16 protein-coding genes and 1 pseudogene (1 of these 17 running past the window's edge) are annotated in these 57671 nt (G+C 74.1%); 8 read left to right on the top strand and 9 right to left on the bottom strand.

Annotated elements, in window-relative coordinates; genetic code table 11:
• Window positions 1-1574, bottom strand: the 5' end (the start) of a protein-coding gene (locus EES43_RS23610; RefSeq protein WP_124270573.1) for a non-ribosomal peptide synthetase. The gene continues 5740 nt to the left of window position 1, outside the view; 1574 of the gene's 7314 nt are visible here — the first part of the coding sequence; it begins with the start codon at window positions 1572-1574; its stop codon lies beyond the left edge, outside the window.
• Window positions 1575-1636: 62 nt separating this feature from the next.
• Complete coding sequence (locus EES43_RS23605; protein ID WP_124270572.1) at window positions 1637-7996, bottom strand: non-ribosomal peptide synthetase; 6360 nt, start codon at window positions 7994-7996, stop codon at window positions 1637-1639.
• Window positions 7997-8389: 393 nt separating this feature from the next.
• On the opposite strand from EES43_RS23605, the gene EES43_RS31510 reads away from it, so the two are divergent.
• Window positions 8390-8518 carry a DUF6408 family protein gene (locus EES43_RS31510; protein ID WP_241192512.1) on the top strand — a complete coding sequence of 43 codons (129 nt, stop codon included), beginning with the start codon at window positions 8390-8392 and terminating at the stop codon, window positions 8516-8518.
• A gap of 50 nt (window positions 8519-8568) precedes the next feature.
• On the opposite strand, the gene EES43_RS23600 is transcribed toward EES43_RS31510, so the two are convergent.
• The 4 genes from EES43_RS23600 to EES43_RS23585 form a co-directional block, all read right to left on the bottom strand.
• Complete coding sequence (locus EES43_RS23600) at window positions 8569-10695, bottom strand: DUF2075 domain-containing protein (protein WP_124272129.1); 2127 nt, start codon at window positions 10693-10695, stop codon at window positions 8569-8571.
• Window positions 10696-10990: 295 nt separating this feature from the next.
• Window positions 10991-11647, bottom strand: a complete 657-nt coding sequence (locus EES43_RS23595) for a hypothetical protein (protein ID WP_206430110.1) — start codon at window positions 11645-11647, stop codon at window positions 10991-10993.
• Between the two features lie 147 nt (window positions 11648-11794).
• Window positions 11795-13678 (bottom strand): DUF2075 domain-containing protein, encoded by a 1884-nt coding sequence (locus tag EES43_RS23590; RefSeq protein WP_124270571.1) that lies wholly within the window; start codon window positions 13676-13678, stop codon window positions 11795-11797.
• Between the two features lie 323 nt (window positions 13679-14001).
• Window positions 14002-15294, bottom strand: a complete 1293-nt coding sequence (locus EES43_RS23585) for a hypothetical protein (RefSeq protein ID WP_124270570.1) — start codon at window positions 15292-15294, stop codon at window positions 14002-14004.
• A gap of 1186 nt (window positions 15295-16480) precedes the next feature.
• Here EES43_RS23585 and EES43_RS23580 point away from each other — a divergent pair.
• Genes EES43_RS23580 through EES43_RS23555 form a run of 6 tightly spaced genes read left to right on the top strand, consistent with a single transcriptional unit; the run spans window position 16481 to window position 31712 of the window.
• The gene (locus EES43_RS23580) at window positions 16481-23521 is read left to right on the top strand and encodes a type I polyketide synthase (RefSeq protein ID WP_124270569.1); all 7041 of its coding nucleotides are present in this window, start codon (window positions 16481-16483) and stop codon (window positions 23519-23521) included.
• 1 nt (window position 23522) lies between these two features.
• Window positions 23523-28241 (top strand): type I polyketide synthase, encoded by a 4719-nt coding sequence (locus tag EES43_RS23575; protein WP_124270568.1) that lies wholly within the window; start codon window positions 23523-23525, stop codon window positions 28239-28241.
• Window positions 28238-28561 (top strand): acyl carrier protein, encoded by a 324-nt coding sequence (locus EES43_RS23570; protein WP_124270567.1) that lies wholly within the window; start codon window positions 28238-28240, stop codon window positions 28559-28561. Before EES43_RS23575 ends, EES43_RS23570 begins: the two co-directional genes overlap by 4 nt.
• A 3-nt stretch (window positions 28562-28564) precedes the next feature.
• Complete coding sequence (locus tag EES43_RS23565) at window positions 28565-29401, top strand: alpha/beta fold hydrolase (protein ID WP_124270566.1); 837 nt, start codon at window positions 28565-28567, stop codon at window positions 29399-29401.
• On the top strand, window positions 29398-30615 hold the full coding sequence (locus EES43_RS23560) for a glycosyltransferase (RefSeq protein ID WP_124270565.1): 1218 nt from the start codon (window positions 29398-29400) through the stop codon (window positions 30613-30615). The genes EES43_RS23565 and EES43_RS23560 overlap by 4 nt, the downstream gene beginning before the upstream one ends.
• Window positions 30612-31712: a class I SAM-dependent methyltransferase gene (locus EES43_RS23555; RefSeq protein WP_241192511.1), complete on the top strand. Its 1101-nt coding sequence runs from the start codon at window positions 30612-30614 to the stop codon at window positions 31710-31712. Before EES43_RS23560 ends, EES43_RS23555 begins: the two co-directional genes overlap by 4 nt.
• 199 nt (window positions 31713-31911) lie before the next feature.
• On the opposite strand, the gene EES43_RS23550 is transcribed toward EES43_RS23555, so the two are convergent.
• From EES43_RS23550 to EES43_RS23540, 3 genes are all read right to left on the bottom strand, one after another.
• Window positions 31912-33291, bottom strand: a complete 1380-nt coding sequence (locus EES43_RS23550) for an RICIN domain-containing protein (RefSeq protein WP_124270564.1) — start codon at window positions 33289-33291, stop codon at window positions 31912-31914.
• Window positions 33292-33803: 512 nt separating this feature from the next.
• Window positions 33804-34448, bottom strand: coding sequence for a type VII secretion system-associated protein (locus tag EES43_RS23545; protein WP_124270563.1), 645 nt, complete (start codon window positions 34446-34448; stop codon window positions 33804-33806).
• A gap of 137 nt (window positions 34449-34585) precedes the next feature.
• Entirely contained in the window at window positions 34586-57400 is a 22815-nt protein-coding gene (locus tag EES43_RS23540) for a lonely Cys domain-containing protein (protein ID WP_206430109.1), read from the bottom strand.
• Window positions 57401-57482: 82 nt separating this feature from the next.
• On the opposite strand from EES43_RS23540, the pseudogene EES43_RS31045 reads away from it, so the two are divergent.
• Window positions 57483-57671, top strand: a pseudogene (locus EES43_RS31045) (hypothetical protein); the annotation flags it as partial.

Raw genomic sequence — 57671 nt, 5'->3', positions numbered from 1 at the left:
ATGTGCTCGGCCAGGCGCTCGGGCGCGGTACGCGGGGCGGGTGCGGCCGGGGGCCCGGCGTTGGCCGGTCCGTCGGGGCCCAGCAGTCCGGCGCGTTCCTCGGCGGTCAGCGGGTCGATGCTGCCGAGCGGGGTGTCGGGGGTGCGGCAGAACGCTTCCAGGAACGTCACGGTGTGCTGGGCGAGGGAGCTGACGGACGCGGCGTCGTAGAGGTCCGAGCGGTAGACGAAGACCAGCTCGGCGGGGCCGTGGCCGTCGCGGAGTTCGAGCGCCAGGTCGAACTTCGCGGTGGTGAGGTCGATCCGGTACGGGACGCCGTGCACACCGCCGAGGGCGAGGCCGCCCGGTTCGGCGGAGGAGTGCGTGAACAGGACCTGGACCAGCGGGTTGCGGGCGAGGTCCCGCTCCGGGCTGAGCGCGTCGACGACCTGCTCGAAGGGCAGCGTCTGGTGGGAGAAGGCGTCCAGGGCGCTCTCCCTGGTGCGGGCCAGGAAGGCCGCGGGCGTGGGGTCGTCGGACAGGTCGGCGCGGAGCACGAGGGTGTTGACGAAGAAGCCGACCAGCTGCTCGATCTCCGGGCGCTCCCGGTTGGCGACGACGGTGCCCACCGCGATGTCGTCCTGTCCGCTGCGGAAGGCGAGCGCGGCCTGGAACGCGGCCAGCACGATCATGTACGCGGTGGCGCCCGTGCGGCGGCCCAGTTCGGCCAGTTCGTCGGCGAGCGCGGCCGGCAGGGTGAGGGTGTGCGCGGCCCCGTCGCCGCCCGGGGCGTCCGGGCGGGGGTGGTCGGCGGGCAGCTCCAGGGGCGTCAGCCCCTCCAGCCGCGTACGCCAGTGCGCCAGCTCCGCCGTGTGGTCGGCACGGTCCTGCCACAGGGCGTAGTCGGTGTAGTCCAGGGGCAGTTCGGGAAGGTCCGCTACGCGGCCGGCGGTGCGGGCCGCGTACAGCTCGCCGAGGTCGCGGACGAGGAGGCCGAGGGACCACCCGTCGGAGACGATGTGGTGCATGGCGAGGACGAGGACGTGGTCGTCGTCGGCGGCGCGCACCAGGGTGGCCCGGAAGGCGGGCCGGCGGGCCAGGTCGAAGGGGCGCGTGGCGGCGCTCCGCACGGCGGCGGCCAGGAGCGCTTCGCGGTCGCCGTCGGCGGGGCCGGTCAGGTCCACCACGTCCAGGACGTCGTCCCCGGCGGGCAGCACGCGCTGGTGGGGCGTCCCGTCGTGCTCGGGGAAGACCACGCGCAGCTGCTCGTGGCGGGCGGTGAGGCCGGCGACGGCGGCGCGCAGGGCCGGCACGTCCAGCGGCCCGGCCAGCCGCCAGGCGGCGGGCAGCAGATAGGTCGCGGCGCCGGGGTCGAGCCGGTCGAGGAAGTACAGGCGGCGCTGGGCGGCGGACAGCGGCAGCCGCTCGGGCCGCTCGGCCGCCCGGACCGGGCCGTCGGCCGTGGCCGCGGCGACACCGCTCAGCCGCTGCTGGAGCAGCCGCCGGGCAGCGGGCGACAGGCCGCCGTCGCCGCGGGCGGGGGGCTGGTCGCCGTTCGGGGCCAGGGGCCCGGGACGCACGTCGGAAGTGGTCATGGGGAACTCCGTCCTCTCGCTGGGGAGAAGTCAGGGAAGGGTGTGCGGTGGTGACCCCGGGCTCAGAGGTCGGCAGTCAGGGACAGGGCGATCTCGTCGTCGGACATCTCGGAGATCAGCGCCAGCAGACGGCGCTCCACGTCGGCGGCGAGCAGCGCGACGGTCGGGTGCTCGAACAGGTCGCGGACCTGTACGGGGCAGTCGAAGGCGGTCCGCAGGCGGGAGGCGACGGAGACGGCCCGCAGGGAGTGGCCGCCGAGGGCGAAGAAGTCGTCGTGCACGCCGACCCGCGGCAGGTCCAGCACCTCGGCCCAGATCTGCGCGACGACGCTCTCCGCGGGGGTGCGCGGCCCGACGAAGGCGACGGGCGCGGGAGCGTCCGGGGCGGGCAGGGCGGCGGTGTCCAGCTTGCCCTGCACGGTGAGCGGCAGGGCGTCGAGGAGGACGAAGGCGGACGGGACGAGGTAGTGGGGCAGGTGGGCGCGGCAGTGGGCTTCCAGGGCGTCGGCCTGGAGGGCGTCGCCGGCCGCGTAGGCGACGAGCGCCGGGTCGCCGTGCAGGGTGCGGACGGTCACGGCGGCGGCCCGCACGCCCGGGTGGCGGCGCAGCACGGCCTCCGCCTCGCCGGGTTCGACCCGGAAGCCGCGGATCTTGGCCTGGGTGTCGTTGCGGCCGAGGAACTCGGTCTCGCCGGAGGGCAGTCGGCGTACGACGTCGCCGGTGCGGTAGAGCCTGCCGCCGGGCGGCCCGAACGGGTCGGGGACGAAGCGCTCCGCCGTCAGCGCCGGCCGCCCGAGGTAGCCGCGCGCCAGTTCCGGCCCGCCCAGCAGGAGTTCGCCGGGCACGCCTTCCGGTACGAGGGCGTCGCGCGCGTCGACCACGTAGGCGCGCCGGCCGCCGAGCGGCCTGCCGATGGGCACTCTGTGCCCGTCCGGGGCCCGTTCGACGCGGTGGGCGGTGGCGGAGACGACCGCCTCGGTCGGGCCGTAGGTGTTGAGGACCGGTACGCCGGGCAGGTGCGCGAACCAGCGCTCCAGCGGGTCGGCGGGCAGCGCCTCGCCGCCGGTGACCAGCAGGCGCAGTCCGGCCAGCCGGGGCGCGAGGGTGTCCAGGCGGGCGACGACCTCCTCCCAGTAGGACGGGGTGAGTTCCATGACGGTCACGCCCTCGGCGGCGACGCGGGCGGCCAGTTCGTCCACGGACCAGATGTCGTCGGGCCGCACCACGACCGCCGCCCCGGCGCCGAGCGCGGGCAGGATCTGCTCCAGCGAGGCGTCGAACGAGGTGGAGGCGAAGGTCAGCACCCGGTCGTCCCGGGTGAGGGCGAACTGCTCGCGGGCGGTGGCCGCATGGGCGTCGAGCGCGTGGTGCTCCACGCCGACCGCCTTGGGCAGGCCGGTGGAGCCGGAGGTGAAGATGACGTAGGCGAGATCGCCGGGCGCGGGGGTGTGCCGGGGCCCGTCGGGGTCCGGCGCCGCCCGCTCGACGGGGACCGTGACCGCGCCCAGCCCGGACACCAGGTCGTGGGAGGCGGCGTCGGTGACGACGTACCGCACCCCGGCCTCCGCCAGCATGAACCTGAGCCGTTCGGCGGGCAGGCGGGGGTCCAGCGGGACGTAGACGCCGCCGGCCCGCCACACGGCGAGCATCGCGGCCACCGACCGGACGCCGCGCCCGAGGCATACGCCGACCGCGTCCCGGGGCGCCGCGCCGGAGTCGGCCAGCAGGCGGGCCAGTCCGCCGGTCAGGGCGTCCAGCCCGGCGTGGTCGACCGCCTCGCCCTCGCACACGACGGCGGTGTCGGCGGGGCGTCCGCTCACCGCGAACCTCGGCGCGGTCCCCGGCGCGGGGGCGCTCTCCCCGGTCGCGGAGCCGGCGGTCGCGGAGCCGGCGGTCGCCAGCAGGTGCGCGTACTCCTCGGCGGACGTCATAGCGGCCTCGTCCACCGGGCGGCCCGGCTCGTCCAGGACGGCCCGCAGCACCCGTCCGACGTGGCGGGCGAACCGGGTGGCCGTCCCCGGGTCGAACAGGTCGGCCGCGTACTCGACGTTGAGGGCGAACCGTCCGGGAGCGACCAGGAACGTGGCCGTCAGGTCGAACTTCGCCGAACCCCACGGCAGGGCGAAGCCGTCGGCGCGCAGTCCGGGCACGGCGGGCCCGGCCGCCGGGGAGTCCTGTACGTCGACCATGACCTGGAACAACGGGTTGCGCGAGAGGTCGCGCGGCGGGCGCAACCGCTCGACGACCCGCTCGAACGGCACCTCCTGGTGGTCGAAGGCGCCGAGGACGCCGTCGCGCACCCGGTCCAGGAGGCGGGCGAAGCCGGGGCGGCCGGAGAGGTCGGTGCGCAGCACGACCGTGTTGACGAAGAAGCCGACGAGCGGCTCCAGTTCGACCCGGCCGCGACCGGCGACCGGAGTGCCCACGCACACGTCGCTCTGCCCCGACCAGCGGGACAGCACGAGCTGCGCCGCGGCGAGCAGCACCATGAAGCGGGTGGCTCCCCGCTCACGGGCGAAGGCGTCGACCCGGTCGGCCAGTCCGGCGGGCAGCTCGACCTCGACCGCGCCGCCCCGGCCGCTGAACGCCGCGGGCCGCGACCGGTCGGTGGGCAGCTCCAGGGCCGCCGCGCCGTCCAACGTCTCCTCCCAGTAGGCGAGTTGCGGTTCCAGGGCTCCGCTGTCGGCGCGGTCGCGCTGCCACACGGCGTAGTCGGCGTACTGCACCTCCAGCGGCGGCAGCACGGCCCGGCGTCCCTCGCGGCGGGCCCGGTAGTGCTGGGCCAGCTCGTCGACGAGCACGCCCTTGGACCAGCCGTCGGTGACGGCGTGGTGCAGGGCGACGACGGCCACGTGGTCGTCCTCGGCCAGCTCCCACACTCCGGCGCGCAGCAGCGGCGTCCGGGTCAGGTCGAAGCGGCGGGTGGCGAGGGCGGCGGCCCGTTCGCGTACGGCGTCCAGACGCTCCCGCTCGCTCGGGCCGTCGGGGGCCCGCTCCCAGTGCAGCGGTACGGGGACGGCGTCGCGGACCCGCTGCACGGGCCGGCCGTCGGACTCGACGAGCGCGGTGCGCAGCACCTCGTGCCGCTCGACGAGGTCGTCGAGGGCGTGCTGCCAGGCGGTGCGGTCCAGGCCGCCGCGCAGCCGCCAGCCGTAGTGGAGCAGGTAGGCGTCGCCCCGGTCGGAGGTGCGGTCCAGGAACCACAGCCGTTCCTGGGCGAAGGACAGCGGGAGCGGCTTCGTCCGGTCGGCGGGGACCACCGCGTCGGCTCCGGCGGAGGGGCGGGCGGCGGCGACGCGCGGGGCGAAGGTGCGCACGGTGGGGTTCTCGAAGACGGTGCGCAGCTCGATGTCGCGTCCCAGGTGCTGGGCGACCCGGGAGACGGCCATCGTGGCGAGCAGCGAGTGGCCGCCCAGGTCGAAGAAGCTGTCGTCGATGCCGATCCGCTCCAGGCCGAGGACGTCGGCCCAGATGTCGGCGACGGTCCGCTCGGTGTCGTCGCGCGGCGCCACGTAGCCGGTGGCGGAGCCGGAGCGGGCGTGGGCGGGGTCGGGCAGCGCGGAGCGGTCGAGCTTGCCCCCGACGCCGACCGGCAGCGCGTCCAGGACGACGAACTCGGAGGGGACGGCGTAGTGCGGCAACTGGCGTGCGCACCAGGCGCGCAGGGCGACGCGCTCGACGCCCGCGCCGGTGTCCTGCCCGGCTTCCCCGGCGGGTGCGGCGGGCACCACGTAGCCGACGAGGGTGCGTCCGGTGGCCCGGTCCGGCCGTACGGCCGCGGCGGCGACGTCGGGGCAGGCGCGCAGCACCGACTCGACCTCGCCGAGTTCGATCCGGAAGCCCCGGATCTTGACCTGGTCGTCGCGGCGGCCGAGGAACTCCAGCTCTCCGGCGGGCGTCCAGCGGACCAGGTCGCCGGTGCGGTAGAGGCGGCTGCCGGGCGGACCGGCCGGGTCGGGGGTGAAGCGCTCCGCCGTCAGGGCGGGCCTGCGGAGGTAGCCGCGCGCCACCTCCGTGCCGCCGATGAGGAGTTCGCCGCTCACGCCGACGGGGACCGGTTCGCCGTCCGGGTCGACGACGTGGACCCGCCGTCCGCCCAGGGGCCGCCCGATCGGCACGGTCCCGCCGGGCGGGCCGTCGGTCTCGTGGGTGGTGGCCGTGACGGTCGTCTCGGTGGGCCCGTAGGCGTTGCAGACCCGCACCCCGGGCACGGCGGCGTGCCAGGCGGCGAGGGTGTCGGCGGGCACGGCCTCGCCGCCGAGGACGAGCAGGCGCAGCGAGGCGAGGGCGGACGCCTCGCGGCGGCCGAGCGAGAGCGTGAGCTCGGACCAGTAGGTGGGCGGGACGTTGACGACGGTGAGGCCGTGCTGCCGTACGACTTCGGGGACGCGGGTCGGCAGCCACGGCTCGTCCGGGCGGACGACGACGGTGGCGCCCGAGGTGAGCGCGGGCAGGACCTGGTCGAGGGAGGCGTCGAAGGAGAACGAGGCGAACGCGAGGACCCGGTCGTCGGCGGTGATGCCGAGCCGGTGCCGGAACGCCGCCACATGGGAGGCGAGCGCGGCGTGCTCGACGCCGACGGCCTTCGGCCGCCCGGTGGAGCCGGACGTGAAGATGACGTGGGCCAGTTCGCGCGGGTCGGGGAGGTGCCGGGGGCCGTGGGCCGAGGGGGCGACCATGTCGACGCGGACGGTCACGGGGGCCAGCGCGGCGGCGTCCTCGGCGGTGGCGGCGTCGGCGACGACACAGGCCAGACCGGCCTCCTGGGCCATGAACCGCAGCCGCTCGGCGGGCAGTTCGGGATCGAGCGGTACGTAGGCCCCACCGGCCCGCCAGACGCCCTCGATGGCGGCGACCGACCAGAGCCCGCGCCGCAGCAGCACCCCGACCGGACTGCCGGGCCCGGCCCCGGCGTCGACCAGGGCACGGGCCAGTCCGCCGGTCATGCCGTCCAGGCCGGCGTACGTGACGCTGTCGTCGCCGCAGATCAGCGCGGTCGCCCCGGGCTCGCCGCGGAAGCCGAGCGGGCGGTCGGGGACGGCCGGGACGTCGGGCGACCGGCTCCACTCGGCGCGCGGCAGGGCCGGCGTACGGGCGGCGGTGGCGGGCAGGGCGCGCAGCAGGTCCCGTACCGGGGTGCGGGGGTCGGCGACGACGGCCCGCAGCAGCGCGGTGTAGGCGTCGGCGAAGGCCCGCATCGTGGCGGGGTCGAACAGGGCGGTGGCGTACTGGAGGATGGCGGCGATGCCGCCGTCGGTCCGCAGGGTCAGGTCGAGGAAGACGTCCAGGTGCGTCTCGGCGAGCGGCGGAGGCACCAGCTCCACGTCCAGGCCCGGCATCCGCACCGGCTTGAGCGCGGAGTTGAGCAGCGTGAACGACGCCTGGGCCAGCGGATGGCGGGACAGGTCGCGCTCCCCGCCGACGGCTCCCACCACGCGCTCGAAGGGCGCTTCGGCGTGCGAGAGGTCCTGAAGGACGCGGGTGCGCACCCGCTCCAGCAGCTCGCCGAAGCCGGGCCCGCCGGAGAGGTCGGTGCGCAGGACGACGGTGTTGACCAGCGGACCGACGACGTTCGCGGCCCCCGCGCCGGCGCGGTCGGCCATGGTGCTGCACACGGCGACGTCGGTGCGGCCGGTCCAGTGGCCGAGGAGGGCCTGGTAGACGGTGAGCAGCAGCATGTACCGGGTGGCGCGGTGGCCGCGGGCGAGGCTGTCGACGCCGGCGACGAGGTCGGCGGGCAGGGTGAAGCGGACGACGTCGCCGGAGCCGTCCCACACGCGGGGCCGGGGCCGGTCGCCGGGCAGGTCCAGCGGGGCCAGGCCGGCGAGCCGTTCGCGCCAGTAGGCGAGCAGCCGCTCCATCCGCGCCCCGGAGAGCCGCGCGGTCTGGGCTTCGGCGAGGTCGGCGTACCGCGTGGCGGGCGGGGCGGGGCTCTCGCCCCGGTAGCCGGCGGCCAGTTCCTCCAGCAGCACGCCCCACGACCAGCCGTCGACGGCGATGTGGTGCACCTCGACGAGCAGAAGGTGCTCGTCGGGCGCCACCCGGGCGAGGGCGGCCCGCACGGGATGCTGGACGGAGAGGTCGACGGGCCGCCCGAGGCAGCGCGCGAAGAGGTCGGCGGGCCCCTCGGCCTCGACCCGCTCCAGGGCGATCCCGCCGGGCGGGTCGACGACCGGCACGGGCTCGCCGCCGACCGCCGCGAACCGGGTGCGCAGCACCTCGTGCCGCGCCACGATCCCGTCCAGGGCCCGCGCGAGGCGCGCCTCGTCGAGCGGGCCGGTGATGCGCAGGACGAGGGGCAGCATCGAGCCGGCGGAGGTGCCGGCGAGCTGATCCAGGAACCACAGCCGCCGCTGCGCGAAGGATGCCGTAAGGGTGTCGCCGCCGTTCCGAGCCCCTTCGGGGGCCGCGCCTGCTGTCACTGTGAGCCTCCAAGCGGTGTTTTCCAGCAGCCTGCCGGGGACCGCGTGGAGGCCATAGGGAAGAAGACGCAGCACTGGCGGCAGCACGCACTGCGCGAACTGGCCTGGGGGCGTGGCGGGGAGGGGGCTGCGTGGCGAGAGTTGCGGGCGGACGGTTCACGCGCGTACGGCAGAAGGGCCGTGCTCCTGCACTCGGGTGCGACAGCTCGTGCGTCGGGTAGGCTTTCCGGCGCTGCGCACCTTCCCGGAGGGTACGCGTACAGAGTTCATGCGCCGTTCCGCGGCATGTGAGTAATGGCTGGTGTATCACCGCATGGTTTCACGCGGTGTGTGAGCGGATGCCCGGTGGGCTGTCCCCCACCATTCCTGCTCACCGCCGAGGAGTGGTCCCGTATGAACCCTGTCGAGTACACGTCTGCGCGTCGCATCTGGTTCCGCAAGGTCCTGATGGACGTCGCCGTCGGTGTCGTCGCCAATCTCGTGGTGGCGGCCGTGGCGGCGGCAGCGCACCTGCTCTTCTGAAGCAGGCGGGTGGCGGGCCCGGAGAGCCCGCCACCCCACTCCTCAACCGGTCAGAACAGCTTCAACTCGTCTTTCTCCTTGAGCTGCTTGGCCTTCTTCCTCCGGGCGTTGCGCGACCTGCTTCCCCTCGCCGGGCGCGCTTGGTGCGGCACCCGGGCCTCGGGCGGAAGGCTTTCCCAGGTCGGGCGGAGACCGTGGATCTCGATATCGCCCACCAGCGACCTGAGATAGTCCCGCGTCTCCTTGTCACTGGAATAGAGAACCGTCGCGCGGCTGGCACGGGTCAGCAGTACGTGATAGGCGTTGCGGATACAGCGGGCGAACGCCTCGTCGTCGGTCCCGGTCTTCCTGCACACCTCCGTGTCGAGGGATCCGGGCTCGATGACGTGCTGCGTTCCGGTGTCCTTGTCCTTGCGCTTCTTGCCTCGCCGGAACACCCATTTGTCGGTGCGCCAGACCATGTCGTCGCCCATGATCACTCCGCACCAGTCCCATTCGAGTCCCTGCGCCGTGTAGATGCAGCCGATCTGACCGAAGCCGGCATCATGCACCGACCAGATTTTCGACGGCGGTTCGCCCCCCGCGCAGAAGGACTCGCTCGACGCGTTCCACGGGCGGTGCCAGTCGCCGATACGAACGTCGGCGACAAGCTTCCTCGCCTCGTCGGGAGGGCTCCAGGGCCAGCAGAACCCGGCTACCATCCGGGCGGACGCCCCGGAATCGAACTCGGTGCGGAGAATGTCCTCCAGTTCGTCCGGGGTGTCCACCACCTCGATGTGCATCAGGCCGTCGGGCGTCCAGAGACCCGGCCGTCCACCCGAGAGACCCAGAAGGTCACGCACCCAGCGGATGTAGGCGTCGCTCCCTCCGCACCGGTACTGCTCCTGGAGATGGTAGGAGCGCGCCACCACCCCCCGGCGGCCGGCCGCATCCTTGATCACGTCCACGGTGCCCACCTCATTGGGGCGCAAGGACTGGCTCTCGTCCAGAAGGAACACCGTCAGCCGTGACGCGTCCAGCAACTCGTCGATCTGAGCTTTCGTCCCTTGTTTCTCGGAAGCCCAGAACCGGTTGAACGAACGCTCTCTCAGCCGGTGCGCCTCGTCGCAGATCAGTACGTCGAGCGGTTCTTCAGGAGGGGTGACGAAGTTGCTGAAGTAGGTGAAGCTCTCTTTGAACTCACGGTCTCCGTACCCCACATGCTCCTGCATCGCTCCATTGAAGGCTCGCGATCCGCTCGCGTACATCACCGTACGACCGGCTGCCTCGAACTCGGCCTTGAGCTGGAGGCCGATAGCGCTCTTGCCCGTTCCCGCGCCACCCGTGACGAGAAAGACGGCACGGCGCGGATTCTGAACGAGAGCGTCCGCCGCAGGGTCGTCCAGTACGTGCACTGCGGCCTCGAGCACGTCGTCCGCGACCCTCTTCTGACGGCCCCGCAGAGTGAAGACCGTGTCTTCGCCGTTGGATTTGATCATGGCGTCGAGCAACGGGGTGTTCCGCAGATTCATACGGCTCAGCAGGATCTCCGCAGCGGAAGGATGCTCGTCCGCCGTGAAGTGCTGGCGGAGGTCTTCCTGGAGCTTGTTCCTGCTGTCCTTGGTGTAGGTGCGGGCATAGGAACCGGTCGGAGCGTCGATGCCCAGCAGGGGTCGTACGGACTCATCCGTGGCGTTGTGGAGGTAGGTGAATCCACCGCATTCGAACCGCAGGCCGTGCAGTGGGCCAGTGGCGCCCGTGAAGAGTTCATAGTATTCGCGCAGTTGGAGAGCCGGATGCCTCTTCACGTCGTCGATTCCCGGAATGTGTACCAGGTCGGCGGTCGCCTTCTCCACGCGGGTGACGGTCGACCAGCGTTTCAGTTCCACGAGCTGGACGGAGATGTCGCCGTCCGCCGGGTGGCGCCCCGCCAGGACCACGTCGATCTGACGACTCCGGTCCGAACGTTCCGGGTCGTCGACGGTTGCCGAGCACTCGACGATCATCTCCACGTTGCCGCGGTCGGCGGCCACCAGGTCCCTCGCCAACTCGATGAGGCTTTCCGCCCAGGCCGTGCGTTCACCGAGCGAGGCTTTCTCTCCTCGGAAGTGCACCCATCGGGCGGCCAGGTGAGGCACCATGCGGCGCCGTGAATCGAGAGTGAGCAGGTCTTTCGCCGACAACCGCAGCAGCAGCATGGACAAGGTGGTTTCCCCAGGGCACGAGTGACTCGTGCGGGTGGGGGCATGTCCACAGGGGAAGCCCGTCGGGCCGCAACCGGTACGGCGATCCTAAGGGCTGTCCCACAACTACTGGTCATGGGTGAAATGATCTTGGCCTGGCTGGTGTGGTCACGGCGTCTTAGTCGACATGGATATGTCCTGTTCACCGGACCGAGCCCACGCCGCCTCAGCGACTTGCTGACCGCGAGGCGCTCCACCGATCACCGACTCGTCATCGATGCCGACGCCCACCTGGTCGTGGTGGGCGACCTCAGGCAGGTACCCCACTCTCGTTCGCCAGCGGGGGCGGCGTGTGCCGCGGCCACTCCGCGCCCACCTGTTCCACTACAGCAGCGCGGAACGCTTCCAACAGGACGCATCCGGGATACGTCCCGAATGTTCCGTACTTCCAGCGGTAGTAGCAGGACCAGTAGCTCACCACGCGCCGCTCCGTGCGCGCGAAGAAGGCTGGATTCCGAGCGATGAACTCTCCGTAGAGTCGGCGCTGGGCCGATCCAGGGATCGCGAGCCCGGGAAGGCCCCGGCCGATCGCCTCAAGGATCTCCAGCACATATTCCCCGGCCAACTGCACCACGAACGGGACCACCCACGGCTCCCCCGACGCCACAAGCTGCTCGAGGTGCCGTTGGCGAACATGGCCCTCGTGGTGCCGGGAGTACAGGCAGTGCAGAATCACCTGGCGGGTTCCGGTCGGGTCCCACTCCACGTCGGCGCCCGGTTCCTCGTTGTAAATGCGCGACGGGATGGCGAAGGTCTCTCCCTGCACCTCGACCTGGAAGGGCATCATTGGTGCGATCCGGGGCTCCGGCATGACCGCCAGAACTTTCCGCACATCATCGGCGAGACGGGTCGGAAAGGCCGCCAACAGGGCATGGGCGACGTTCGATGGATCCTGAGGCAACTGCACAACAGGAGGATAGGCGGCGAACCTCTCGGTCTCTCAACCGCCCGCCAAAGGGCTGTCATCACGTACGCGCGCACCTCGCCGGTCCGTGACAGTCGTGCCGACGCCGTCTTCGGGACGGCCCGCGCTCCGCTCCGTCGCCTTGCGGTGTCAGACCGTGACGATCGCCCGCGTCGCCCCCACCAGTTCCCGCAGCTTCTGCCGCGTCTCCGGATCGGTGGAGTAGACGACGGTCCCGATCATTCCTCTGGTCAGCAAGACCTTGTAGGTGTTGCGGATCAGGCGGTCGACATCCGCGCCCGACGGGGCCTTCTTGAAGACGGGATCCTCGGATGACGCACGATCGGTGATCCACCTGTCTCCACGCCAGATCAGATCCGGCCCGATGATCACTCCCGACCAGTCGTACTCGAAGCCCTGCGCCGTGTAGACGCACCCCACCTGGCCGAAACCAGCCGGGTCGGTAGCCCACAGAGCCGACGGGGGCGCACCGGAGACGGACCGCTCGCCTCTCAGGTTCCAGGGACGGGCCCAGTCGCCGATGACGATGTCCGCCACGAGCGGGTCACCCGGTTTGGGCTCCTTCGACCATGGCCAGCAGTAGCCTGCGGACAGCCGCGCGCCATAGCCCTGGGCAAAGCGCCCTTCCAGGAACGCTTCCATCTCCCGCGGACTGTCAGCGACCATGAGCCGCATGCGGTCGTCGGGGTCCCACACGACCGGACCTCCCGGCTCGAGACCCAGGAGTCGTACGACCCAGCGGAGGTAGGCGCCGCTGCCACCGCAGCGGAACTGGCTGTCGAGCGGCACCACACGGCACGCGAGTCCCTTCTTCGCGGCGGCGGCCTCGATCTCGGCCACCGTGCCCATCTCTCCGGGCCGCACCACCTGATGCTCGTCGAGGAGGAAGACCGGCACGCGGGCGACGTCGATCAGTTCCTCCATCTGCCGCTTGCCGGTGCGGTGCACGGCAGCGGTGTAGCGGTTGGCGGATGTTTCGCGGATTCGGTGGGCCTCGTCGCAGATCAGGACGTCGAGAGCGTTCTTCTCTGCGGTCATGAAGCTGTTGAAGTACTTGAAGAGGTCCTGCACCTCACGCCTTCGCGCTCCCGCGACCTTGCGCATCGTCTTCGTGAAGGACTGGGAACCGGTGGCGTGCAGAGCGGGGACGCCCCGACGGAAGAGTTCGCCGAGCAAGGACAGAGCGATGACGCTCTTGCCCGTGCCGGGTCCCCCCGTGACGATCACGACCTCCTTGTGATCGGACCGTTTGGCCCGGCTGACGGCATTGAGCACCATGCGGTAGGCGACCTGCTGCTGGTCGAGCAGAACGAACTGCTCACGGTCACGGACCTCGTCGGCGGCGACGGCCATCAGTTGCCTGGAAGGGACGGGCCTTCCCCGAAGAAGTTCGTCGGCGGCGGACGCGCCGGCGTGTTCGGTGCTCAGCCTGGTGCGCAGATGGTCGAGGAGTGCTCCTCGGCGCTCGGCCGTGAACAGCGTTCCGTGTTCGTCGAATGCGAGCTCACGCAGCGCGGCGACGCCGGATTCGGCGGCGTTGTGGAGGTAGGCCACTCCGTTGATCCGACCGGGATGGGCGGCGAGGGCCCCGTTGAAGTTCACGAGGTACTCGCAGTACCTGCGCACCTGCTCGACCGGGGTGAGCACGGGATGCGTATAGCTGTCGACGCGGCACAGGGCGGGGTCGTCCTCCTCCGGCTCCGCCTGACTCCACTGCTTGAGCTCCACCACGACATACGACGGCTCGCCGGTCACCGGGTGCACGCCTGCCAGGACGGCGTCCGCGCGCTTGCTGTTGAGCGGCAGCGCGTACTCGAGCATGACCTCGACGTCCCCGAGCCCCGCCTCGTTCAGGACGTCCATGAGCGCCGGGATGCTGCGTTCCCAGGAGCGGCTCTCGGAGGCCGTGGGCCGGTAGCCGTGCATGTGAAAGAACTGCTCGGTGAGATGCAGGAACAGCGAGCTGTCCATCGCCGCAGCCGCCACGGACTTGGCTGATGCACGGAACAACAAGGTCTTCCCCCAGGCAGCACGAAGTGACTCGTGCGGGTGGGGGCGTGTCCTTCGAGACTCCACCGGAGCGGAGCGGAAGCCCGTCGGGCCGCGATGACGATGCGTCCGAGACTACCTGGCCCGATCGTGGCGGCAGCGGGCGTCCGAAGTACACAGCCGCGCGTCGTCGAGGACCTTCGGGACAGGGCGCGGGGCACCCCACCCCGCACCGCGACCGCCGTACGTGACGGCGCACCGTCCTCACCGGTCGGGCCGGGCCCCGTCGTGCGGGCCCGGCCCGGCCCCGGTCGGGGCGGTCGCGGTGCGGGGGTGTCGGGCCGGTGCTATCGGGCGGCGAGGTTCAGGCCGAGGGCGGCGATCCGCAGCGAGCGGGTGCTGGCGTCGACGCCGGTCGTCGTGAAGCGTCGGGCGCCCAGGGTGTCGGTCACGAAGTCGCGGACCTCCGGGGGCTGCTGGGAGAGGTTGTCCAGCAGTTCCTGGGGCACTTCCACCGCGCCGTTGTACGCGCGGGGCTTGTCGTCCAGGCCGTCGGCACGGGAGAACTGCCGCAGCGGGTCCACCGTCTGCAGGGTCAGCTTCAGTGTGGCCCCGCTCCGGAACCGGAGATTCAGCGGCGTCGCGCCGGTGGCCGTGCGGAAGCCGGGCGCCTCGGCGCTGTAGCCGTCGCCGTTCCCCGCGTACGAGTGGGGCGACGGCGGGGCCAGGGTGTCCGTCGAACGGTCCTCGGGCGTGTTGTCGAGCTTTCGGCCCCGCAAGGGCTGCCCGGTGGGGGTGAAGGACCAGGCGGAGGCGCGGATCTCCTTGCGCCAGAGGCCCGTCGCTCCGTCCTTCACGCCCTCCACGCGCAGCTCTCTGGCGTCCGGGCGGGGGCCGGTCTTGTGGATGGAGATGCGGTCGGTCATCTCGCCGGGCACCTTCGGCTGGCGGACCCAGTCCTGTGCGGGGAGCTGCACGGCGGCGTAACGGGGGTCGATGCGCTCCAGGAGCAGGTTCGGCGCGGTGGGCAGGCCGCTCTGGTCCTCGTAGGAGTAGCGGAAGAAGACGGAGTTGCCGCCGGACATGTCGAAGTCGTAGAGCCGGGTGTACAGGTCGCCGTAGCGGTTGGTCACGAACACGGTGGAGCCGCTGGCCGACAGTCTCGCCGCCTGGAAGCGCCCGCCCAGCGGGGTGCGGAGCTCGTAGCTGTGGTCGCTCGGCAGCCAGGGGTCCAGGTAGGTGATCCGGCTTCCGTCGCCCGAGAGCGCGTAGACGTGGCTGACCTTGGCGGGCTCGATCTCGTGCGGCTTGCCGATGGCGTCGGTCCAGCGCACGTCCTCGGCCGGCGAGATCACCGACCAGGACCAGTCCACCGTCGCGTCCGGCAGCGTGGTGCCGCTGCCCAGCCAGATGGGCGGGCCGAACCTGCTGGTCCAGTTCCACAGGCGGGGCTCGTTCATGGCGTGGTCCATGGTGAAGACCCGGCCTTCGCCGTCGACGGCGACGAGTTCGTCGTCGTCGGCGGAGATCCCGGTGATCCGCCCGTCGAGGCAGTCCGGAACGGGGGCGACGCGCCAACCGCCGCTCAGCCCGGCCGGCTTGGTGTACACGCTGCCGTCCGCCAGGGCGAACGACCACACACGGTTGAAGGTGCCCCGTGTGTCCCTGAGGTGAACTTGATCGGGTAATTGTGTGTCGGCCGGGGCGGGTCGCAGGTCCTCGAATCCGTCGGTTCCGCCGGCCGGCAGGTCGGGGGCTCCGGCGGTGCCGATCGGTGAGCATTTCCCAGCCTGTGCGCGTGCGCCGGCCGGCGGGGCCGCCGCCACGGTTCCGGCGACCAGGACGGCCAATGCGAAGACGGCTGACCGGCGTTTCGACATCTTTGTGCCCACGTTATTCCTTTCGTTCGGGGACCCGCCCGGGGCGGAAATCCGGAGGATGGGAAAAGGCAAGTTACCAGCGGGAAACATGCGGTGGGGCCCACATCTCGAATGCGCCCGCCCCACACCCCCTCTCCGGCGGGCGGCGGACCGCGGCGGCCATGGGGCATCCCTGCGGGCGGAGGCGGCCGGGCGGGCCGGCGGACACCCCCGCGCACTCCGCTCCGACGGAGCCTTCGCGAGACCCAACTGCTCATTGAGCATGAGCACTTCAAGTGACGCGCAACGGCGTCACGGCCCCGCCCCACCCTCCGCCGCCGCGTCCAACCCGCGTCCGGGACCGGACACGGGCCACGCGAAGCCGGGGCGCGCGGCGGCCCTCCGGGGAGCCGCATCGGGGCCCGCGCCGGCGCCGGGCGGTCGAACGCCCCTGTTCGAGGGTGTGGAGTACGCCACTTCCGAGGCGGAGGCCACCCGCGACGATCCGGCCGGCCGACCCCTGCGGCGGCACGGGAAACGGGGCCCGTACGGCGTACGCCGACACCGCCCGTGGGCGCAAGAGCGGCGTCGCGCAACGCCGGAACCGGACAGAACCGGGAGCAGTCGGAGCGGCGGCGCTCCTGACAATACCCCTACTGGCCAGTACTGTCGGCGCTCTTGAGCCTCTCCAAGGCGTCGAATTCCGGCCTTTCACACTCCACGACGTGTGGCGCGGCGAACACCGCCTACCAGAATGTCCCGCCCTTCGGCGCGACCCCTGACACCGCTCAAGTTTCGCGTGCGAACCCGCGACGCAGCGTTGACCCTTCACTACCTTGCCGCTAGTTTCGCCTCGTTCACCGGACGGCCGGAATTCCTGTTCCGGGTCCGCGTGACCGCGTGCCTTTCTGCGGCTTTTGCTTGGCCGAAATCCCCCAGCGGCAATGCATCGCACATTCGGAGAAATATGACATCGGCAGAGAACATCCCTGACCTGGTCATCGGATTGACTCCCTTCGGCGAACCCGACGCCCGGCTGGCGGCGGCCGTCACACGCGGCGGCGGACTCGGGGTCCTGGACCTCGGTTCCGGGGACCGCGCGGCCCGTGCGGCGTGGGACGACCTGCGCAGGTGGCTCCCCGGCCGCCACGGGGTCCGTGTCGGGCCGCAGTGCCGATTAGTCCTCGACGACCTCGTCCGCGACGAGGGACTTCCGCACACCGTGGTGCTCGGCGCCGGAGCTCCCTGGCGGGCCGGAGCCCTGCCCCGGGGCGTCCGCGTCCTGGCCGAGGTGACCGGTCCGGACGAGGCCCACGCGGCCCTCGACGCCGGCGTCCACGGCCTCATCGCCCGCGGCAGCGAGTGCGGCGGGCGGATCGGCGAGCTCGGGACGTTCGTCCTGCTCCAGCAACTCCTCGACGCGGTCGGCCCCGACGGCCCGCCGGTGTGGGCCTGCGGAGGCATGGCACCGGGCTCGGCCGCCGCCGCCGTGGTCGGCGGAGCCGCCGGCGTGGTGCTCGACACCCAGCTCGCGCTGCTGGCCGAATCCGCCGTCCCCGCCTCCGTCGCCGCCGTCCTGCGCGGGATGGACGGCTCCGAGACCACCGTCCTGGCCGGTCACCGGTTCCTGCAACGCCGCGCCCCCGGGGCGACGCCCCTGGAGGACTCCCCCGACGGCGAGCGGGTGGCCGCCCTGCTCGGCGGCCGGGACCCGGAGAAGCGGCTGCTGCCCGTGGGCCAGGACGGCTTCCTCGCCGCCCGGTTCGCCGACCGCTTCCGCGACGCCGCGGGCGCCGTCCGCGCCGTCACCGACGCGGTCAGGGCCGCCGTCGAGGGGGACGGCGCCGCGGACATCCTGCGCCCGGACTCGTCCATGAGCCGCGCTCTGGGCACCGCTCTGCCGATCGCCCAGGGCCCCATGACCCGCGTCAGCGACGGTGCGGACTTCGCCCGCGCGGTGGCCGACGGCGGGGCCCTGCCCTTCCTGGCCCTGGCCCTCGCCGGACGCGACCAGGCGCACGCCCTGCTCGCCGAGGCGGGCACGGCGCTGGCCGGCCGCTCGTGGGGCGTGGGCGTGCTCGGCTTCGCGCCCGAGGAGACCCGCACCGCCCAACTGGAGGCCGTGCGCGCCCACCGGCCCACCCATGTGATCATCGCCGGGGGCCGCCCCTCGCAGGCCCGGGCCCTGGAGGACGACGGCATCCGGGCGTTCCTGCACGTGCCCTCGCCCGGCCTGCTGCGCCAGTACCTGGAGCAGGGCGCCCGGCGGTTCGTCTTCGAGGGCGCCGAATGCGGCGGACACGTCGGCCCGCGCAACAGCTTCCCGCTCTGGGAGGCCCAACTGGCCGTCATCGACGCGTGGGCGGACCAGGCCCCGGACGGCGCGGCCGGTGTCGAGGTGTTCCTGGCCGGCGGCGTCCACGACGCGCGCTCGGCGGCCATGGTCGCCGCCCTCGCCGCCCCGCTCGCCGCCCGCGGCTGCGCGGTGGGCGTCCTGATGGGCACCGCCTACCTGTTCACCGAGGAGGCGGTCGCGTGCGGAGCCGTACAGCCCCTCTTCCAGCGGCAGGTGCTCGCCGCCGAGCGGACCGCGCTGCTGCGCACCGCCCCGGGACACGCCACCCGCTGCGTCCCCAGCCCGTTCAGCGACGGCTTCCGCGACCTGGAGGCCGGGCTGCGCGCCGAGGGCGTCCCGGGACGCGAGATCTGGGAGCGGCTGGAACGCCTCAACGTCGGCCGCCTGCGCATCGCCAGCAAGGGCGTCGAGCGCACCGCCGCCGGCGGTCTCGCGGCCGTGGACGAGTCCCGGCAGTACGCCGAGGGGATGTTCATGGCGGGCGAGGTGGCGGTGCTGCGCTCGGCGACCACCACGGTGGCCGAGCTGCACGCCTCCGTCACCGACGGGGCCGCCGACTTCCTCGGCCGCCGCGCCGCCGGCCTCCTCCCCCGCCTCGCGCCCGGAGCGGCCCGTACGGCGGGCGGCGCGGCGAAGGACCGTGCGCCCGAGCCGCTGGACGTGGCGATCGTGGGCATGGCCTGCATGTTCCCGCAGGCGCCCGACCTGGCCTCCTTCTGGGCGCACGTCCTCGACCAGTACGACGCCGTCACCGAAGTGCCGCCGGAGCGCTGGGACCCGGCCGTGCACTACTCCGCCGAGCCGGGGGCGGCCAGCGCCTCCAAGTGGGGCGGGTTCCTGTCCCGGATCCCCTTCGACCCACTGCGCTACGGCATCCCGCCAACCTCTCTGGGCAGCATCGAGCCCGTGCAGCTCCTCGCCCTGGAAGCCTCGCGGCGGGCCCTGGAGGACGCCGGGTACGGGGAGGAGGGCCGGGGCTTCGACCGTACGCGGGCCGGTGTCGTCTTCGGCGCCGAGGCGGGCAGCGACCTCTCCAACGCCGCCACCCTGCGGGCCGTGCTCCCCTCCTACTACGGACACGTCCCCGCCGCCCTGGACGAGCAGTTGCCGCGGCTCACCGAGGACACCTTCCCCGGGATGCTCGCCAACGTCGTCTCCGGACGGGTGGCCAATCGCCTCGACCTGCGGGGCGCGAACTACACCGTCGACGCCGCCTGCGCCTCGTCGCTGGCCGCCGTCGACGTCGCCTGCAAGGAACTGGTGATGGGGACCAGCGATCTGATGCTGTGCGGAGGGGCCGACCTCCACAACGGCATCAACGACTACGCCCTGTTCACCTCCGTGCACGCGCTCTCCCCCACCGGCCGCTCCCGCGCCTTCGACGACACCGCCGACGGCATCGCCCTCGGCGAGGGCGTCGCGTGCGTCGTCCTCAAGCGCCTCGCGGACGCCGAGCGCGACGGGGACCGGGTGTACGGCGTGATCAAGGGGGTCGGCAGTTCCAGCGACGGCCGTTCCCTCGGGCTGACCGCCCCGCGGCCGGAGGGCCAGCGCGCCGCTCTGGAGCGCGCCTACCGCAACGCCGGCGTCTCCCCCGCGCAGGTCTCGCTCGTGGAGGCCCACGGCACCGGGACCGTCGTCGGCGACCGTACCGAACTCGGTGTGCTCACCGAGGTGTTCACCGAGGCGGGCGCGTCCAGCGGGGCGTGCGTCCTCGGTTCGGTGAAGTCGCAGATCGGGCACACCAAGTGCGCCGCCGGACTGGCCGGCCTCATCAAGACCGCGCTCGCGCTGTACACGGGCGTACGCCCGCCCACACTGCACCTGAAGCGGCCCGTCTCGCCCTGGAAGGAGGGCGAGAGCCCGTTCGTCTTCCACCGGGAGGCGCTGCCGTGGCCCGCCGCCCCCGGGCAGCGGCACGCGGGGCTGAGCGCGTTCGGCTTCGGCGGCACCAACTTCCACGTCGTCCTCTCCGCGCACGGCGGCGACGGTCCGCCGCCGGTCCACGCCCGGGACAGCTGGCCCGCCGAGCTGTTCGCCTTCCGGGGCGCCGGGCCCGCGGCGGCCCGCCGCGCCGCCGCCGAACTGCTCGACCTCGCCGCCGCGGCCGGGTCGGGCGCCGCCCCCTGGCGGCTGCGTGATCTGGCCGCCACGGCCTCGCACCGCGCGGGGCGCGCCCAGGGCCCCGTACAGGCCGCCTTCGTCGCGCACGATGTGGCCGAGCTGTGCGTACGGCTCCGGCACACCCTGGACGCACTCGACGCACTCGACGCGCCCGACCCGTCCGGGGCGACCGGCACGGCCGAACCCGGCCTCCAGGCCCCCGGCGCGGGGCCGGCCGGCGGTCCGCCGCACGGGGTGCACCTCGCGGGGCCGGCGGCCGAACCCGGGCTGACCGCCTTCCTGTTCCCGGGGCAGGGCAGCCAGCGCCCGGGGATGTCGGCGCACCTGTTCACCGCGTTCCCCGAACTCGGCCGCCTGCTGGGGGCCGACGGCGACGGCCGGGCGCCCGAGGCGCTCTACCCGCCCGCCGCGTTCGACGACGCCGCGCGGGAGCGTGCCCGGCAGGCCCTGACCGACACCCGGGCCGCCCAGCCCGCCCTGGGGATCGTCGAACTCGCCGCGTACGGCCTGCTCACCCGCTCCGGCGTCCGCCCGGACCTGGCCGCCGGCCACAGCTACGGCGAACTGGTCGCCCTGTGCGCCGCGGGCGTCATCGACCCGGACGCGCTGCCCGGCCTCAGCGCCGCGCGGGCCCGGGCCGTCCTCGGCGCGGCCGGCGACGATCCCGGCGCGATGGCCGCCGTCGCCGCCACCCCCGAGGAGATCGAGCGGGCGCTCGACGGGCAGCCGCCACGGGGGCTCGTCGTCGCCAACCACAACGCTCCCCGGCAGAGCGTCGTCTCCGGCCCGACGGCCTCCGTCGAGGCGGCGCTGAAGCTGCTGCGCGACGCGGGCCACGGCGCGACGCGGCTGCCGGTCGCCTGCGCCTTCCACAGTCCGCTGCTCGCCGAGGCCGGTCCCGCGTTCCGCCGGACTCTGGAGCAGCAGCCGCTGCGCGCACCGGAGTTCCCCGTCTGGGCCAACCGCACCGCCCGCCCCTACAGCCCCGATCCCGACGCCGTACGCGACGAACTCGCGGCCCAGATCGGCTCCCCGGTGCGTTTCGTGGCGCAGATCGAGGCGATGTACGAGGCCGGCGCGCGCACCTTCGTCGAGGTGGGGCCCGGCCGTGTCCTGACCCGCCTCGTCGCCGACATCCTGGGCGAGCGCCCGCACCGCGTCGTCGCCTGCGAGCCGCGGGCCGACAGCGGCCTCCCGGGCTTCCTGGACGCGCTCGCCCGACTCGCCGCCGCCGGAGTGCCGGTGGTGACGGATTGGATGTTCCAAGGCCGCGACGCGATCGACGCCGAGCGGACGCCCGCACCCCGCCTTCCCGGCTGGACCGTGGACGGACACCTCGTCCGCACCGCCTCCGGCGAACCCCTCCCCGGCGCGCTCGCGCCGGCCCGACGAGTCGTGGAGACCCCTGTGACGCATGCCGGCCAGACCCCGGACGGTGCGGCGGACGCCCTCATCGCCGAGTTCCTGCGGACCAGCCGGGACATGGTCTCCGCTCAACGCGACGTGCTGCTCGCCTACTTCGGGGCCGCCCCGGCCGCCGGGCCCCTGGCCGGGCACCCTGCGCCGCCGTACCAGCCGGCGCTGCTGCCGCCGCTCCCGGCGGCGCCCCTTCCCGCCGCACCGGCCGCCCCACCGGCCACCGCCCCCGCCCCGGTGCCCGCCGCCGGCCCCGTCGACGCCCCGGTCCTCACCGAGGAGGGGGTCCTGCGCGCGGTCCTGGAGCTGATCAGCGAGCGCACCGGCTATCCCCTGGACATGGTGGAGCCCGACCTCGACCTGGAGGCCGACCTCAGCGTCGACTCCATCAAGCGGGCCGAGATAGCCGGTGAGCTGGCCCGCCGCCTGGGCGCTGCCGGCGGCTCCTCGCCGGCCTCCCTGGAGGACGCGGAGCTGGAGGAGCTGACCCGCGCCCGGACCGCCTCGGCGATCGCGCACTGGATGGTGGCCCGCGCCCTCGGCGGTTCGGCGGACGCCCCTGCGGCGGCCCCCGAGCCGGTGACCGCGCCGGACGGAGCCCCGGAAGGGCAGGCGGACCTGCTCGTCGCGGCGCCCCGCCGCTTCCGGATGCTGCCCGTGGCCCTGCCCGGACCGGAGCCGGAGCCCGGACCGGGCGGGCTCGCCGGCAAGCGGTACGCGCTGCTCGGCGACGGCGACGGCGCGTTGCGCGGGGTGGCGGCGGAGCTGTCCGCCCGGCTGGTCAGCCTCGGCGCGGAAGCGGCCCTCCTCGCCGCCGACCACCCGCTGAGCGAGGCGGACGGGTCCGTGGACGGCGTCGTCCTCCTCTCCGCCCTCGCGGAGGAGGGCGCGCCGTTCCTCCCGGCCGGCTTCCCGGTCGTACGGGACGCCCTGCGGCGCGGGCCGCGTCGGCTGGTCCTGGCCCGTACGGCGGCCGGGGTCCGGTCCGCCGGGGTGGACGGGCTGATGCGGACCGCCGCCCATGAGTACCCGGACGTGAGCGTGAGCTGTGTCGGCCTGGACCTGGGCGCGGACGCGTCGCCGGCCGGCGCGGCGGAGGTGCTGGCGGCCGAACTCCTGGCCGACGCCGCCCCGCCCGTCGTCCTGCGTACCTCCGCCGGGCGCTTCGCGCCCCGGCTCACCGCCGCGCCGCTCGGCGCGCTCGGCAGCACCGGGGCGGGCCCCGCGGGCGAGGGCGCGGCCGAGGCAGCCGCCCTGGGCCTGGACCGGGACAGCGTGGTGGTCGTCGTCGGCGGGGCTCGCGGGATCACCGCGCACTGCGTGGGCGTTCTCGCGACGGCCTCCCGGTGCCGGATCGAACTCCTCGGCCGCACCCCGGCGCCGGAGGGGCCGGAGGATCCGGAGACCGCCGGCGCGGGCGACCGGGCCGCCCTGCGCGCCGTGCTCGCGGGCACCGGCCGCTACGGCTCCCCCGCCGAGGTGGCCCGCGCCGCCGACCTGGTCCTGGCCCGGCGGGAGATCACGGCGACGCTGGAGGCGCTGCGCGCCGCGGGCAGCCGGGTCGGCTACCGCAGTGTGGACTGCCGGGAGGCGCCCGCCGTGCTCCAGGCGGTCAAGGAGATCCACGCCGAGCACGGCCGTATCGACGGAGTGGTGCACGCCGCCGGGATCATCGAGGACCGGCTGATGGAGGAGAAGACGCCCGCCTCGTTCGGACAGGTCTTCGGCACCAAGACCGAGAGCGCCGCGGCATTGCTCGACGCGGTGGAGCAGTTGCCCGAACTCCCCTCCTTCGCCCTGCTGTTCGGCAGCATCGCGGCCGTACTCGGCAATCGCGGCCAGGCCGACTACGCGGCGGCCAACGACGCCCTGGACCGCCTCGGCTCCGCCTGGGCGGCACGCACCGGGCGACGCGCGCTGACCGTCCACTGGGGCCCGTGGGCCCCGGCCGCGAGCCACACCGGCATGGTCGGCCCGGAGCTGGCCCGCCACTACGCGCAGCGCGGAGTCACCCTCATCGACCCCGAGGAGGGCGCCCTGGCTCTGCTGCGGGAACTCGCCTGGGGCGAGGAGACGGTCAACTCGGTCGTCCACACCGCCTCGGAGCGGTGAGATGTCCCTCTCCGCACACGGGGGCGCGGCCCACGCGCCCGTCGCCATCACCGGCATGGCGGTGATGCTGCCCGGCGCCCCCGACCTGGCGACCTACTGGCACAACCTCGGTTCCGGCGTCGACGTCATCGGCGAGGCGCCCCCGGGCCGGTGGGACCGCGCGTACTACCACCCGGGCAGCGCCTCGGAACCGGCCGCGGCCGACCGGGTGTACTGCCGGCGCGGCGGCTTCGTCGACGACGTCGCCGAGGTCGACGTCACCCGGTTCGGCATCATGCCGAACTCGGTGCCCGGCACCGAGCCGGACCAGCTGATCGCGCTGCACGTCGCCGCGAGCGCCCTCGCGGACGCGGGCGGCGCGGACCGGCTGCCCGACCGCGACCGGGTCGGGATCGTCCTGGGACGCGGCGGCTACCTCACGCCGGGGCTGGCGCGGCTCGACCAGCGCGTCCGCACCGCGCGGCAGCTGGTGCGCACGCTGGGCGACCTCATGCCCGACCTGGACGCGGAGCGGCTGGAGCGGATCCGGACGGCGTTCACCGACCGGCTGGGGCCCGACCGGCCCGAGGACGCCATCGGCCTGGTGCCCAACCTGGCCGCGTCCCGGGTCGCCAACCGGCTCGATCTGCGCGGCCCGGCCTACACGGTCGACGCCGCGTGCGCCTCGTCGCTGCTCGCCGTGGACCAGGCGGTGACCGCGCTCGCCGCCGGCCGCTGCGACGTGATGCTGGCCGGGGGCGTGCACCACTGCCACGACATCACGCTGTGGAGCGTCTTCTCGCAGTTGCGCGCGCTCTCCCCCAGCGAGCGCATCCGGCCCTTCCACCGCGACGCCGACGGCATCCTCATCGGCGAGGGCACCGGCGTGGTGGTCCTCAAGCGCCTCGCCGACGCCGAACGCGACGGCGACCGCGTCTACGCGGTGATCCGGGGCACCGGGGTCAGCAGCGACGGCCGCACCTCGGGTCTGGTCAACCCCGACCCCGCCGGGCAGACCCGGGCGGTCCGGGCGGCGTGGCGGGCCGCCGGCCTCGATCCCGCCGCACCGGGCTCGCTCGGGCTGCTGGAGGCGCACGGCACCGCCACCCCGGCCGGTGACGCCGCCGAACTGGCCACGCTCCGCGAGGTGTTCGGTCCGCGTCGGCCGAACGGCACGGACCCGGCGGACCGGCCGGTGATCGGCTCGGTGAAGTCCATGATCGGGCACGCGATGCCGGCGGCCGGCGTCGCGGGGCTGATCAAGGCGGCCCTCGCCGTCCACCACGCCACCCTGCTGCCCACGCTGCACTGCGAGGACCCGCATCCGGCGCTCGCCGCCACCCGTTTCCGCCCGATCGACCGGGCGGCCCCCTGGGTGAGCGGTCCGGGCGTACCGCGCCGGGCGGCCGTGAACGCGTTCGGCTTCGGCGGCATCAACGCGCACGTCGTACTGGAACAGGCCCCCGCCGCCGCGGGCCGTCCCTCTCCCGCCGTCACGCCCTCCGCCGCGGCGGCCCGCCGGGCCTCGGTCGCGGAGGGCGAACCGGTGCTGCTCCTGAGCGCGGCGACTCCCGAGGCGCTCGGCGTCCTGCTGGACGACCACGCCCAGGGCCCCGGCCCGGACGCCGGGCCCGGCCGGGTCACCGGTGCGGGCCCGGTTCGGCTGGGCATCGTCGGCCCGACGCCCAAGCGGCTCGCGCTGGCCCGCCGCGTCGTCGCCAAGGGCGAGGCGTGGCAGGGGCGCAACGACGTCTGGTTCAGCCCCCGCCCGCTCGTCGGCGGCGGGGCGCCGGGCCGGACCGCGTTCCTCTTCCCGGGGCTGGAAGGGGAGTTCGCGCCGCACGTGGACGACATCGCCGACCACTTCGGGCTGCCCCGGCCACCGTTGGCGGCACCGGGGTCGAGCAGCCGGGAGCAGGGTGTCGGCGACGGCCTCGGCCGGCACGGGCTCGGCGTCGTCGCGGTCGGCCGGCTGCTCGACACGGTCCTGCGCCGCATCGGCGTCGTGCCCGACGCGGTCGCCGGGCACAGCGTCGGCGAGTGGACGGCGATGGCCGTCGGCGGACTGTACGAGGAGTCGGCCGTCGACGCGTTCATGGCGGGTCTCGACCCCGAGACCGTCCGGGGCGCGGACCTGGCGTACGCCGCCGTGGGGGCCCACGCGGAACGGGTGACCCGCGTCCTGGCGGGCGGCGGCCACCCCTCCGTCGTCCTCTCCCACGACAACGCGCCGAACCAGTCGATGGTCTGCGGCCCGCCGGACGCCGTGGAGGCGTTCGGGGCGGTGCTGCGCGCCGAGGGAGTCCTCGTACGCGTCCTGCCGTTCCGGTCCGGTTTCCACACCCCGATGCTCGAACCGTGCCTCGGGCCCTTCCAGGAGGCCGCCGACCGCATGCCGCTGCGCGCCCCGCACGTCCCCGTCTGGTCGGGGACCACGGCCGCGCCCTTCCCTGCGGACGAGGCCGCCGTCCGCGCCCTGTTCGTCCGCCACCTCCTCGAACCGGTCCGCTTCCGGGCCCTGGTCGAGGCGATGTACGAGGCCGGGTTCCGCGCCTTCGTACAGGCCGGGCCGGGGCAGCTCGGCTCTCTCGTCGGCGACACCATGGCCGGACGGGACCACCTGGTCGTCGCCGCCAACTCCCCGCACCGCAGCGGCCTGGCGCAGCTGCGGCGGGTGGCCGTCGCGCTGTGGACGGCCGGGGCGGAGACCGACCCCCGCGTTCTGGACGCGCCCGCCCCGGCCGCCGCGCCCGCGTACTCGGCCCCTCCCGCCCCTGCTCCGACGGCAGCGCGCCGGGTCCGCCTCGACCTGGGCGGCGCGCTGGTGGACCTGCCGCCGGGTCTGGGACCGGTGGCCGCGCCGACCGGCGATCCGGCCGCCGCCCTCGCGCCGGCCGCGTCCGCGTCGCCGGTGGCGGCGGAGCTGTCGGCCCTGCTGCGCGAGACCGCGCAGACGGCCGCGACGCTGATCGCCGCAGCGGGAGCGCCCCGGCCGGGCGGTACGGTACGGCCGCCGAGGCCGCACCGCGCCGGGTTCGCGGCGCGGACGTCCGCGCCGGCCGGGCCCGCGCCGACCGTGGCGGCCTCTTCCGCCGCGCCTCTCCCGGCCGCCCCCGCCGCGCTCCTCACCGACGTCCGGCACGAGACCGTACGGGTCGGCGCGGACCGGATGCCGTACCTGCTCGACCACTGCTTCTTCCCGCAGCGCGCCGACTGGCCCGATGTGGCCGACCGGTGGCCGGTGGTGCCCGCCACCACCATCGTGGCGCATCTGATGGCGGCTGCCGAGCGCGCCGTACCCGGGAGCGTGGCCGTGGCGGTGCACGACGCGTGCTTCGACCGGTGGGTCACGGCCGCCGAGCCCGTGGACGTGCCCGTCACGGTCGCACCGCGGGGGCCGGACCAGGTCGCGGTGTCGTTCGGGCCGCACGCCCGGGGGGTGGTGGAGCTGGCGGCCCGGCACCCGCGGGCCCCCGCCGCGCCGGAACCTCCCGATCCCCGCTCCGAACGGGTGCCCGAGCACACCGCCGAGCAGGTCTACCGCGAGCGGTGGATGTTCCACGGCCCGGCCTACCAGGGCATGACCCGGCTGTCCGCGATCGGCGACCGGCACGTGCGCGCCACGCTGACCACCCCGCCCGCGCCGGGCGCCCTGCTGGACAACGTGGGGCAGGTGCTCGGCTACTGGATCATGGCGACGCACACCGAGCGGACCGTGGTCTTCCCGGTGCGGATGCGGCACATGCGCTTCTTCGGACCGCATCCGGCCGCCGGGACACCCGTGGAGTGCTCGATCCGGATCGTGTCCCTCACGGACACGGTGCTGGAGGCGGAGGCGGTGCTCACCGTCTCCGGCCGGGTGTGGGCCCAGCTCACGGGCTGGCAGGACCGCCGCTTCGACAACGACCCGCACACCCGGCCCGTCGAGCGGTTCCCGGAGCGCAACACCCTCTCCACCCACCGGCCCGGCGGCTGGTCGCTGGTGTTCGAGCGCTGGCCCGACCTCGCCTCGCGGGAGCTGATCATGCGCAACGCGCTGAGCGACCCGGAGCGCACGGCGTACGCCGAACGGCCGCCGCGTGGCCGCCGCCAGTGGCTGCTCGGCCGGATCGCGGCCAAGGACGCCGTACGCCGTCTGCTGTGGGCGGAAGGGGAGGGCCCGCTCTTCCCCGCCGAACTCCTCGTCGGCAACGACGCGGCGGGCCGGCCCCACGTCACCGGGCGCCACAGCCGGGAGTTCGTTCCGCCGGCGGTGTCGGTGGCCCATCGCGCCGAGGCCGGTGTCGCCATCGCCCTGCGCCGAGGGCCGGACGGCGGGGAGGACGGCTTCCGCGGGCCGGGCATCGACATCGAGGAGATCGCCGAGCCCGAGGAGGCCACCGTCACCACCGCGCTCTCAGCGGCCGAAGGGGAGCTGCTGGCGGCCCGGCAGGCGGGCGGAGAGCCGCGAGCCCTGTGGTTCACCCGCTTCTGGGCGGCGAAGGAGGCCGCCGCCAAGGCCGAGGGGACCGGATTCGGCGGCCGGCCGCGCGACTTCGCGGTGACCCGCGCGGAACCGGACCGGCTGACGGTCACCGTACGGCGGCCGGGAGCACCCGCCCGTACGTACCGGGTGAGCTGCGAACAGGTCGCCAATCCCCCCGGGCTGCCCCCACGCGCGTACATCGTGGCCTGGACCACCGGCCCGGACCCGGAACAGCCGGGACCGGGCGCCATCCATGACGAGAGGGACCAGACGTGACCACCCCCCACCCCACCGGCTCCGTGCGGGCCGACGAGGCGGCGGTCCTCGCCGATCTGACCGCCATGATCGAACAGGTGCTGGAGGACTACGGCCTCGACGACACCGAGATCACGATGGAGACCCGCTTCGGCCGCGACCTCGAACTGGAGAGCATCGACCTGGTGACGCTCGCGGGTCTGCTGGAGGAGCGCTACGGCCGACTGGTCAACTTCGCCGAGTTCGTGTCCTCCATGGAGCTGGACGAGATCATCGAACTCAGCGTGGGCCGGCTCGTCGAGCACGTCTGCCTGTGCCTCAAGGCAGCGGGGCGGGTCTGAGCCATGGCGATCATCGACACCGGCGACGTCCGGCTGCACGTCCAACGCCTGGCTCCCTCACCCGCCGCCGGCCCCGGAGCGGCGGCGGGCGCCACCGTCGTCCTGCTCCACGGCCTGCTCACCGACAGCCTGGCCAGCTACTACTTCACCGTCGCCCCGGCCTTCGCGGCGGCCGGTCTGGACGTGGTCATGTACGACCACCGGGGCCACGGCCGCAGCGGGCGGCCGGACCGCGGCTACACGCTCGGGGCGTTCACCGACGACCTGGACGCGCTCCTGGACCGGCTCGACGTCGGCGGCCCGGTGCACCTGGTGGGCAACTCCTACGGCGGGACGGTCGCTTTCGACTACGCGCTGCGCCGGCCGGAACGGGTGGCCGGCATGGTGGTGATCGAGTCGGAACCGGCCACTGGCGCCTGGGCGGCCAAGCTCGCCGGGCTGCTGGGGCGGGTCCGCCACGAGATGAGCGTGAACGAGGACGCCGCCCTCGACTGGATAGCCGCCCACCACGGCGGCCACACCGCCCGGTTGGCGAAGTCCGCCGCGCAGCTCGTCCGCGACACCACGATCGCCCGGGACATCCCGGCGAGCGCGGTGATGGGCGACGACGACGTCCGCGCGATCGACTGCCCGGTCCTCGCCCTCTACGGGGCCGACTCCGACCTGGCCGCGCAGGCGCCCCGCATGCGGTCGCTGCTGCCGCACTGCACGACCGAACTGCTGCCGGGCCACCAGCACTCGGTCCTGGTGGAGGCTCCCGGGCGGGTGCGCGATCTCGTCCTGGACTGGGTCGGCCGGCACTCCCGTCCGGCCGTGGCGGACCGGGTGGGCGTCCGGTGAGCCGCTTCCTGTTCGTGGTGCCGCCGCTGGTCGGACACATCAACCCGGCCGTCGGCGTGGCTGCCGTGCTCGCCTCCCGCGGCCACCGGGTGGCGTGGGCGGGCGAGCCCGCGCTCATCCGCCGTCTCGCCGGGCCGGACGCCGTCGTCCACCCGTGTCCGCCGCCCGGATCGGAGCTGGGCTGGGAGGAGGGGCCGGTCGCCGGACGGCCCCCGGACGTGCGCGGGCCGGAGGCGCTGCGCTTCCTGTGGGAGAGGTTCCTCGTGCCGCTGGCCGAGGCGATGGCCCCGGGCGTGCGGCAGGCGGTCGCCGCATTCCGGCCGGACGTGGTCGTCGCCGACCAGCAGGCGATGGCCGGGGCACTCGTCGCCGAGGATCTCGGGCTGCCGTGGGCCACGTCGGCGACGACCTCGGCCGAGTTCGCGGACGTCCTGGCCACCATGCCCCGGGTCGCCGCCTGGAACGAGGCGCTGCTGCGCGATCTGCGCGCCCGGATCGGTGATCCGGCGGGAAGCGGCGACCCGCGCTTCTCCCCGCACCTGGTGCTCGCGTTCACCACACCGGAGCTGGCGGGTCCGGCCGCGCGGGGCGGCGACCGGGTGCGCTGGGTCGGGCCGTCGCTGACCGCCCGTCCCTTCCCCGCCGCGTTCCCCTGGGACCGGCTCGATCCCGGGCGCAGGCTGGTCCTGGTCACCCTGGGCACCGCCAACACGGACGTGGGGGCGCGCTTCCTCGGCCGGGCGGCCGAGGCGCTGCGGGCCCGTGCCGACCGGGTGCAGGCCGTCATCGTCGACCCGGAGGGCACGCTCGCCGGTTCCGCGCCCGGCGGCCCGGACCGGGAGCGGGACGTCATCGCCCTGCCCGCGATCCCCCAGCTGGAACTGCTCGAACGGGCCGACGCCGTCGTCTGCCACGCCGGGCACAACACCGTGTGCGAGGCGCTGTGGCACGGCGTCCCGCTGGTGGTCGCGCCCATCCGCGACGACCAGCCGGTGGTCGCGGCGCAGGTGGCCGACGCCGGTGCGGGCGTGCGGATCCGCTTCGGCCGGTCCGGCGCGGACGCGATCGGCGCGGCCGTCGACACCGTCCTCGACGAACCCCACCCGCGGGCGGCGGCCCGCACGATCGCGCGGGCCTTCCGCGACGCCGGCGGCGCCCCGGCCGCCGCCCGGCACCTGGAACGGCTGGCCGACGGCCGGATGGAGGACAAGTGAACGCCGTATCCCGCGAGGACCGTACGCTCCGGGTGGCCGCGCTGCGCGCCGCCTACCGGGAGGAACTGGCCGAGGGAACCGACGCCTTCTTCGCACCGCGCGCCCGTGCGTGCCCCTGGTGCGGCTCGAACCGGCTCACCGGGCGTCTGCACACCGCGGACCTGTTGCAGCACAAGCCGGGCGCCTTCGAGCTGGACCGCTGCGACGCCTGCGGGCACGTCTTCCAGAACCCGCGGCTGAACGAGCGCGGACTCGCCTTCTACTACCGGGACTTCTACGACGGCCTCGGCGAGGAGAAGCTCGGCGGCGTGTTCGACGGGCGTGCCGCGGCCTACCGTTCCCGGGCGGAGTCCGTACGGCCGCACCTGGGCGGCGCCGCCGAGTGGCTGGACGTCGGCACCGGCCACGGCCACTTCTGCGAGACGGCCCGCGCGGTGCTCCCGGCGGTGGCCTTCGACGGGATCGACCGCACCGACGGCGCCGATCTCGCCGAGCGGGCCGGCCGGGTGCGCCGGGGCCACCGGGGTTCGCTGCCCGAACTGGCCGCGCGGCAGCCCGGCTCGTACGACGTGGTGAGCATGTTCCATTGCCTGGAGCACTGCACCTCCCCGCAGCGCGAGTTGGAGGCCGCACACGCGGTGCTGCGTCCGGGCGGTCTGCTGGTGATCGACGTGCCGGATCCGGAGAGCCGTTTCGCCCGGCTGTTGGGCCGCTGGTGGCTGCCGTGGCTCCAGCCGCAGCACCTGCACCTGGTCCCGGCGGGCAACCTGCGCCGGCGGCTGGCCGAGTGCGGCTTCACCGTCCTGGCCGAGGAGCACGCCGAGGCGCACGATCCGGTCGACCTGCTGGCCGCGGTGTGGTCGGCCCTGAACGCGGTCGCGCCGCGGGAGGACCTGCCGTGGCTGGACGCGCCGCCGGGGGCCGGACGGCGGGCGCTGCGCACCGCTGTGATGATCGCCGGGGTGCCGCTGCTGCTGGCGGCGGCCGTGCTGGACCGGGTGGTCGTGAGGCCGTTCGCCGGACCGCTGCGGCTGGCGAACGCGTACCGCCTGGTAGCCCGGCGCGATGCGGACGGCGGGCCGCCGACGCCCGGCTGACAGGACCCGTCGCGGGGCCGTCGGACGGTCACCGCGAACGGCAGCGCCTCCCGGGCCCTGTACGGGCCGGGAGGCGCTGGCCACCGTCCTGAGGACGGAGGCGGAACCGGTCGCGGAACCGGTCGCCGACCGGGTCGCGCTCACACCGGCGGGGTGGTGGCCGGTGGGGCGGTCGGGCTCGGCATGGGGCGGCCGGCACTCACTGGTCGTGGAAGTCTCCGTAGGGCGTCCACCACTTCTGGTTCACACCGCCCCAGCAGTCGTAGAGCTGGAGATCCGAGTAGCCGCTCTGGCTGCTCCCGCCCGCGACCTCCAGGCAGCGGCCGGAGACGGGGTTGTAGACCTGGCCGTAGCGGCCGAGGACCCATTTCTGGTTCTGTCCGCCGTTGCAGGTCCACAGGTTCACGTCGGTGCCGTTCGCGGTGCCGGCGCCCTCGGCGTCCAGGCAGAGGCCGTTCGCCCTCAGCGTGTTGTCCGGTCCTACCGTCCATCGCTGCGCGGACGACGTGTTGCAGGTGTAGATCTGGGCGTCGGCGGGAGACGTCTGCTGGTTGTTGTTGACGTCCAGGCAGAGGTTCCCCTGCTTGTCGCGGTTCCTCAGCGTCGTGGTGACGGGCCCGTTCGGGGTGAGGGTGGCGCTCACCTTGCTCACGGACGAGGTCGTGGAGGTTCCGCGGTTGCTGCTGACGATCTGAAGGCCCCGGAAGGAGAAGTTGGACTTCGGCAGGTTGCCGGGGTTGAGGTAGCGCGCGTACTGGTCGAACAGGGCGCTGATGTTGTCGCTGACCAGCCCGTTCTGTCCTTCGCCCAGCATGCCCGTCGGGCTCTTCACCATGACGCGGCAGCCGTACCCGGCCTGGCACGACTTGCCGTCGGGGTTCAGCGTGTTCCACACCAGGTCTCCGGCGACCGGGCCCGTGAAGGCGTTCTGGGCGTCGTAGTGGACGACCGAGATCAGGGCCGTTTCACGGTTCTTGAGATCGTCGAAGATGAAGTCGGTGGTGAGGATCGCCCGCTTCTCCGGGCAGGTGAAAGACCCTGACTGGCGGACCGACGCGTTGTAGGAGACGTTCACGTTCCCGTCGCCCAGCGTCAGCTTCTTGCGGTCGGAGCCCCATCGCAACTGGGAGTTCTGGTACGTGTAGCTCACGTTGGTCTCACGCAGCGGGCCGCAGTCGCTGTTGGCCGCGCTGTTCGTCATGTTCACCGTCTTGGACCCGGTCTGCGCCGAGAACGAGAAGCCCGGAGTCCTGCCCCAGTCGGCGGTGTTCCACCCCAGGGTGCCCATGTCCCACGTCGGAGACTTCTCCGGCTGGTTCACGCTGCGCTGGAACTCCTTGTCCGCGGCGAAGGGGCCGCAGCCGGAGGTGTTGACGCGCGTGGGATCACTCTTGTTCGGGTCGTCGTCGACGATGCGGCCCCAGCAGTTGTGCGAGGGGCCGGGGTCGTACAGCAGGTCGTAGGATCCCGCGCTCGCGGAGGCCGGCGGGCTGACCGGCGACAGAACGGGCCACAGCAGGGACGCGGCGCCGACGAGGGCGAGGGCCGTCCTTCTGCGTGGGGTGAGCATGAACTTCATGGAGCACTCCGGCGGTTGGAGAAATCCCGGTGACGAGCACGCTGAGGAGGTGGCGGAGAACCGGACGGCAGAGCGCCGCCTTGCGAGGCTTATTGAGCTGCGCGTGACAAGCGATGTCAAGGCATGGCAAGCGCTGGAAGATCGTTGCCCCGGCGCGGTGCGGCTTCGGCAGGCGGGGCCGCGTAAGCGGACCGCGCCCCCGCCGCGTCACGGAGGAACCCCGGCTCGTCACGGATGACCGCGCAAAGTGACTGAACCCGCGCATACCGCAGGGACGGAATCCCCGATCGATCCGATGCGGCTGCCCGAAAGGGCACGTCGGCCTCGCCGTCGACGTCGGCCCGAAACGGAAAGGGCGGGGAAGGCGGCGGCAGGGCGCCCGCGCGGCCCCGCCGCGTGGGGCGGACATCGCTCATGCCCCGTGCTCGTTCGTCCCGCGCTCGGCGCGGACCCCCGCGGCGCGACGGTACGGGCCGCCCGACGGTCCCGTCCGCGCGTCGACGCGTCCTGTGTCAGCGGTTCGGCTGCCCTGCCGCCTCCGGTGTGTCCTCCGCCTTCCTCCCCTTCGTCGCCGCCTCCGCCAGCACGTCGGCCAGGCCCTCCGTGGTCAGCACCATGCTGACCGCGGCCGAGCTGTTGAGGCACAGGCTGTGGTCGGCCGGGATACGGGTGAGCAGGTCCACGACCGGGAGGGTCACGGAGCCCAGTTGTCCGAGGCCCTGGAGGTAGCGGGGCGAGGTGTAGGCGGGGACCACGGCCGTCCCGTCGGGGGCGGACATGCTCACCGGGTCGCCGCTCGCCGTGACCGGGACCGCGACCTCGGCGCGGGCCAGGGCGGCGGTGACATCCTCGGCCGGCCCGTAGCCGGTGGTGGCGAGCTGGATGGCGCGGTCCACGTCGTCGGCGGGTTCGGGCCAGCCCATGGCCTCCGGCGACGGGCGGTACTCCTCGTTGTCCTCCCACTCGACGATCTCGCCCGCCGCGTCGGAGCGCCACCGCCCGACCACCGCCCAGTCCGGTGGCGCGCCCTCCCCCGGCCAGGCGGGGTCGGTGAGGTGGAGCCAGTGGCCGGGCGCCAGCCGGGCGGCCTGGACGAATTCCTCCGGCGGTGGGGGGTCCAGGAGGGAGGCGGGGGTCTCGACGCGGGACTCAGTCATCGTGTCCTCGTTCACTGGGGGACGTGGGGTCGGGGCAGAGGGTGTGCCTGATGCGGTAGCCGGGGCTGCGGTGGGCCGGGCAGGGGGGCCCGGGGCCCCTACACCCGTCGTTCTCCTCCCAGTGCTCCGGCAGTTCGTCACGGCTCACGGGTCACGGTCACCTGGAAGAAGGAGGGCGCATGGCGCAGCCGCAACGGCACACCCAACACGGCGGTCTTGTGCTTGCCTTTCTCGTTCATGACGACGGACAGCGGGGATCTCTTCACGACCAGCGGCACGTACTCGCCCCTGTCCGCGTTGAGTGCGTTGATCTTTTCGATGTTGCGCCGCAGTTCTTCCGACTGGCTGTGGCCGAGCGTCTCGTTGTCCGTGAGGACCGTCGCCGTACTGTGCTCACCCAGCACATACTCAAGCGCAGCCGCCAGACCCTGAGGCGTGGAGTCCATCGCCCACGGACCGGGGTGCGGAACGATCAGGTCCGTGTATGCCACATGCCGGCCGAAGTCCGTGACAGAGCCGCGCACCAACGACAGCTGTTGCGAACGCCCTTCCGCACTCTCCACAGCCTGGCGCATGAGGTCCTGCATCACCGGATCGAAAGCACTGAGATTTCCCCGCAGGTGAAACAGGGCCTTGAGGAGTTCGATGTCCTCCACGCCCGCTCCGCCGTCCACGGCAGCCACCACCGTATTGCGCATCCCGTCCATCGCGTTCTCGAGCGGTGTGTAGTCCTCCGTCGCAAGCAACCGCTCACGCTGTACCGGCGGAAGCCCCGGATACCACGGCAACTGCTCGACGTCCGACCAGGCGAGCTCTCTTCCCTCACCCTGAGCATCGAACGCGATCAACGTAGGAGGGGGCGGAGCGGACGGCGAACCACTCGGCGGAGGGGCCAACAGGATCGCCTCATCAGACGCGTCACCCGCAACACGTCCAGCCGCCCCGGACACCACATCCGGACCGCCGTGGGAACGGACCGCCTGCGTATCGGAGGTTGATCCGGGCTCCTGCGAGGCCGGCTCGCGCTCGGCCTGGTCCCAGAGTTGGCGGAAGCCTGTCAGGGCGTAGGGGTTGTCACCGCTGCCGAGGTCGGAGGGCCGGCCGGGGCCGTAGAGCCGGCGCAGCAGCGGAAGCAGTTCCCGGTCGTGCTGCTCCACCCAGTCGGAGCCGTTGTTGCGCCGGCCGCGCGAGTCGGCGTCCCTGCCGGTGTTCGCACCGAGATAGGCGTTGGTGAGCTGCGCGAAATACTCGTGCGCCTTGCTCGACGAGTAGTTGGGGCCGGGCCCGTCCGGCCATTGCACGACCGAGTCGACAGCGGCCTGCACCCGCGCCCTCGCTCTCGCCTCGGCCTGCGCTTCCGCTCTTCCTCCCGCCTTCGTCCGCGCCTGCGCTTGCTCCTCCGCCTGCCCTTGTGCCTGCGCCTCGGTCTTCACCTTCGTCCGGTACACGTCGGTGATCCATCCACGGTCTTCCTCGTTCAGGACCGACTCGATCGCGTGCGCCCACTCATGACGGGCGATGGAGTATCCATCGGGCTGGACATCGGCGAGCGGTACCGCGGTGGTCTCACCCAGGAGGTTCTCCTCACCTACGGCGACCAGGCCGCCGGCGTAGAGCCCTCGTTCCGTGTCCAGCGACCGGCCGTCGGTCTCGGGGCGTTTCGCGAGCGCGGCGAACTCGGGCAGTGACGTCAACGGCCGGTCCCGGGGAACGACGATCATCCGTCGGCCCCGCGTCAGCAGCGCGACCGCGATCTGCGGGTCGGCGAGCATCTCCGCGACCAGGGCCTCCGCTTCCTCCCTGGCAGCCACGGGCTGTTCCACACCCTCGGGAACGACGACCAGCAACCGCGCCGCCGTTGCCGTGAAGTCGTCCGCGGACAGGCCGGTCCGCAACTGCTCCACGAACTCCGGGTCAGCGGCCAGGAGCTCTCGGTCCCCCGGAGCCAGCGACGTGAGTTCCCGCGCACGCGCCCCCGCGTCCATCGCGATCAGACGTGCCGCCGTCTTCGCGAGAGCCGGCGGGAGCGGAACGGGCGACGGAGCCGGGGCCGGGCCGGCCGGCACCGTACCGCCGGCCGGTCGTGGTGAGGGCCGGGACATGGGAGGCGGAGCGAACCGGGGGGGCTGGTGCCGCGTCGGGGCGACGGGCGAGCCGACCGGGCGCAGCCCGTGAAGGGCCCTTCCCTCGTTGTACAGGCCGAGGGAGAAGACCGCGATGTCGTCGGCGTCGCGCTTGAGGGTCTCCAGAGTCTCTCTCATCGAGGCCAACGCCCGAGCCTCCATGACGACGACGGGAGGCACGATGCGTGCTTCACCACTCCGGCCGTCGGGATGGGAATCCAGTGCGGGGAACTCGGTCTGCATTCCCAGAGCCTGGCGCTGGGTCACGATCCGTTGCGGCTCGTCCAGGAGCAGGTTGTCGAGGTACTCGTGGACCGTCGGGCTCGACGGTCCGACCGTCAAACCGATCCGCAGGTCGAGTACGCTCCGGCCCCTCAGGTCGATCTCGTCCTCGAAGGTGCTCACGAAAAGCTTCCTGAGTGCCTCTTCCTGGTCCTTGAGATACGCGCGAGGCGCCTCACCGAGACTTGCCCGAAGAGCGGCAAGGGGATGGCGGGAGGCCACCGCCGTGAAGTCCTTCGGCAGGATCCCCCTGTTGCGTGCTCCTCGCACAGCGGCCGCGACCTGGATGTACCCGAGCGCGAGTACGCCCTCCAACTCCTTGTCGTCCATCGCGTTCACGGGGTACTGCTCGGGGCGACGGTTGAGCCAGTCGGTGAAGTCCTGACGGGCCGAGGCGCCGAAACGCAGACCGTTGCCCGCGTCCGCGTGGGCGAGCTGCACCGGCTTGGACTCCCGCCGCATACGGCTGGTGACGTACTCGATGAACTGGACGAGTTGCGAAGTCGGCGCGGTCGCCGTGTGATGCACCAGCATGGCGGCCCCGCCGGCTTCGTTGGTCTTGATCGGCAGATCCTCCGAGAGCGGATCCACCTCGTATCCCGCCGACTCCGGGAAGGTCTCCTTGACCGTCGCTCCGTCCCGCGCCTTCCGGAGCCGGTCCACCACACCGGAGAGGCCCGCCAGCGAGTCGGACCGTTCGGCCCGGCCGTCCGCACGTCCCCGCACCAGGCCACGGGCGGCCTCCGAGGTGATTTCGAGGATCGGCACACCCCCGGCCTGGTCCAGCACGATCTTCAGGATGCCGGGCAGCTGAACGACGGCGCCGTTGTGATCGCCGAACTCACCGGGGTAGGCGTCGGCAGGCAGCACCAGCCGATACCCGTGCAGTTCCACCTCCCACCCGCTGGAGGGGGCATATCCCTCGACCTCCACCGATCCCGGAGCGGCGGAGACCCGCGGCGGCACCGCGGCAGGCGGCTCGTCGCGCCGCGAAGGACCAGCAGAAGCGCGCTCCGATCGGTCCCGGACGAAGACACCCGGAGCAGGAGGAGCAGCAAGCTGGTCCATCCTGTCGCGGACCGCCGCCTCCAGACGTGAAACAGCCTCCCACCGCGTGCTCTCCGGGCTCTTGCCGCTCTTCCAGTCCGTCACACTGACCAGCACACTCCGCAATTCATCACGCCCCGCGTCACGCGGAAGACGCGACACCGCCTGATCGACGGCACGCAGCGCGGAAGAGCGACGCAACCCTCCGCGCGCCGAGATCTCCAGCCAGTTGTCAATCGCATCCCTCCCCGCCTGCCGAACCGGCGGCGCCAAAAGAACGTCCACCGGCCGTGCGGGCTCCGAGGGCCGCGCATCCTTCCCAGCGGGCCCCGTCACCGCGGGCGAGGAGGACTCCGGAGGCAAGCCCGACGTCCCGGGCGGGACGGCCTCCGCCGTGGCAGCCGGCTCCGGCGGCGGCGCTGACGCCCCGACGGCTTCGGGCTGTTCGTTCCGGTCGTCCCGCCCGGCGGTCCGGGGCAGCGGAGCCGGGATCGTGCGCGGTGCGTCCTGTACGGAGGCGGGCTGCGCGGGACGGGCCTGCTGCCAGGGGTCGGGGCCGGGGGAGTCGCCGTCGGCCGTGGGGTGCAGGCTGAGCACGGGTTCGCCGGAGTCGTCCGTGCCGGAGAGGTCCGCCGGGAAGCCGGTCCACCACACGCCACGGCCCAGTCGCTGGGCGATCCGGCGGGCGGTGGCCTCAGGGTCGGCGGCCGGGCCCGGGAAGGCGAGGACGACGGGGGTCGAGAGCTCGCGCTTCATCAGCATCGGGTCGTGGGCGAGGAGTTCGGAGAACTCGCCCAGCGTCACCCGGTACGTCTCCCCCTTCCACCGCAGCTCCAGCAGGTCCGGGTCGTCCGCGTCCGGAGCGACCTGCACCAGGAAGGAAAGCGGCGCGCTCTCCCCGCGGGCGTCGCGCACCCACGGGGTGTCGTGCAGCCCGTCCGGGGTACGGAACCGGCTCAGCTCCGCGTCCTGCGGCATGGCGCCGGTGTAGTTCCGCCCGGTGCCGTCGGCGGTGCCCTGCGTCAGGTACGTCATGGTGTAGAGGTTCGCGCCCTCGTCCAGCAGGCTGAAAGCCGCCGCGACATCGAGGTCGGATGCCGCACGGCCCACCGCGAAGGCCCGGGTGAGCACGTCCAGCGCCTTGTCGAGCCGTTCGTCACCGGGGGCCGGTTCCTGGACGGGCGGCAGGTGCAGCAGGCGTCCGACGTACACGGCGGCGTCCGCATCGTGCCGCGGGAGCGTCTCCGCCGCCTTGACCCGGGCCCAGAACATCCGCGACATCTCCGCCTCGCCGACCTCGTCGGTGTCGAGGTGCAGTAAGGCGGCGGCCTCGTCCTCGACGCCGCCCTCCTGGAGCCACGCGGCGGTGCTCCGGACGGCGGGCAGCCGCACGAAGCCCTGGAGTCCGCTGTCGGGGTCCCGCGCCCAGTGCTGTGCGGCGGCGGCGAGCACCGCCCGGGTGCTCGCTCGCGTCGCACCGGTGGCGACCGGCGCATGGGCGTCGACGACCCGCCGGAGCAGGTCCAGCGTGAAGGGTCCGGCCTGGTCCAGCTCGGGATCGCTCCGCCACATGTGGTCCAGCGCCGCCACGCCGCGCAGCAGGTCGCCGAAGTCCGGCTCGTCGTCGACGTACGGGCCGAAGGTCGTCCGCAGCGCCCGCACCAGGCGGAGCGTGGCGTCGCGCATTTCCCGCGACACCTCGTCGTCGCCGAGGCTCAGCCCCGCGGCCTGTGCCAGCGCGTCCAGCTCCTCCTCGTCCGGCTCGGGCCGGGCCAGGTCCCAGGCCCGTGCACGTCCCTGCGCGTCGGTCCACAGCACACGCCGGTAGCGGCCGTTGCTCTCCTCGGTGGTCTGGGGGCTGTGGGCGAGCCGCACCCAGCGCCGGGTCTCGTTCGCCACGTGCTGCGCCATGGACACCGTCCGCAACGGGTCGGGGACGAACGGTCCGGGGAACGCGCCGGTACGACGGCCCGGCGCGGGCACCGAACTGTCGACGGGCGAGCCGCTCCAGCAGGAGACCAGGTCGACCCAGTGGTCCTCGGGCAGGGTCGTCAGGCTCTTGCGGCGGCGCAGCCAGGGGCCCGCCTCCCGCTCGTCGACCCTGCGTTTGGCGCCATTCCGCAGGGCCAGCACCAGGCGGCCCGGGGAGCCGTGCATGTCCAGCCGGTAGGCGCGGTCCTCCGGTCCCGGACGCGGCAGGTCGTACTCCACGGAGTCCCGATCGGTGGCCGGGTTGTAGTGGACGTAGGTCGTCATCCGGTCCAGGTGGCGGTCGTGCTCCTCGAAGAACTCCGCGAACTCGGCGGGATGGTAGGACGCGCGCCCGATCTGACGGCCGGTCCGGGCGCTGATGATGGCGCGGCTGACCACGTCGCGGTGCCAGTCCGGCACGTCGTCGTCCAGGTCCGGCCCCAGGCCGGGAACGGTGGGGACCCAGTCCCCGAAGGGGTGTCGGTCGTCCGGGCTGCGGAGGACGTTGACGGTGGCGGCCCGGCCGGAGACGGTCTCCAGGTCGACGTCGCCGCTGCGGGCCCAGACCGTCAGGCCGGTGCGGTCGGCGAGCACGCGCAGGGCTTCGAGGTCGCCGTCCCCGGCGAACGGTACGGCCAGCACGATGGGGGTGCCCGGGGGCAGTGCCTCGCGGGTCACGTCGGCCGCGACCAGTTCCACGAACTCGTCCATGGCCGACTCGCGCGTCGTGCCGTCCGGCAGCAGCACCTCCACCCGGTCCTGCCCGCCCTCGGCGGCCACCACGTAAGGGGTGGGGCCGTTCGCCCAGGGGACGGGGGCGAACAGCCCCGTCATCCGGTTGTCGGGCTTCAGCAGGACGTGGCTGCGGGTGGGGTCGAGTTCGACCACGTCCTCGTGGGTCCAGTTCAGGCCCGCTGCCCGTTGTCCGGAGATGGTGAAGTGGTGCGCGCGGTCCGGCGCGGTGACGCCCAGTTCGGAGAGGTGGAACGCGGCCAGTGCGTTCACGCCGGTCGCCCGGCCCGCTGCCGTCGCCCGGGCGACCAGGGCGAACAGCTCGGCCCTGGCGTCGTGCTCCACGTCGGCGTCCGGTTCCAGGTGCAGCACGCGGCGCGCGATGGCGTCCACGTCGAAGGGGCGGTCGCGCAGGGACCGGTCGCGGCGGCGCAGGGTGTCCAGCTTCTGCACCGCCCGGGCGTCGGCCGCCTGGGTGAGACCGACGGTCGCCTGCCGCCCCAGCTGGGCCCGGCTGACGTGCTGGAGCCCGCCGGAGGCCACCCAGTCGGTCGGAACCTGGGGCAGGGCCTTGACGACGAGCGGGTAGTCACTCGTGGTCAGCCGTGGCTCGTCCGCGGGCACGTCGCGCTGGAGCTGTTCCAGTTCCAGCGTCAGCAGCCTGATGAAGCGGGTGCGCGCGGAGTTGGCCCGCCGGATCGCGGGCGCTCCGGAGGCGCCTCCGCCGGGGAGTGCGTCCGCCCCGTAGCCGGTGATCACCACGCGCGGCAAGGTGGCGCCCGCGCGCCAGTTGCGGAGCCCGGTGGCGGCGGCCTGGGCCGCGAGCCGGGCGAGGGTCTGTTCGCCCTGCACGGACGGGCTCGTCTCGTCCCGTCCGTAGGCGACCAGGGTCCGAACGGGCAGCGGCGGCAGCGGCCGGACCGGCTGCCCGGGTACCGGAGCGATGGGTATCGGGGCCGGGGAGGTCAGCTCCACGCCCACCATCGGGTCCCCGGCGGACGAACGCGCCCCGCCTCGCGTACGGCTCGCCGCGGCGGCGGTCGCGGGGGCGGCCTCGTCGGTGGAGGGGGACTGCCGTGCCGGAGCGTGGTCCGGTACGGGGCCGGGCTCCGGCGACCGTACGGGCTCGGGCGACCGGGGCGTCGTCTGTGCGGTGGTCGCCTCCCCGGCCCCGGGCAGCTGCGGCGAGGGCGCCGTCCGCACCGGCGGGGCGGTGTTCGGGGCGGCCTGTGTCGGCGGTGCGACCGGGCGCGCGACGTCCTCGTCCATGGACGGGGCGGCGGGGCGGGCCTCCCGCAGGTCAGCCACCGTCGGGCTCGCCAGCCGGGCCAGGGAGTCGCCGAGGGTCGGCACATCGAGATCTCCCACGTTCTTGGCGGAGAGCGTCATCGGGAATGCGCTCCACCACACGCTGCGGCCGAGCCGCTGGGCGACGGCGTCCGCGACGGCGGTGGTGGATCCGTCGAGGCCCTCCAGGGCCAGCAGGACCGGGGTGGTGAGCGCCTTGCGCCGCAGCACCGGGTCGGCCGCCAGGAGTTCGGCGAACTCGGCGGGCGTGACCCGGTGCCGCGTACCGCCGAGGTCCACGTCCACGTGGGCGCTGTCCTCCGGGTTGACCGAGGCGCGGACGAGGTACGGGGTCGGCCGACCGTTGCCGTCGGCGTCCTGGCCCGCCCACGGCGCGTTCTGCTCCGTGTCCGTCGTCCCGGTCTTCAGACGGAACCGGCTCAGATCGGGCAGGAAGGACGAGCGGTCGTGCCAGTCACGCCCGCCGTCGGTGCCGCCGCTGATGCCGACCATCACCCCGGTGGAGTCGAAGGCTCCCGCGGCCTCCACGGCATAGGCCCCCGTGACGTCCGGGTCGGTCATGTCCCGGCTCGCCGCGAAGCCCCGGGTGAGCACGGAGCGGGCGCGGTCGCGCAGAGCGTCGTCGAGGTCGACGGCCGGGTCCAGCCGCAGCGCACGAGTGGTGAGCGTGTCCCCGTCCGGTCCGGCCAGCGTCTCCTCGGCCCGGACCCGTGCCCAGAACATCCGGGGCCGATGGGCGGCGGCGTGGACGGGGTCGGAGAGGCCGAGGGCGGCGACCGCCGCATCGTCCACGGCGGCCGTGTCGCCGAGCCATCCGGCCGCCGACAGCGGTGTCGGCAGGTCCACGAACGCGCTCACCGGGATCCGTGAGTCCGTCCAGGCCCGTGCGGCGTCGGCGAGGACACGACCGGTCGTCTGCCGGTCCACCCCGGCGGCGGCGAGCGGGTGGGCGGCGATCACTCGACGCAGCAGCTCCGGCGAGAAGGGGCCGGCGGGCTGGAGGGCGGGGTCGGCGAACCACATGCTGCCCACCGCGGCGGCCCCGCGCAGCAGGGCCGGGAAGTCGTCGGCGTCCTGCACGTCCTGCCCCAGGACGAGCTTCAGGGCCCGCACCAGGCGCAGCAGTTCGGACCGGGCGACCGTCGAGGGCCCGCCCTCGAACCCGGCCACGCCCGCCATCCGGTCCAGCTCCGCCTCGTCGGGCTCCGGGCGGGCGGTCTCCCACCACCAGCGGCGGCCCCGCGCGTCGGAGAAGAGCAGGCGCAGCGCTTCGTCCTGGTAGCGGGCCGCCCCCTGGACGGAGTACGACATCCGCACCCTGCGGCCGGTGACGTTCGCCAGGTGCTGGCCGAGGGAGAGCGCGTCGTCGCTGAGCGGGTCCGCGGCGAACGGCACCGGGAAGGAGTGCCCGGCCTGCGACAGGTCCTGGAGGGCGTCGTCGGTCGGGGCGGCGGAGTAGCAGACCACCAGGTCGATCCAGTGGTCCTTGGGCAGGGACGACAGGCTCTTGCGCCTGCGCAGCCACTCCCCCGCCTCGTGCCGGCCGGCCGTGCGGGAGCCGCCGCCGGCGAGGGGCAGGTCCAGCCTGCCCGGCAGCCCGTGCCCGGCGAGGAAGTACGCCTTCCCCTTCGGGCCCGGAGCGGTCAGCGGCAGCTTGGCGCTGTAGGTGCCGGTGGCGGCGTTGTAGTGGACGTACACCTTCATCTGGTCGAAGTCGGCGAACGTCTCGCGCTCGCCGACCAGTTCGGCGGGGACGTGCAGGGACCGCCCGATCTGCCGCCCGGTGCTGCTGCTGATGATGGGCTGGGTCAGCACGTCCCGGTGCCAGTCGGGTCCACCGGGCGCCGGGGCCAGCCCCGGGTACTGCGGGAGCCAGCCGCCGTCCGGCAGTCCGTCGCGGTGCAGGACGGCGATGGCGCTCGGCGCGGCCGGGTCGGGGTGGCGCTGGGCCAGCCCGCTGTGCACCCACACGGTGCGGCCGGTGCGTTCGGCGAGGATGCGCGGCAGGTCGAGGTAGCGGTCGCCCGCCATCGGCACGGCCAGCACGATCGGGGTGTCCGCGGGCAGCGGGTTGCGGGCCAGGTCGGCCGCGACCAGTTCGGCGAACTCCTCCTCGTCCAGTTGCCACGTGCTGCCGTCCGGCAGCAGGGCGTCCACCCGGTCGTGGCTGCCGTCTGCCAGCACCGGGTACACCGCCGTTTCGAACATCCATGGCGCCGAATCGACCTGTCCCTGGCCGTTCGGCTGCCCGGCGTCGATCCGGTCCACGAAGAACATGTTGGCGTCGGCGGTGTCGGGGCCGGTCCAGTTCAGGCCCGGCACCCGGTGCCCCTGGTCGGAGACGTACCGCGCGCGGTCGGCGGCGAGGACGCCCTCCTCCTCCAGGTGGAAGGCGGTGAGCGCGGCCAGGCTGGTGGCGCGGCCCGCGGCGAGGGCCCGCTCGGTCATCGTGTAGAGGTCCCGGCGCATCTCGGGGTCGACGAACACCGTCGGGGCCAGATGGAGCACCCGGCGCAGCACCGCGTCCACGTCCAGCGGTCCGGAGCGCAGCGTGCCGGAGCCGGGCCTGCGGTCCATGCGGCGCAGGGCGTCCAGGGTCTCCACCGCGGCCGCGTGTCCGGGCGAGGCGATGCTGATCGTGGCCTGGCGGCCGAGGTCCGGGCTGCTGATCCACCGGTCCGGGGCCACGGTGACGCCCTGGGTCGGGACCCGGACGCGGCCCTGGGCGGTGACGGCGATGTCCTTCGCCCTGATGGGGGTCCGCCCGGCGGGCAGGCCGGCCTGGAGATCGGCGAGCGCCTGGGTCAGCTTCGCGACGAACAGCTCGCGCACCGCCAGCGCTCGCCGGACCCCCCGTTCCCGGGCGGCGTGGTCGCGTTCGCGGGCGGTGCCGGCCCCGCGCGCATCGGCGCCGTATCCGGCGATGTCCACGCGCGGCGGCGGCACCTTGTTGAGGCGGTTGCGCAGTGCGGCCGAGGCCACCCGGCGGGCCAGTTTTTCCAGTTCCTGTTCGGCGCCGTCGTCGGGGGTGGTGCGCTGGGGGGCGAACGGGACGAGGCTGAGCGGCGGCAGGGTGGTCAACGGCCGGGTGGCGGCGGGCGTCGCGAACACCGGCCGCCCCGCGCCGGTGTCCAGCGCGACGGGGGCGGGCGGGGCCGCGTCGGCATCCGTCATCTCCAGGTCGCCCTGGTCCGCGTCGGGCGGGCCCGTGTCGAGGAGGGAGAAGTCGAACGCGTCCACCTCCCCGAGGGCGTCGAAGTCGAAGCTGTCCAGGGCCGAGGGACCGGCGTCCGGCATGTCCAGGTCGGGCAGGTCCGCGTCGGGCTGCGACTGGACGGCGGGGGGCGGTACCGGGGCGGTTCGCGCGGGCGGCGGGGCGGGGGTGGCCGACGTCCGGCGCGGTGGCAGTCCGAGCCCGGCGCGCAGGGTGTCGGCCAGCTCCACGGCGGACCGGGCCGCGTCCTCGGTCCCGGGGGCCGCCCCGAGGAGGTGCGCGGCGACGCGGCGCACCGCGTCGCGGTGGCCGTCGGTGGCGTGCCGGACGTCGGCGAGCACCGGATGCGGTTCGCGCGGCAGCACCAGGGCGACGGCCGTGGACCAGGCGTCGGTGATCTGGTCGGCGTCCAGCCCTTCGGGCGCGGCGGCGGTGAGCTCGGCGCGGGTCTGCGTCCACAGCCGCCGCGCGACGGCGGCGGCCACCGTGTCCAGCGTCCGCGCCGGCGGCCCGGGGCGGGTCAGCCGCACCCGGGTGAGGTCGAGCGGGGTGAGGGCGGCGGCGGGCAGCCGGTCGTCGCCGCGCAGCATCGCCTCGGCGCGCTGCCCCTGGGTCGGGGTGCCGCCGGCCTCGATCAGCTCCGCGATGCTCACGGTCTCCTCGGGGCCGGGGCCGGGCGCGTCGTGGGTGGGAGGCAGGTCGTCCTCGGTGATCTGGCCGGTGAGCCACCGGTTCAGCCCGGCGTCACGGGGCACCGCCGGGGCCGGGGTGTCGGCTCCGGGGTCCTCGCCCCGCCGGGTCTCGATCTCCGAGTCGGAGTCGGAGTCGGTGCGATCGTGCGGCTGGGACTCAGCGCCGGACAGGGTGCTGAGTTCGTACGCCTCCTCCTCGCCCTGCAACCCGGGGTGATCGCTACCGGTCGGGGACGCGGGCGGCGGGAGCGGCGCTTCGTTGACGGCGGTCGTCTCCGGCGGGGCGGGCGTGGTCGGCGGAGGGGTGGGCGTGGCCGGGGCCGGAGGCTTCTCCTCGGGCGTTTCGGCTCGCTTCGGTTCCGGCGTCTGGGCCGCCTCGGGTTCAGGGGTTTCGGCCGCCGTCGGTTCCGGAGTCTTCGGTGCGGACTCCTTCGGCTCCTCCGGTGTCTCGACCGCTTCCTTCGTCTCCGGCGCGGGAGCCGGGGACGGGGCCGGGGTGCGCGGAAGCAGGGGTACGAAGTCGCCGCCGCGACGGCGGAGGCGGAGCACAGGGGCGTCGGGGGACGGACCGGGGTAGGTGTGGACGACGCCGTTCTCCTCGACCAGCGTCACCGTCGTCCCGGTGGCGGCGGCGGCCCACTCGGCCACCGCGCGGTCGGCCTCCGGCCCCCACGGCGCATCCGCCAGGTGACGGCGCAGATGACCGTCAAGGGCGCTCCGGCTCGGGGCGGGCGCGCCCGGCCGGACCTTGAGCGGCGGGGGCGAGAAGAGCGCCTCGTGCTCGGCGCGGTCGCCGGGGAGCCCGTTGAGGCGCATCAGTTGGGCGGGCGACACCCTGGCCCGTCCTCGGAGCCGCGCCGCCTCTGGCCGGTCGCGCCCCGGCTGATCGGCCGCGTGGTGCAGGGCGGTGGAGAGCGCGGCGAAGAAGCCGTTGCCCCGGCCTGCCGGGCTGCCCTGGGTGAAGGTGGCCCCGTCGGGTCCGGTGAGGAACCCGTCGCGGTCCAGACGGTAGCGGGGGCCGGTGGCGTCGGCGGGCGGCAGCCAGGGCGGGGTGGCGTGGCTGCGATGGGCGGGCGGCTTCCCGTCGGTGCCCGTGGTGCTGGTCGTGCCCGGGGCCGTGCTCTCACCGGAGGGTGCGGGCGTCGAACCCGTCGCCGTGGTCGTCGCCGGCGTCGGGAGCGCGGTCGTGACCGGGGGCGTCGCGCCGGGCGCCAGGGCGGCGGAGAAGAAGCCGTCCGCCGCGAACAGCAGCGGGCCGGTGGCCGGATCGGCGGTCGCCGGGTCGGCCCCGCGCGGCAGGAACATCTGCTGCCGCCCCTCCCCCGTCACCACCGTCACCGGGGTGCCGAGGACCCGGGCCGCGAGCGCGGGCAACAGGTCCGCTCCGCCGTGGTCACCGGCCCGGCGCTCGGGCGGGGCCGGGCTTTCGGTGTCGGGCGTCGTCGCCGCGGGCTCGGCGGCGAACGGGCGGGACAGGGCTGCCGTGGCCAAGGCCACCCGCTGTTCCGGGCTCGGCCAAAGGGTCTGCGGGAGGCGGCCCAGCGCGTCGAACTCGGCCTGCTGGGCCGGGGTCAGCTCCAGCCCTGCCGCGTCCAGTTCGTCCTGGGTGAAGGTGTCCGCCGCATCCAGGGCCAGACCGTCGAGCAGGTCCTCGTTGCCGTCGTCGGCCAGCGCCCAGGCCAGCCGGTGGCGTGCGGCGTCGACGGCCTCGGCGGTGACCTCCGGGTTGCCGGGGTCGGCCGTGAACCGGTCCGCGAGGCCGGCGTCGAGCAGGTACGGCAGCCTGCCCCGGTCCTGGGCCGTCGCGAGGAGCGCGTGGAAGAACGAGGCCCCGTCGTGCGGGACTTCGTGCACCTCGTGCACCGTGCGGCCGTCCGGCGAGGTCAGGGTGCGCGGGGCGGTCCCGGTGGTCCCGGTGACCTGGTGGGGCTTCGGCGCCTCGGAGCGCCAGTCCGGTGCGGCGTACTCCTGCGGCGCGTCCTTCACCGGGACCGTGCCCGAACCCTGGTGGTGGGCGGTGAGGCGGGTGGCGGCCAGGTGGAGGCGGTGGTGGTCGGCGGCGGCGCCGTCGACCCGCTGCTGCCAGAGGCGTACGTCGTCGCGGGCGGCTTCCCAGGCGGCGACGGCCGGGGACCCGGCGATCGGCCGGGGCAGGACGGTCGGGCGGCCGTCGCCGCCGAGCGCGGCCCGCTCGTCGGCGCTCAGGTCGAGCCAGGTCTCCCGGGCCTTCGCGCGGGCGTCGTAGTAGTTCTTCTCGGCGGTGGCGAGGTCGGCCGCCGCCCTGGCCTGGTCGTCCCAGGCAGCACGAGCCTCGTCGGGGAACGTGGTGTCGTCCAGGAGGCCGAGGTCGCGGGCGATGTCCTCGCGCAGCCAGACCAGGGCGGTGGTCTCGGCCTCGGCGGCGCGCGGACCTCGCCGGGGCTTGCCCAGGGCCTGCATCGGGCGGCTGTCGGTGACCCGGTGGTCCACCTCGGCCACCGACAGCCAGCTCACCGGAATCGCGAAGAGCATGCTGCGGTCGGCGACGACCTTCACGTGCGCGCCGAGGGTGGTGTCCACCGCCGCCCTGAGGGCGGTGGAGTCGTTGGCGCCGCCGATGGGGACGGTGGCCCCGGGGTTGGTCACACCCGCGTTGCTGTTGCCCGCCAGCGGGGAGGTGCTGACCGCGCCCTCGACGTTGTCGGCGATGCCCGGGGCCAGCGCGTCGCCGGTCCTGTGCCGCCGCATGGCCTCCATGCGCGGCTTGTTCTCGACCGCGAGCAGCCGCGTGCCGCTCCTGTGCATCTTGGCGTAGACGCGGGAGTCGGCGGTGTGGGACTGGCCCAGCAGCCGGGCGGAGGACTGGGTGGGCAGGGGTGAGCCGTCGGGGCTCAGCGCCTCGCGGAAGCCCCCGGTGAGGCCGACCTGCGAGGTGGCCTCCTGCTGGGCCTGCGCGGCGGCGGTGCCGAGGCCGGTGAGCGGGGTGTGCCGGGCCATCCGTACGCGTTCGGCGAGCATGTCGCCCGTGTGCCGCGTCCCGAGGTCGGTGTCGCCCGGGAAGCCGTCGGCGCGGGCGGTGGCGAGGGTCAGTGCGTCCTGGACGTTGGGCGCGCCGAGGATGTCCACGGCGAGGATGCCGGAGCCGAGGAGGTCGTCGACGGGCAGGATGTCCGGGTCGCTCCCGCCCGTCTCCCGATCCGTGGTCCGCCAGGCGGCGACGGCTTCCGGCCGTGCCTGATCCGCCGTCAGTACGGTGACCGCGCGATCGGGTCCGGGCACGTCCTGTTCGGTGAGCGCGCCGTCGGAGCCGTCGCCCTCCGGGGTGAGCAGGTTGGTCGGGAGCACTTCGGAGAGGCTGCCGACGTCGGCGGTGACGGCGGCGGTCAGCGGCTCCCCGGCGGCGTTGGTCAGGGTGGCCGTCAGGGTGTAGGTGGTGACGATCTCGGCATGCGTCTGGGTGGTGACGACGTTGGGCATCGCGGTGGTTCCCGCGGTCTCGGTCCGGTTGGTGGCCCGCTGCTTGGCGGCCGTGCCCTGGAGGGCCGGATTGGCGACCAGCGCCCCGTCGCCCGTGACGCGTTCGCCGACGCTGAGCGTCACGTCGCCGCCGCGGTCCTGTGCCTGGGCGCCGGCGTCGTCGCGGTGGTTGGTGCGGTAGTCCTCCAGTTCGTAGCCGGTGCGCAGCCGCCGCACGGTGGTGGTGACCGGGGTCAGCGTGAACGTCAGCCGGCCGGGGCTGCCGCCGACCGGCAGGTGGTGCGGGCTGGACCAGGCGCGGTAGCGGACCGGCAGGGTCAGTCCGTCGGTCGTCAGCTCGTGGAGGTGGGAGCGGAGGAAGTCGGGGGAAAGGTGCTGGAGGGCCTGTTCCCGGTCGTGCGAGGGCACGCCGATCTTCTCCAGTTGCCCCATCAGCCGGGGTGCCACGGGGCTCGCGTCGAGCTGGCCGCTGGGGTGGGAGGGGAAGCGGCGGCCCCGCAGGAAGGGCGGCAGCCGGTAGCCGCGACCGAGGTTGCCGGGGGTGGTGTCGCCGAGCCCGTCGGGGGCGAGCCCGGCCTCGATGGCGTCCAGCATCGGCAGGTGGAACATCACGGCGTCCGGGACGCGGTGGCGCGCGGCGGCGGCGCGGCGCGGGGCGAGGCCGCGGCCGAGCCGCTCGGAGATCCGCCCGGCGGCGGAGCTGATCCCGGTCCCGGCGCGGGTGCCGATGGCTCCCATGGCGGCCGTCCAGCGGTCCCGTACGGCGACGGTCTCGGTGGCGTCGGCGACCACCAGGTACATCCGGCCGGCGTAGGTGAGCGTGGTGGTCCGTCCCCGGGTGAGGGTGTGCGCGACGCTGCGGCCCTTGCCCCAGGCGTACTGGAGGGCGGTCGAGTACGAGCCGATCACCGCCTCGGCGCCCGGAGCCTTCTGGAGCGGCGTGCTCGTGCCCTGGAGGCCGACCGCGGTGCGGCTCGTGATGCCGGAACTGGCCGTCACGCGGTGCTCGTTGCCGAGGGTCGCCTCGAAGTTGCCGGGCTTGGGGTCGCTCTTGACCCGGAGGTTGCCGAGGTCGCCGCGGACCGCGGCCTTCAGGTAGTGGGTCGACAGGGGGCCCGCACCGGTGAGTCCGGTGATGCGGGAGCCGAACGGGCCGAGGTACTGGCCGAGTTGCCCGGCGATGCCGAGGTCGGCCATGGCGCGTCGCAGGGCGGTGCTGACCGGAGTGCCGGGGGCGTTGGTGTGCCAGGAGGTGCCGGAAGCGCGGTCGGCGGTGTTCTGGACGAGCTGCTGGCGCTGGTGCCCGCCCTCGGTGCTGAGCACCACGTTCGGGGCGCGGAGCAGTTGCTGGACGAGCTGCCGGTCGGCGGCATTGGCCGGGGGCGACGACAGCGTTCCGTCGAGGAGTCGGTCCGCGTCGTCGGCGGAGGGCCGCGGCGGTTCGGGGGTGGGTGACGGCGTGGTGGCGGGCGCGGTCCCCGGGCCTGTGGCGGCAGGAGCGGTCGCGGGCCCCGTCGTGGCGGGGGCCGTCGCCGGGCCGGTGGACGTGGTGGCGGGCGGGTCCGTCGGGGCGTGGCGGTCGGAGCCGTGGCCGGTGGGGACCGCCAGCTCCACCCGGCCCACGGTCTCGCTCCCCCGGGTGAACAGCGGGCGGTCCTCGACCTTGCTGACGAACAGGCCCGCGCCGAGCAGCCCGACCGATACGAGCCGGGTCCAGCCGCGCGGGCGGCGGTGCCCCTCGAAGGACGCGCCCAGCTCCACCTGGTAGCTGTAGAGGTCGGCGCCGTTCTGGAAGGTGAGCTGGTCGTGGGTGACCGCGACGGTGTTCTTGGTGGCCTTGGCGTCGGTCCTGGCGTAGCGCGCGCCGACGGCGAGGCTGCCGGCCTGGCGGGGCGCCCCGCTCGCCGGTTCCTTGTCGTGGTCGCGGGGCGAGACGCCCAGCTCGACCCCGGCGGACAGCGTGGTGGACACCTGCTGCCCCTGCCCCGACAGCTCGGTACCGATCACCGCGTTGCGCAGCGAGCGTTCGCTGAGGGTGGTCTCGAACTGCCGGTCGGTGAGCCGGGCGCGCAGGATCAGGGTGTGGTGGCCGCGGCGGACCTTGCCGTCCTCGGTCAGGGTGACCGGCACACCGGTGGTCGTCAGGTCGTCCAGGCTCTGCGCGAGGGTGGGGCGGCTCAGCGCCTCGCGGACCTGGCGCTCGTTGTGCAGGGCGGTCCGCATCCGCCCGTCCCCGTACCAGAGCTTGGCCAGGTGCGGGTGACGCAGCATCAGCGGCGGTGCGAACAGCGACGGGTAGGCGCGGGTGAGGGTGTCCAGCACCGTGTCCGCGAAGGTGCGCAGGGGGTCCTGCGGGGCGGGCGCGGGGGGTGTCGCCGTGGTCGTGCCGGGTGCGGGGGCGGTGGCCGGTGCGGGGGGCGGGGTGGGCCGGCGGTCGGGCCGGAAGCCCTCCGCCCGGACCTGGCCGCCGAGGTGGACGGGGGCCTCCCGGGTGAGGTACCAGGGCACCGGCGGCTCGGCGTCCGGGTTCGGGCCGGTCGCTCCGGGCGTACGGCTGTCCCAGCCCGCGAGGCGGCGCGCGTCCTGGGTGGAGTACCAGTCGAGGCTGACCACCCGGACCGGGCGGGCGGCGGACTGCGGACGGCCCGCCTCGCGCACCATCAGCGTGCGCTCCACCCGGTAGAGGGCGACCGGGTGGTTGCGGACGCGGCCGGTGACCTTGCGGGCGGCGTCGGTGCCGAAGTAGTGGCCGCGTCCGGCGCTCAGGTCGGTGCGCACCAGGGGGCCGCCCTGGACGCGTATGTCGGTCTCCGGGCCGATCAGGGTGTGGTTGGGGCCCGCGGTGATCTGGACGCCGAGGCGGGTGTCGCGGACGTGGGCGCGCTGGTTCTGGTACGTGACCTGCGTGAGGTCGCGCACCTCCGCCTTGACGGACTCGGTGACCAGGGTGGCGCGGTGCGGGATGGACCGCTCGACGACCAGGTGGCCCAGCGGGTGCTGTCCGCTGCCCCGGGTCAGCTCCGGACCGCTGACCGGTCCGGCGAACCGCCCGAACAGACCGAGCAGCCGCTCGGGGCGGACGTACGAGATCAGCGTCCGGTGGGCGGAACTGCCGGGCCGGGCGCCGGAGAGGGCGAGCGCCACGTCCTCCGGCGGGTCCGTCAGGTGCAGGGCGGTCGTGTCGGCGATCCGGGGTTCGGCCCCGTCGGGGAAGGTGAGCGTCCGCGGGGCCCGCTTCGGTCCCTTGTAGGGGACGGTGAGCTCGTCCGGCAGCCGCCAGCTGAGCCCGTCGCGCATGGCGAACCGGGCGGCGTGCACCTCGTTGCGCCGCCACCGCGGGGCGGGGGTGGTCGTACGGTCCGGTCCGGTCGTCTTCGGCGCTTCGGTGACCCGCTCGACCCGCACCCGGTAGTGGACGTCGTCCAGGTGCAGGTGCGAGCCCTCCCATCCCCGGTGCTCGCTCTGGTGGTACGCCTGGGTGCCCGGGGTGTAGTCGGTCCTGCGGGTCCAGCCCAGCGCGACGCCGATCTTGAGCATCCAGTTGAGCGGCGGGCCCATGCCCAGTGCCCCGGCGATCCGGCGGCCGACGCCGACGCTGCGCCCGCCGCCCGTACTGGCCTGGCCGCGGCGCATGGTGTCCAGCCGTACGGTGCCGCCGCCCACGTCGCCGAAGCGTTCCCAGCGGTGGTACGGGACGGCCTCCACGATCAGCTCGTGGCCCACGCCCGACTTCTCCCGGCCCACGACGCGTGCGCCGCGCGGTGCGGTGAACGCGCCGGGCTGGTCGCGCAGCAGGCGCAGCAGCTCCGCTTCGTCGAACTGGTCCCGGAGCTTCTTCGGCAGCTGGTCGAAGACCTCCTTCGCCACCTGCTCGGGCGAGCGCAGGGTGAGGGAGCCGGGGCCGTTGAGCAGTCCGGTCAGCGGGGTCCGGTCGGGCCGGGCCTCCGGTCCCGTACCGTCGTCGTCCGGGTCGGCGTCCGGGCTGATCAGGACGGTGGGCAGGCGGCTGCCGTCGTCGAAGGTGACGGTGCGCGGTGCGGGGCCGGGCGGCGGGGCGTCCTCGCCGGTCAGCAGGCGGGCCGGGCGGTGCCTCTCCAGCTGGGTCTCCAGCGGTGCGGCGTCGCCGGGGTCCGGGGTCGGGGTGTCGGCGCCGTCCAGGTCGGTGACACCGCCCATGCCGCGCAGCCACTCTCCGAACACGTCGGGCGTGGCCGGCTCTTCGCTCACCGGAGCCGGGGCGGGCGTCGGGTCGGCGGCGACGGGTGCGGGCAGGGACGTGGTCGGGATCAGCGCGTCGTAGTGGTCGGTGCCGTTGTACGCAAGGTGCAGGGCGTCGGTGCCGCCCGGGTTGAGCGGGGTGACCAGGCTGCTGGTCGGCGCCGAGGGGTTCGGCTGTACGAGTCGCAGGTCGAGGTCGAGGGTGTGGGCCAGCAGGTGCGGGAGCACGTCCGCGAAGGGCGTGGACCAGAGTGCCGTCTGTTCGGCCGCCGCGAGGATGAGTCCGTCGCTGCCGAGCTGACGGGCGTGCGCCGGGGTGGGGGCGACGTCGGCGAGGTGCGGGTAGCCGCTGTACCGGAGGACGCTCCGCCACCGGCGTCCGTTGCCGTCGGTGACGACCTTCTGCGCGATCCGGTCCCAGTCTCGCCCGACGCGTTCCCGCGCCTCCGGGTCCCGCACTCCGGCGAGGGCGGTCATCCGCAGGTCGTCGACGACGGCGAGGACCGGATCCGGGGTCGTCAGGGCGGCCGTGGTGAGCAGTTCGGACTCGGTGAGCCGGTCGCGCAGCAGGCCGCGGAGTCCGGCGGCGTCGCGGGCGGCCCAGGCGGGCGGTACGGGGTGGCTGCGGGCGGAGTCGAGCACCGCGTGGAACAAGCAGTCGCCGTCGGCCGGGGTCGGCAGCCTGCGGAAGGTCCGCGTGTCCGCGTGGACGGTCTCCGCGAGGCCCGGCGAAGCGGTGTCGCCGGCCAGGTCCAGGTCTTCGGCGATGCTCTCGGGGCGACCGGGCGGCGTTCGCGGGGCCGGCCGGGGGTTGACGGACTCGGCGTGGTCGTCGCCCGGGTCGGGGGTCGTGCCCGGTGTCAGGGCGCCGTCGGGCCCGGGGCCGTCCTGCGGACCGGCCGGGGCGGCCTGTGGGCGGTGCAGGCGGCGGGCCAGCTCGGCGGTGTCCTCGGGGCTGAGGTGCAGGTCGGTCAGCGGGAGCGGGGCGTCGGACAGCGACCAGGAGATCTGGGCGGACCGGGCGTAGGTGAGGCCGAGCACGTCGGACCGTGAGACCAGGGTGTCCGGGTCCATCGTGGGCGGCGGGGGCGGCAGCAGCTCGTCGAGCGTGGTGGCCGGGGTCTCTCCGGCCCGCAGTCCGGCGGCGGCGTCCAGGAACGCGGTGTACTGCCGGTGGGTGGGGCCGGTGGCCGGGTCGACGCCCGGCTCGCCGTTGGCGGTGTGCCAGTCGGTGACCATGCGGTCCAGCAGGTCCGGGGTCATGCGGCCGTCGCCGTAGCGGGCGGCGGTGCCCGGGTCGCGCCAGCGCAGACCGTCCACGTACGCGAGGCCGGCCAGCGCCTCCCGGTTGTCCGGGTTGGTCTCGGCGTCGGGTCCGAGGACGTCACGCAGGGTGCGGATCTGCTGGAGGGTACGCGCGCGGGCGAAGGGGTCGGCCGGGTCCGGGCCGGCGTGCAGTCCGGCCGCGCGCGCCAGGTCGTCCAGCTCGGCCCCCTCGGGCTCCGGCGTGAACAGCCGCCACCGCCCGGGCCCGTCGGGCCCCTCCAGGAGGATCGCGCGTACGGCGCCGTCGGCGTCCTTGACCGTGCCCGATTTGGTGGTCGGCGCGTGCACCGGGCGCCCGGTCCGGTTCGCCACGTGCTGGGCGACCGGGAGGCCCGCGATCATCGGCTGCCGGCCGGTCTCGCAGGAGAAGAGCACCAGCGGCCGATTCTGGTCGCCGTCCTCGTCCTGCGTCCAGGAACTGATCACGTCGCCGAGCTGTACCCCGCTGACCTTGACATCTGGGCGGTCGGCGTTGTGCGTGCCGAGGGTGACGCTACGCGAGCTGCCGTGGCCGACGAAGTAGTCGGCACCCCCCTTGGTGCCGGAGCCTGGCAGCGCGGTCGGCGGGCCGGTGAACACCCTCCGGGGTGCGCGCGGGGCCTCGGTGCTTCCCGGGGGCGGAGGCCCGGCGGGGGTGATGCGCAGCCCTCGGAAGGTGTCCTGGCCGAGCAGCGCCTCACGGTGCTCGCTCCGAGCCGTACCGTCCTCGGCCGGGCTCTGCAAGATGGTCAACGTCTGTACGGCGACGCCGGGTTGCGGCGTGAGGGCCGTCCGCGGCACGAAGCGGCGCAGCTCGGAGAAGGGCACGGTCTCACCACTGAGCGTGGTGACGGACGGCCCGGCGGCGGGCGGCGGCGTGGCGCTGGTGCCGTCCGTGGCGGTCGTCGTCGGGTTCGCGGTCGTCGTCGGGTTCGCGGTGTCCGCGGCACCGTCCTGACCGGACTCCAGGTTCGGGTCGGTGGCGGTCTCGCCCTGTGGCGGGCGCGATCCGCCGGTGTCCAGCGCCCCGTTGCGGATCAGGGACTCGACCATCTGCGGCACCGAGTAGCCGCCCTGGAAGAGGCTGTACATGTTGTCCGGCACGACCGGGCGCAGCCCCTGCTCCAGGAGCAGCTTCGGCAGCAGGATCTGCACGTTGGAGCGCAGGTTGCCGTCCTGGAACGGGTGCACCACGTGCAGCGCCCGGATGGTGCGGACGGTGGAGGCCAGCTTGACCATGTCGTCGGCGTCGGGAGCGGAGACCCGCGTGTAGTGCTGCTGGAACAGCGCGTCGACGAGTCCGGGAGCGGCGTTCTTGCCGTAATTGGTCGCCAGTGCCAGGTTGCTGTGCATGAACCCGGTCAGGATGGTGACCGGCCGGGGATTGGGCAGCGGCTTGGACCAGTCGCGCTTCGCCACGTCGTAGACCAGCAGTTGGTCGCCGATCCGCTCGTCGAACATGTCGTCGGCGAGCGCGTCGCCCCGCAGCGGGAACTGCGTGGCCCCGCCGCCGGACCAGCCGATCGACCGGCCGAGGTACGCGGTGGCCAGGCCGTGCATGGTCCGGTACGAGGAGGAGTCCATGGGCGTGGCGACCGTGTCGGGGTCACCGAGGAAGCGGGTGTACGCGGACACCATGCCCTGCTGGAATCCGGGCGAGCGGTCGTGGTCGTAGTAGGAGCCGGGGTCGTCCGGGAAGGCTTCGAGCGCGGCATCGTGGTTCTTCGGGTCGATGTAGAAGGTCCACCACTCGTCCTCCGGGAGGAAGTCCCGCAGGTTCTTGTGCGGTTGGGGCTCCTCCGGGCCCGCGGGGCGTACGACGATCCGCCCGGACGGCGGCTCGGTGGGCGGCGCGGCCGCCTGGTCCTCACGGTCCGACTCCAGGTGGAGATCGGTGGCCGTCTCGGTCCAGGGCAGGGCGTCGGCGGTCGGCTTGGAGGTGACGGGGACGTCGGTGCCGGTCGTGGGCGCGGGGGCCGACGGCGTGGTGACGAGGGGCGGCTTGATGTCCGGCGCGGTGTCCGAACCGGTCGTGACCACCGGGGGCTTGACGTCGGCGGGCGACTCCGGGCCGGTGGGGGCCGGGGACGCCGTGACGTCCGATGGGCCGTCCGAACTGGTGGTGATCACCAGCGGCTTGGCGTCCGGGCCGGCCGTGGGCCCGTCGGTGGTGACCGTCGGCTCGATGTCGGGTGCGGCCCGGGTGTCATCGGTGGTGAGCGTCGGCGTCGCGTCCGCGCCGGGCTCGCCGGTCGGGCCGCCGTGCGCGACGGGACGCGGGCCCGGGGAGGTCGAAGCGGGTGGCGGGGTCGTCGTCGACGCGGGCGGCGGAGCGGTCGAGGTGGTGGGCGGCGGTGTGGTCGAAGTGGTGGGCGGCGTGGTGCCCGTCACGACGGGCGGCACGCCGAGGGCGTCGGCGAGCGGCAGCAGCACGTTCGCGCCGGGGAACGCCGTCTTCCCCGGGGTGTCCGGACCGCCCGTGAACTCCGGTCCGCCGAGCGGTCGGACCTGCACCGGGGCGCCGGAACCCTCCCGGGTCAGCTCGAACGCGCCGCGCTCCGGGAGCCCCGTCGCGTCGGACCCGGTCGGCGGGCCGAGCACCACGGCCCGGTCCGCTCCCGCGTCGTCCAGCAGCGCGGCGGCCTCCGGAGACCCGTCGACCAGCGCGGGCGGGGTCTCCGAGACGATGACCGTCAGCGGCGGCGCGTCGCTGCGGGGACCGGGTCCGGTGCTGATGCCGGTGCCGGTATCGCCGTCGGCGCTGTCCGCGGCGGGCGAGCCGGCCGTGCCGTTCGACCCGGGCGCGGTGTCCGTGCCGTTCGACCCGGGCGCGGTGTCCGTGCCGTTCGACCCGGGCGCGGTGTCCGTGCCGTTC

Origin of the sequence: Streptomyces sp. ADI96-02 (genome assembly GCF_003846185.1) — a bacterium.
GTDB lineage: Bacteria > Actinomycetota > Actinomycetes > Streptomycetales > Streptomycetaceae > Streptomyces.
Note: the sequence above shows the minus strand (reverse complement) of the source record. Positions and strands in the feature narration are given on the sequence as shown.

What these genes read in the sequence shown, in the direction of transcription:
- EES43_RS23550 (WP_124270564.1), bottom strand. Translation starts at nt 33,291, where the DNA reads ATGAAGTTCATGCTCACCCCACGCAGAAGGACGGCCCTCGCCCTCGTC.
- EES43_RS23575 (WP_124270568.1), top strand. Translation starts at nt 23,523, where the DNA reads ATGTCCCTCTCCGCACACGGGGGCGCGGCCCACGCGCCCGTCGCCATC.
- EES43_RS23545 (WP_124270563.1), bottom strand. Translation starts at nt 34,448, where the DNA reads ATGACTGAGTCCCGCGTCGAGACCCCCGCCTCCCTCCTGGACCCCCCA.
- EES43_RS23600 (WP_124272129.1), bottom strand. Translation starts at nt 10,695, where the DNA reads ATGCTGCTGCTGCGGTTGTCGGCGAAAGACCTGCTCACTCTCGATTCA.
- EES43_RS23580 (WP_124270569.1), top strand. Translation starts at nt 16,481, where the DNA reads ATGACATCGGCAGAGAACATCCCTGACCTGGTCATCGGATTGACTCCC.
- EES43_RS31510 (WP_241192512.1), top strand. Translation starts at nt 8,390, where the DNA reads ATGAACCCTGTCGAGTACACGTCTGCGCGTCGCATCTGGTTCCGCAAG.
- EES43_RS23565 (WP_124270566.1), top strand. Translation starts at nt 28,565, where the DNA reads ATGGCGATCATCGACACCGGCGACGTCCGGCTGCACGTCCAACGCCTG.